The following is a 46,836-nucleotide window of genomic DNA, read 5'->3' as shown; positions in this document are numbered from 1 at the left end:
GCGTCAGATGTGTATAAGAGACAGGGATCTCTTGGTTTAGGTCCTTTAGGAGAATAAGAACTATAAAGCAAAGTTGAAACATAAGAAAGATCAGTGAGCCATAATTTTAGAATTAAAGCCCAATCTTTGTTAACGAGGACTAAAATACCGTTACTGTAATGCATATTAAGCTGTTCTAAAAGAAAGTTTTGGTAAGCTTCATGAGAGATGGTTTCTGGTTTCATAAATGGCCTCCTAAGCATTGAATTAAAGGTAAAAACCCTTTCAAATTCATTGTTAGGCGCAATTTCAAATGTCAAGTGTTTTGATGAAAAAAGTTTTAAAAACATCAAATTATTTCATTGAATAATTTCCATTTTCAAAAGCAAAAAAAGAAAAAACCTCCTACTGAAAAGTGGAGGATGAAAATATACGTGTTTATTTAAAGCCTTGAAAAAACACGCTTGGGTTATTCCGAGAGGCTATTAAATTCTGAGGAGGGTCTATTAGTTGCAAGTAAAATTGCGGATAAGGCTGGCATTACCAGATCGGTAATTGTCAATGCGCTCAGAAAGTTTGAAAGTGCTGGCGTAATTGAAACCCGATCATTGGGCATGAAGGGGACTTATATTAAGGTTTTAAATGACTGTCTTTTAGTAGAGCTTCAAAAACTTAAAAATTAGCAATTCAAGCATGTGTTAAACCTATTTAAAAATCTTTGGGCGTGCAAAGGCACTACCCTTTAATAAACGAATGGGACGAGAGTGATCCTCAAAACTTTTTTATAAGTTATGAAGATCACTCTCGTCCTATTTATTATCAAAGAATGAAATTTGTTAAAGTATAAATTTTTAAATCACAATTATTATATAAGAAATAAGTCCTAAAAAATATGAATATAGGTACCAATCTCTTAAAAACGCTTTATTTTCTACAATATATGGGTTAAAATAAAAACTATAGATGTACATGTAGTAGAATGAGATATATGCTTTGAAAATTAATCAATTTTCAAATTCTAACCGATAGATATCTTATAAAACTGTAAAGGGGTGTAGGCATGTTTAAAAGTTCATTTAATTATTTTAATTTGATTAACAAAGCACTTGATGGTTCATGGATGAAAAATAGTGCCATTGCAAGCAATCTTGCAAATGTTAATACACCAGGCTATAAAAAGGAAACTGTTAACTTTGAAGATGTTTTGAGGAGTGAAATGAATTTGAATACAGGTGTGCCTATGACGAAAACAGATGCGCGTCATATAGACCCTTATAATTCGGGGACAATTACTTCTGAAAAAGTGAATGATACAAGTTACAGAGTTGATGGCAATAATGTCGATGTTGATGTTGAAAATGCTGAACTTGCAAAGAATACGATTTATTACAATTCACTGGTTACAGAGATCAATGGGCAGTACAACCGATTGAAGTCGGCTCTTAGGATTAATAAATAGGGATGCGATATGTTGATTGAGTAGAAAGATCAAGAGAGGTGTATTTTATGAGTTTTTTTAATTCTATAAACGTAAGCGCAAGCGGACTTACTGCTGAGCGCCTAAGAATGGATTTGATATCTGAAAATATAGCGAATGCAAATACCACGAGAACGACCAGCGGGACGCCTTATAGAAGAAAAATTGCCATTTTTAGAGAACAACAGCCAGATGCGTTTGCAGAGGCGCTTGGGAAGGCAAATGGTCAATTTGCAACGAGCAAGGGTGTTGAAATTGCTGGAATTGCTGAAGATCAATCTCCCTTTAAAAAAGAATACAACCCAAACCATCCCGATGCCGATGCTGATGGGTTTGTAAGTTTGCCTAATGTGGAAGTTGTAAATGAAATGATCAATATGATATCGGCATCAAGAGCCTATGAAGCGAATATAACCTCTATAGGGAATACGAAAAGTATGGCAATGAAAGCATTGGAAATCGGTAAATAGAGGAGGTCTATAGATGAACATATCACCACTCAATAATTCTATCATACAAAAAGATCAAAAATTAATAGATGTCAATAATGCGATTCATGATAAAGGTATTAATTTTCAAGATTTATTGGTGGAAAATTTGCAAAAAGTAAGTGACTACCAATTAAATTCAGAGAAAATGGATACGCTTTTTGCTTTGGGAGAGGTGGATAACATCCATGATGTAACCATAGCAAGTATGAAAGCGGACTTGACCATTAATTTAGCGGTTGAAGTGACAAATAAAGTGCTTTCTGCATATAACGAAATTATGAGGCTACAATTGTAAAAAAAAAGATAGATTATCACTTTATGGGGTGCATTAATGGGAGATTTACTAAATAAAATCCGCGAGAGGATTACCACTTTCTATTCGGGTTTAAATCGGAACAGAAGAATTTTGTTGATATCAGGTATTTCATTAGCTGTTCTAGTGGTTACTTTTTTGATATTGACATTGACGAGAACTGAATACGTTGAAATTGCTCGTGGTGTGACACCTGTAGATGCACAAGCTATAACAGCTAAATTAGATGAACTGGGGATTCCTTGGAAAGATGAAAATGATGCCTCAGTCATTCTTGTGTCTAAGAGCAATGTTTCTAAGGCGAGAATGGAACTTGCAGTTCAAGCACAAGCGGGCAATTTTAGTTGGTCAGATGTGTTTAGTAGCGAATCCATCACAATGACTTCGCAGACGAGAGAACAGATGTATATTCAAGCCACAGCAGCAGCTGTGGAGCAATCTATTGAAACGATAACTGCTGTTGAAAACGCTACTATAATTTTACAAATACCAAAGGACAGCAATTATTTTATGGCAGACAAAGTGATGTCCAAGGCTTCTGCGGTATTGACTCTAAAAAAGGGTTATGCCCTTGATGAAGCTCAAGTAAACGGTATCGTCAATTTGATGGTGAGTTCTGTGAAGGACCTTACACCAGAAAATGTTACGGTAATCGATAGCACGGGTGTTCAACTCAATAATCCTGAAAACAATGAATCCTTTTCAGCGAACAGTCAATTTGAACTTCAAGTTAAGACTCAGTATCAATTTCAAAAGGATTTAACTGTATTTCTTGAAAAACTTTATGGTATGGGAAATGTTGAGGTTCAACCTCATGTTGTACTCGATTTTAATCAGCAAACAGAAACACAGAGAGTTTTCAGCCCACCAATAGATGGCGAGGTCAATGGAATGCTCAGAAGTGCCACAAAGATTACAGAAAACGTTGTAAATGGTGCAGGTGCTGTAGGGGCTCCTGGAACAGATACCAATGGCGGGACGGTTACCTCTGCAGTGGAATCAACAGACAATGGTTCGTCTTACCAAAAGGCAAGCGACACACTAAATTATGAACTCAATGAAATTTATAGAGAGATTATAAAAGCACAAGGAACAGTCAGTGATATGTCAATAGGAGTGGTTATCAATTCTAAAGCGCTTGTAGATGGTGCTATGACGGATGATCACTATAATGAACTGATTGATTTGATCGCCATGTCCGCAGGGACTGGAAAAGAGAATATTCGGATTGTTGTTCGAGAGTTCCCGGACCCTATGGCGAATTATGATGTTTATACCGGGACGGATACAACGGGTCTTATATTTGGAGTGCCACTTTGGGCGCTTGTGCTCATTTTGTTGGTCACTTTGGCCGCAATAGTTGCTGCTGTTATTATAATGAGAAGAAATCGTGCTAAGAAGGCCGCAGCTGAAGAAGCTGAAAGACTTAAAGAACAACAGGTCAAAACACAACTTGAAGAAATTGGATCTGAGGCTGAAGACAAAGGCAGTCCAAAATATCATATTGAAAAATTTGTGGACACCAATCCAGAAGCGGCCACAGCTCTACTTAGAGCTTGGTTAAATGAAGATTAGGAGGCAGCATGGCAACCAAAAAAGGAAAAATGGCAGGAAAAACTAAAGCTGCGATACTCCTAATTGCACTTGGTCCCGAACGGTCAGCGACGCTGTTCGGTCATATGCATGATGATGAAATTGAAGAATTGACACTTGAAATCGCGAATGTGAGCAAGATCACACCTGAAGAAAGAGAACAAGTGCTCGAAGAGTTTTATCAAGTGTGTTTAGCGCAAGAGTTTATTTCAGAAGGCGGGATCAACTATGCCAAAGAAGTACTCGAAAAGGCCATGGGTTCGCAAAAAGCGCTTGAAATTATCAACAAGCTTACTTCATCGCTACAAGTCAAACCTTTTGACTTTGTTAGAAAAACGGATGCGAATCAACTGCTTAACTTTATACAAAATGAACATCCACAAACCTTGGCACTTATACTGTCCTATTTAAATGCCAACCAAGCAGCTCAGGTACTCTCTGCGTTGCCGCAAGAAAAACAAGCGGATGTCGCTCAAAGAATTGCCACCATGGAAAGTACATCACCTGAAATTATAAAAGAAGTTGAACTTGTGCTCGAAAGAAAACTTTCATCTATGGTCACTCAAGATTATTCCGCAACAGGCGGGATACAGTGTATTGTGGATATCCTTACCTCTGTCGATCGAGGCACAGAAAAATATATTCTTGAGACGCTTGAAATTCAAAATGCTGAGCTCGTGGAAGAAATTCGCAAGAAAATGTTTGTATTTGAAGATATCATCAATCTGGATAGTGTTGGTATTCAAAGGTTTATTCGTGAAGTGGATAATAGTGAACTTGCTGTTGCGCTTAAAGGTGCAACGGATGAAGTTAAGGAAATTATCTTTGCAAACATGTCCAAACGTATGGCTGAAATGCTCAGAGAAGACATGGACTTTATGGGACCAGTGCGTTTAAGAGATGTTGAAGAAGCACAACAAAAAATTGTCAATATCATCAGAAAACTTGAAGAAGCAAATGAAATTATTATCGCTAGAGGCGGAGGAGATGAGCTGATTGTCTAAAGTTTTTAAGTCCTCAAGAGTTATATTAGACGATAAGGCCTTTGTGCTTTCCGCAAAAATTGAAAAAGCTGTTGATGTTAATGAGACAGAAAAGGAAATGAAGTTGGCTGATCTCGTTGAGAGTGATCACGCGGTGACAACAGATCGAATCATTGAGGAAGCGCGAAGAGAAGCCGAATCTATTTTAAATGAAGCCGATTTTGAGGCAGCAGAAAAGTTGAAAATTGCTCAGCAGAGTAGTGATAATATTGTTTCTGATGCATATGACCAAGCAAAGGGCATCATGGAACAAGCTCGAAATAAGGGCTATGAAGAGGGTTATGAAGCTGCAATGAATGCCAGTAGTGAAGCCTCTAAGGCGGTAATTGAAGAGGCACTTGCCCTCAAAAATGAGTGGTTGAGCGCCAAAGAAACCTTAATGAAAGAAACAGAAGCAGAAATCATCGATATCATACTCGAAACGCTTTCAAAGATATTGAATCAAAAAGTTGAAGAGGATGTTCATCTGGTAGAAGCGCTCATTGGAGAAGCGATTAAGCGTGTGAATAAAACAGAGAATTTGACACTTCGAGTTTCGAGCGAAGATTATAGCCATGTGTTGAGTATAAAACCTATGATTGTTGCTATGACTGAAAAAGTAGATGATATTGAAATTAAGCAGGATTCATCGCTTAGAAATGGAAGTTGTATTATTGATACGGATTCTGGGAGTATTGATAGTAGCATTTGGACTCAATTTGAGCAGATACAGAAGATTTATGAAGATCTTTTGAAAAGTGAGTAGGGCAAAATCATGATAGATTTAACGAAGTATAAAAATGCTCTAATGGATAATGCGTTGCTTAAATATAGTGGAAGAGTTGCAAAAATCATAGGCTTGATGATTGAATCGATAGGACCAGCTGTTGAAATTGGAGAAGTTTGTGAAATATATCCAATTAAATCAGGCGTCCCTTTAAAGGGCGAGGTCGTTGGATTTAAAGATGATCGAGTCCTTTTGATGCCGCTTGGAGATATGGCGGGCATTGGACCAGGGAGCAAGGTAATTTCAACAGGTCACGACTTGCAAGTAGATGTTTCTGATGATCTGCTCGGCAGAATCCTCGATGGACTTGGAAACCCCATTGATGGACGCTATAAACCTAAAGCAACTTATAAATATCCAGCCAATAACAACCCGCCAAATCCACTAGAGCGTGATAAAATTGAAGATTCTATGCCGCTTGGCATAAGGGCGATAGATGCTTTGCTCACGTGCGGACGAGGTCAGCGTATCGGTATTTTTGCGGGGTCTGGTGTGGGTAAAAGTACTTTGCTTGGGATGATAGCAAAGTATACAAAAGCAGATGTCAATGTGATCGCTCTCGTTGGAGAGCGGGGGAGAGAAGTTCGGGAATTTATAGAAAACGACTTGGGTGAGGAGGGGCTTAAACGGTCTGTGGTCGTGGTTGCGACTTCAGATAAACCTGCTCTTGTAAGGGTGAAAGCAGCGCTGATTGCCACTTCCATCGCAGAATATTTTAGAGATCAAGGCAAAAATGTTGTATTGATGATGGATTCTGTGACACGGTTTTCGATGGCCCAAAGGGAAATCGGACTTGCAATAGGTGAACCGCCAGTTACAAGAGGGTATACCCCTTCAGTCTTTGCTGTACTGCCTAAATTGCTTGAAAGAGCAGGTAATTCATCTATCGGGTCCATAACGGGCCTTTATACAGTGCTGGTTGACGGCGATGATTTTAATGAACCTATTTCAGATGCGGCAAGAGGCATTTTGGATGGTCATATTATATTGACGAGAAATTTGGCCTCATTAGGGCATTATCCTGCGATCGATATTTTACAAAGTGCCAGCAGGGTTATGCCCAATATAATAGATGAAGAACATCTCCTAGCGGCGATGAAGTTTAAAGAAATTTTGGCAGTTTACAAAGGTTCAGAAGATCTTATTAGTATCGGGGCTTATGCAAAGGGGAGCAATCCGCATATTGATTTAGCCATAAGTAAAATTGATGACTTTAATGGATTTTTAAAGCAGAAAACCAATGAAAAAACGGATTTCAATGAAGTCGTTCAGGCGATGAAGGATCTTGTTCAATAAAGGGCTTAGGGTTATTAAATGAAAAAATTTAAGTTTAGATATGAGAGCGTTTTGAAAATGCGCCTTGATCAAGAAGAAAAGCTTAAAAATGATTTGGCAAGACGCGTTCAAAAGAGACAAGCTATCTTAGATAAGATGGAAAGGCTTAAAGAAGACCTAGAGACCTATTCCGGTTGGGTTCAAGAAGGACTGATTAACGGTCGCCGAATGGATTATCGTGAAATTGATCAAGGTAAAAAATATTATAGAAAACACATACAGGATCTGAAGCATGCACTTCGTCAGGCTGAAGCTGAAATAGAGCATGCAAAAGCTATTCTGATTGAAGCCATGAAAGAACGTAAAGTCATGGAAAAGCTCAAAGAAAACGATTTTCAGAACTATATTGAAGCCTTTAATATAGCCGATGCAAAAGTTATTGAGGAAATTGTAAATTATAAAAACAACAAGAAAGATGGTGATGAATAGTGCCCGTAAAGCAACCGGTCCAAACGATAGTTGAAAGTAAAGTTGGCGAATCAAAAAAAACCAAAAATAAACTGGGTTGCCTAATTGTCTTGCTCATATTGTTCATTACACCAGTCTTTGCAGTGGGAACACTCTATTATTTTAATAAGGACTTTAAATTGAGTGCAAATGGTGTTATGTCACAAGTACCTGGTCCTATGGGGCGTTATTTCGAAAATTTTCCAACGCAGTCAGAAGAGATGGAGAAAATAAGAATTATTTCAGATTATATGTTGTCGATTACTGAGGATCGTGCAGTGGATAAAATGTTGGTCCTCAAAGGCGAAGATTCCAAAGCGTATGATGAAGTGGTTAAAGATATGATTCGAATAAATCCAAATAGAACCAAGAACATTCTTGAGGCAATAAGAGGGCAGTCGTTGAGTACAGATGCTGTGATTGCAACCGTTCAAAAAATTGAAGACGAAAAAACAGCCGATATAAAGACCAAGGCGGATTACATTGCGTCTTTGCCAGTGTCATCGGCAATCGCAGAAATACAGAAGGTTATAGCGGCATCCATCAATGGCTATAAAGATGCCGCTCAAATTTTCGATAGTATGGACGATGGCGCTGCAGAAAAAATGCTCTATCAATTAGATGAAATTGAGAGAAACAAGATTTTTTCTTTTTTAAGTGAAGATAAAAATTTTAGTATCAAGCAAAAACACAACGAAATCACGAGAAGTGAGACAGAACTTACTCAAATAGCAGGTGTTTATAAATCTGAAAATCCAGATACACTGATTAATACCATAGGAGATACAACGGCGTATACAGTGGATGAACTTGCGATCATCTATAAAAATATGGGTCCCATGAAGGCTGGAGAGGTGCTTGCGAAATCTCAAAATGATACTTTTGTGTTTCAAGTGATAGGCAAAATGAAAGAAAATGAATTGCTCAAAGAAAATGTGGATAATATTACATCAGATGTCTTAAAATCATTAAAGATTTATAGAGAATTTGACGATAATGTTGGTGAGTTGGTTAAAGTCTATTCAAAGATGGGAACGGATAAGGTTGCAGACATCATAAAGAATATGATGCTTAATGCGTCTCCCTCAAAAATTTATGAATTAGACAATGGTGATATGATTTCTATCAGCGATGAGACCTTGATGCTTGAAATTTTAAAAAGTTTTCCAGAAACCAAGAAAGCAGAAATTTTATCATTGCTTGATAAGACTTTATCATCTGAATTAACACGCAAGCTAGCACTACCACAAAATTAGGAGGTGACTATGTACACACGAGAATTGCAAAATAATATGTCGATTCTCAATGTATTTAAACAAACTGGCCAAGCAAGTAAATCAATTAAGACCACACCCTTTAGTGAGATCATGGGTAAGCAGTATCAAAATAACGTTTCAGTTCGAAAAGATGCAACTTTGTACAATGAGAAGCAGACAAATGAGGTGAAACAAACAAAAGTAAAACCAGCGACAACCAATCCGTATTCTAAAAAAAGTGAATCCGTTGATGAACCTAAAAAAACGACAAGTGATGTTCCAGATCAGAAAACGGATACAGTTCAAAAAGAACCTAATGTCAAAGCAGTGGAAACGGAGCCAACTGAAAGTAAAGCGGTTGTTTCGGATGACGAACACTCTATCAAAGAGGCATTAGAAAAAAAAATAAAAGTATCTGAAGAAGAATTAAATCAGTTGATGCTGTTGCTAGATTTAAATTTAACGGATTTGCAACAACTTGTAAATTCTGAAAGCATTGATGTGAGTCTACTTCAAGAAATTTGCACCACTTTAAGTCAACTTGAAATTGCTTCATCATTGGATACAAATAATGGTCCTGATAAAACACTTGTTGATCAATTATCAAATCAACTTAAAACCTTAATGGAACCTTTACAAAATCAGAAAATTGAAAGTAATGCAGGTGAAGTCAAAAGTTTTAAGGAAGTACTTGATAAAATAGAAACTTTGTTAAAACAATCGGATCCATTGCCAAATGAAAAAACAGTTGCCAACGAGACTCAATCGAGTCAAGCGTTTAAAGCAGAAACGCCTGTATTGCTTGATAAAATCAAGGCATTGATGGATCAATCAGAGGGTGATATGCCTGAAGCTGAAGTGAAAACAGCAATGGTGAAAGAGTCTGTACAGCCTAGAGTCCAAACAGATACAACGGTTAAAGCGGAATCGGTAGAGACAGTTGAACCCGTCAAGATGGTGGATACAAGTAATCCTAAGAGTTCAGAAGAGCACACGGCAAAAGATGAATCTGGAAAATCGGAAACCTTAGTATCCGTTTCAAAAGAGGGCGATTTAGTGGTTACAAAAAGTGATTCAGAATCAAATTCTATATTAGATCAAATCACACTAAAACAACCGAGTTCAATTACAAATGGGACTCAAAATAACGTTTCATCTGCATTAAGATCCAATATATTCGGTCAGATTATGGATGCTGTTAAAGCAAATGTAAAATTGGATGATAATGGCTCTCATATGTTGGTGAAATTAAATCCAGAACAGCTTGGCAGTGTGGAGCTTAAAATATCAATTCATAAAGGCGTTGTACTTGCTGAAATAAATGTTGAAAATGAAATGGTGAAAGCAACTGTTGAATCTAATCTTGATGACTTGAAGCATTCACTTTCTCAAAAAGGATATCACTTGAATCAGATCAATGTGTCTGTTGATTCGGGAAAGAAAGAACAAGAACAACAATTTGCATTTAATAAGGGCAACAAATCCAAAAGAGGGATAGCGCTTGATGAAGTGGATGATTTGAAAGAATTGATTTTAGAACACTCCAATTATCAAGAGGATCTATACGAAACCTCTACGATTAACTATTTTGCATAGGAGGTGGAAAAATGGCATTTCCAATTAGTGGTGTAATTACATCCGGTCAATACGAAAAATTGAACAAGATCAGTGATAATGAGGATAATACCAAAAGACTTGCAACTCAAACGCTGGATAAAGATTCATTTCTAAAACTGATGATGACTCAGCTTCAAAACCAAGATCCGCTAGAGCCCATGGACAACAGCCAAACGATCGCTCAAATGGCTCAGTTTACTTCAGTGGAACAGCTGACCAATATCAGTGAAGCGATGGAAACGAATATTTCCATTAGTACGACAATGGCGGAGCAATTGGTGAAGTTGACAGCTGCAATAGAAACTATGAATACAAAGGGTACAGGCAGTTCGGAGGAAGTGAAAACGGCTCAAACTAAAATTATTGAACAAAATGAATCCATGGTCAATGAATTGATCAAATTAAACAAAGCGCTCTCGAGTTATTTCGGCACAACCGATAACTCAACAAGCGCAGACTTGCTTGCCAGCTTGGGAAAATAATTGAGAAGGTGTTACTGTGAATAATTTTAAAGGCATGAACAATGATTATATTTTGAAGAGAACCCAAATCAATGGCGTTGAACCTTCAAAAAATGTTCAAAACACACAAAACAAGAGTATACCTGAAGGACCGAGTTTCAATGAGGTTCTCAATAAAATCAAATCAAATGAAGACGTTAAGTTTTCAAAACATGCCATCGATCGGCTGAATTCTAGAAACATAAACCTTACGGACCAAGAGATCAATAGAATTAATACAGCTATTGATAAGGCTGGACAAAAAGGGGTCAAAGAAGCGTTGATCATGATGGACAACAAGGTATTTATAGCGAGCGTTCAGAACAAGACCATCATCACTGCAGCCGTTGATGATCAATTAAGAGACAGTGTTTTTACAAATATAGATGGAGCAGTAATCATATAAAGCTGGACCTTTTTAGGAAGCTTTCATCCTCTGAATGATAGAAGAGGATACCTGCTCATATAGGAGGTTATTCGTTATGATGAGATCAATGTTTTCTGGTGTGTCGTCCCTTAAGTCACACCAGTTAAAAATGGATGTAATAGGTAATAATATAGCAAATGTCAACACCGTGGGATACAAAGCTTCAAGCGTTTCTTTTTCGGAAATGTATTCGCAGACCTTAAAGGGGGCGAGTTCATCAACGACAAGTAGAGGCGGGACAAATCCAATGCAAGTTGGACTTGGGGCTAACGTTGCTTCAGTTGCCGTAAATCATACAAAAGGGTCCATCCAAAGAACGGATGTTGCGACGGACATAATGATAGATGGCGAAGGCTTTTTCATGGTTACAAACGACGCCACTGCTCAAAACAAGTTTTATACAAGAGCTGGCAATTTCCAAATGGATGAGCAAGGCTATTTGGTAACTTCTGATGGGCTTAGAGTCCTTGACAATGAATTTAAACCGATTCAAGTGAATATGTCGGATTCAAAGAATGCGTCAATGAGTACGAATATACTCATCAACGGCAATATTAGCACCACTGAAGCTGGTTATAATACCACTGTGGATGTCTACGACTCTTTGGGCGATGTTCATACGTTAAAGATTGATTTTCCAGGATTGCCAATTCCAACAACGGGTGCTATAACTTTAGGCACGAATCCTAGTACTAATGATCCAGCAAACGATCCTCTTAACGTTGTAAATGGCGTTGTAACGGCGGCGCCTCATAATTACACGTATAGAAAGATGACCATTACTGATTCTACTGGAAAGCAGATAATACCTGAGCTTACCGGCACTCCTCCTGCTGCAACGCAAGATGTCTATGCAATGTTTAATGAAAGAGGTGAGATTGTCGACTTGATACAAACTGCTTTTGGTGTATTGCCGACGGCTCTTCCTAATGATGATGCAAAATATGCTGTATCTTTAGGCATAAAAGTGCCAGGTGCTTCAGATATTACTTTGCCAATTGATCGCTCCATGTTCTTTGCCGGTGGCGATGTGACTAAGGACAGAATTGCGACTCAAAACAGTCAAGTTTCTGATGCTAAATCCGTTCAGCTGGAAGGAAATGCAGCGGGAAAAATTTACTCTTTTAACATATCCGCGAAAGGTGAAGTTGTCGGCATCTATACAAACGGTGAACAAAAAGTGCTTCAAACGATTGGATTAGCTGCATTTGATAATCCAGGCGGTTTAATGAAGCTCGGTGGCAACTTGTTCCAAGAAACGCCAAACTCTGGAACTGCCAAGTACGGCAACCCTTCATCGGGCAGTTTTGGTGATTTAACACCTGGCGCACTTGAAATGAGTAATGTCGACTTAGCGGCTCAGTTTACAGATATGATCACGACTCAGAGAGGGTTTCAAGCGAACTCCAGAGTCATTACAACCAGTGATGAAATTCTGCAAGAACTTGTAAATCTAAAAAGATAGTTATTAGCTACCCGTAGCAATCCAGATGCTACGGGTAGTTTTAGTGTTTTACAGTGAGTGGGTTGGGACATGGAGGGGTATAATGATAAAAGTGACTAAACTAAATGGGGATGTTATTTACATAAATTCAAATTTAATAGAATTTATTGAAGAGACGCCAGATACGATGATGACGCTGACCACGGGCAAGAAAATTATATTAAAAGACAGAGTAGAAGCTATTATTGATCAGATTGTTGAGTATAATCAAAAAATTAATAAATAAGTGGTGTGATCATTTGAATTGCTAAGTATGAATGTTTATTATAAAATAGATAATATAACCCTTGAGGAGATGACCCCCGCTTCTTAAAGTGGGGGTCATATGCCGATCCAGTGGGAGTCCAAACTCCCGCTGGATGCAATCCGATAGGATTGCAAGGATTACGAAGGGAGCGAAGCGGACTGAGTATACGCTTTGATTCGAGAGATTAAAATCAAATTTAGCAATTTAAATGCGTTATATTTTAAAGAAGAGGTGTACAATTTGGATATTACAACAATAATTGGGATAGTTCTTGGTTTTGCATTGGTGGGATGGGGTATATTAGGCAATAGTGAGCTGAAAAATTATATTGATGCACCTTCACTTGTAATCGTTGTAGGGGGCATGGTCGCTGGATGGCTCGTTGCTTTTCCGATGAAGGAAGTTGTGAATATTGGCAAGGTATTTAGCAAAACGATTAAAAATAGTGAGTTTGATATTGACCAGATTATCACTAAAATCATTGAACTTGCCAATGTTGCAAGAAGAGAAGGCTTGTTAGCACTCGAAGAGGCAGTGGCTGAAATTAAGGATGATTTTTTGCAGAAAGGCGTTATGCTCATCGTGGATGGGACTGATCCTGAACTTGTTAAAAACATATTAGAAACAGAAATTGATAATTTAGCGGAACGCCATGCGAAGAATAGATCACAACTTGAAGTTATGGGTTCGCTTTGTCCTGCTTTTGGTATGGTAGGCACGCTGATTGGTCTCGTGGCCATGCTTCAAAACTTGTCGGATCCTTCCTCTATTGGACCTGCCATGGCCGTTGCCTTACTCACAACCTTCTATGGATCGTTGTTTGCCAACTTGATCTTTATTCCGATGGCAAGTAAACTCTCCCTTAAATCTAATGAAGAAATATTGATCAGAAACGTTATGATTGAAGGTCTCTTATCCATTCAAGCAGGAGAAAACCCTAGAATTATTGAAGAAAAACTAAAAGTGTTTTTACCACCATCTGTTAGAAAAACGGTAGGAACTCAGGAGGCGAATTCAGATAATGGCTAAGGATAAATGTCCAGAGTGTAAGCAAGGTGCGCCAGAATGGATGAACACTTATGGTGATATGGTTACACTGCTCATGTGCTTTTTCGTATTGCTATTTGCATTTTCATCTATAGATGCTCAAAAATTTGAAGCGGTTATGATTTCTTTTCAAGGATCGGCGGGTGTTTTAGAAGGTGGCAAAAGTTTATCTGAAGCCCCTATGATCTTTGATGCTATGCCTGAAAGTCAAACTTCAAGTGCACAGGTGATCGAACAAAACAAATTAGAAGCGCTTAAAGAAAAAGTCGAGCAATATATCAGTGACAACCAGATGCAAGCTGAAGTAGATGTTCAGCTAGAAGATTATGGATTGATCATTAGATTCAAAGACAATGTGCTCTTTGACTCAGGAAGCGCAGTTGTAAAAAGAGAATCCCATGACATTTTAACTTTTCTTGGAAATTTACTTAATTCTGAGGAGTTTGTAAATGAACAAATTAGGGTAGAAGGTCATACGGATAATGTGCCGATTAAGACTGCCATTTACCCGACTAACTGGGAGCTTTCAGCAAATAGAGCGACAAATGTGGTCAAATTTTTTATTGAAAATGCGAGTATGGTTCCCGTGAGACTTTCTGCTTCAGGCTATGGTGAATATCATCCCATCGCCACCAATGACAGTTCGGAAGGCAGAGCGGCGAACAGACGTGTCGATATCGTTGTCGTTAAGACAGTGAACACGAATCAAAATGAAGAGAGTCAAGGAGGACAGTAGAAATGAATAAGAAAATTTTGATTATAATCGCAGTTGCAGTTCTACTCGTGTCAATAATTGGGGTCGTCTTGGTTGTGTTTGTTTTAAATAAATCCGATACAGAACCAGAAATTGTCTATTTAGAGTATAAATTGGATGAGGGTTACTCGAATCTATCAGATGTAGACAGTAACAAAATTATTAAGTACAAAGTCACGATTGAATACACCAATGCAGATGTTTTAGCTTTACTTGATAAAAATAAGACTAAAATTGTCAATAATATTGATGAAATTATGAGAGCTACGTCTTCTGAGGATATTGATAAACCCAACGGGAAACAGAGAATAAGAGATCGCATTAAGGAAATGGTCATTGAAGTTTTAGAATCAGACGAAGAAACCATTACAGATGTCTATATTCAACCTTTTATCGTACAGGGCTAAAATATTTATAAGATATGCCGATAATTGTAATGAGAGTGTATTTTTTATATTAAGATGAGTTTTGATTGTAAATTTGATAGGAAAAGGAGGTGGGGGATATGTCTGATGTTTTATCGCAAAATGAGATAGATGAGTTACTGTCTGCGCTGAGTACAGGAGAAGTAGATGTAAAAGATATTGAGGAAGAGAAAAAGGAAAAGAAAGTTAGAAAATATGACTTTTCACGTCCAGATAAGTTTGCGAAGGATCAGCTTAGAACTCTGGAAATTATTCATGAAAATTTTTCTAGACTCCTCAACAACTTTTTGTCTGGTTATTTAAGAACCTATATTGAGGTGGACGTCATCTCTGTGCAAAGTTTGATTTACACAGAGTTTAGCAATTCCATATCTAATCCTGCAATTTTAGGTATTATAGATTTTGCACCTTTTAGTGGGCAAATTATTATTGATGTCTCTTCTGATATTGCTTATTCAATGATAGAACGTGTTTTGGGCGGTACTGGGAAATCACCTTCAACGAATAAGGAGAATAGGTCTTTAACAGAAATTGAGATGACATTGCTCAGAAATATTTTGATTAAATTCATCAATTTACTAAAAGAACCTTGGGGCAATATCGTTGAACTTAGACCAAAACTTGAAAACATAGAGACGAATTCACAATTTGCTCAAATTGTGTCTCCCGCTGAATCCATTGCATTGGTCACTTTTAATATTCATATTGGAGATTCAGAAGGCATGGTCAATATTTGTATCCCGCATTTTGTCATAGAGCCTATATTGCCAAGTTTAAGTTCAAGATTATGGTTTGCAACAAGTAATAAAAAAGAAGTCACTGATGAAGAGCGAGAAGCACTTGAGACAGGTATTGGCAAATCCGTTATCAGCATGAAAAGTATCGTTGGAGGATCCAATATAACCGTCTCTGAACTTTTAAACCTTCAAAAAGGAGATATTATTCTGCTCAATAAAAAAGTGGATGATCCACTTGAAATTTATGTAGAAGATAAATTAAAGTTTCGTGGTAAACCAGGTATTAAGAAAAAAAATGTGGCTGTAATGATTACAGACGTTGTTACGGAAGGAGATGAAATCGATGACTGATATGCTTTCGCAAGAAGAGATTGATGCTTTATTAGGCGGTGGTGATAGTACATCTAATAACACAACAGTGGCCAAATTAACGGATGCAGAAATTGATGCAATTGGTGAAATCGGCAATATAAGCATGGGAACAGCCGCAACAACTCTCTTTACCTTGTTAAACAAAAAAGTAACCATTACGACACCTAAAGTATCCGAAACAACTATGGAAGAACTTGCTGAAGAATTCATAAGTCCATCTGTTCTCATAAATATTACTTATAAAGTGGGTATTGAAGGCGTAAACTTTTTGATTTTACATGAAAAAGATGTTAAAATTATAACAGATTTAATGATGGGTGGAGATGGTACTAACATCTCCAATGAATTAAATGATCTGCATTTAAGTGCGATTAGTGAAGCGATGAATCAAATGATTGGCTCTTCCTCCACATCTCTCTCGGAAATGCTTGGTCAAAAAATTGATATTTCTCCCCCAGAAGCTTATCATGACAAGATTTCTGAGTTAGATTATACTCAATTTGGGGTATCAAAGACAGATCAAGTGGTTAAAATCGCTTTTAGAATGACTGTTGGTGATTTGATCGATTCAGAAATTATGCAGGTCTTACCGATTGAAGTTGCAAAACAAATGGTTGCGACAATTGTCAAAGGGAAACCAGAGCCAGAGCCAGCTGCAGCAAGTAAACCTGTTCCAAAATTGGAAGAAGAAAAGGTTTCGCCAAAACAAGAAGCACCAAAACCTCAATATTATTATGAAGAAGATGACAGAAAATCAAACCTTTCAAACGAGAAAGTCAATGCGATTCCGTTGCAATTCGAAAATTTTGATGGCAATTCTGCTCAAATGTATTATAATAATGATATAGAACTTATTAGGGATGTTCCACTTGAAATCACCGTGGAGCTTGGAAGAACTGGTAAAAAAATCAATGAAATTCTTGATTTCGGAGTAGGAACGGTTATTGAACTAGATCGACTTGTAGGGGAACCTTTGGATGTTCTAGCCAATGGTAAGAAAATTGCCAAGGGTGAAGTTGTTGTCGTGGATGAAAATTACGGCATTAGGATAACGGATATTATTATTCCTAGAAGGGTCAATGAATAATTATTAAGGAGGAAACGCTATGGCTAATACAATATTAGTTGTTGACGATGCAGCATTTATGAGGATGATGATCAAGGATGTCTTAACGAAAAACGGTTATGATGTTGTTGGTGAGGCAGAGAATGGTCAAAAAGCTATTGAAAAATATAAAGAATTAAAACCTGAGCTCGTGATCATGGATATTACGATGCCAGAAGTTGATGGCATTCAAGCCGTTAAAGAGATTAAGGCTTTTGATCCAAATGCTAAGGTTGTTATGTGTTCTGCGATGGGCCAACAAGCTATGGTTATTGAATCCATTCAAGCAGGCGCAAGAGACTTTATCGTCAAACCGTTTCAGGCAGATCGTGTTATTGAAGCAGTCAAAAAAGTGTTAGGATAGGTGATTTATTTGTTTGGCAAATTTACCTATTCTGCCATTCTTTTAAAAAGTTACGAGACAGATAATTTCTGGTTTGCAGTGAAGTATTTTATCGTGATATCAATCTTAATATATTTTTTATGGATATTCTCTAAGTTTATAACTAAAAAGAATTATATCTCTTTGAAAGACCGTAAAGTTAAGGTGTTAGAACGTGTAGCCCTTTCAAATGATAAGTTTTTGCTTTTAGTGGAGCTAGAGAATATTTTTTATTTTATTGGAATTGATAAAAATGGTATGTACCTTATGGATAAGCGAGATGATCTAAAAGTAGAAAGCTTTATAAAAGAAGAGCAGATTTTAAATCATAAATTTTCAGAACATTTGGAGCGATTTTTAGTTAAGAAGGATAAAAAAAATGACGGTCAGTAAGGGTAAGTTAAGCAAAGTTGATTTTAAGCTAAAATTATTAGTTTTGGTATTTTTAATATTGTTTGTCCTATTTCCCCAGTTTTTATCCTTTGGAGAAACAAATATAGGCATACCGGATATAAATGTATCCATATCTAGTGAAAATGGTGATGTTCAAGTTGCAAATAGCATTCAGATTTTGTTAATGCTTACAGTGCTTTCGTTAGCACCTTCAATTTTGATGATGATGACTTGTTTTACAAGAGTCATTATTATTTTAGGCTTTATAAGGCGAGCGTTGTCATTACAATCAACACCTCCAAATCAAATTTTGGTGGGACTTGCATTGTTTTTAACTTTTTATATCATGTCGCCTGTTTTTACTGATGTTTATGAAAATGCATATCTTCCTATGCAAGAAGGCACTATAACTTTAGAAGAAGCTGTCAATGTAGCAAAAGAACCTTTTAAAGCGTTTATGCTACGTCAAGTGAGAACTAAAGATTTGGCGCTTTTTTTGGATATTGCAGATGTGGATAATGTTACAACAAATGAAGATATCCCTATGACGGCGTTGATTCCTGCTTTTATTATTAGCGAGTTGAAACTTTCTTTTGAAATTGGATTTCTTATTTTTATTCCCTTCATTGTGGTAGATATGATTGTTGCGTCGACTTTAATGGCGCTGGGGATGATGATGCTTCCGCCTGTTATGATCTCTCTACCCATAAAAATTCTTCTATTTATTATGGTGGATGGTTGGCATCTTATTATTGAAAAGATAATCTTAAGTGTGAGGTAGGTGTTGTAAGTGACGGAAGAAATGGTTATTGATTTATTTTCGGAAACCATAAAAATCATTCTTTTTTTATCAGCACCTATGTTACTTGGCGGCCTACTGATTGGACTGATCATCGCTATTTTTCAGGCGACAACGCAAATTCAAGAGGCGACACTTGCCTTTGTCCCTAAAATTGTAGTGGTTTTTGTGATCATGATTTTAACGGGTTCGTGGATGATCAATTCACTTGTTCAATTTACGAATGATGTTTTTGGTTTAATCGATTTAATCATTTACTAGAGGAGTTCGTAATGTCAATTCCTTTTTTTGATATCTTATTGATCTTTGTGAGAATTGCAGGCATGATTTTTACAGCACCTATATTTGGAAGCCGCAATTATCCCGTTCAAGTTAAAATAGGTTTTATTCTTTTTATGTCTCTTATATTATGGCCCCTTGTGGATTCTAATATCATTTATGATTTATCCAGTTTGTATCAACTGATCTTTCTCGTCATAAACGAACTCTTTATTGGCGTTTTCATGGGGCTTATATTGACCGTTTATATGGGATTCATCTATTTTGCTGGGGATTTAATTGATAGGGACTTGGGATTTGCAATGGTCAGTGTTATCAATCCACTAGATGAGTCCCAAATTGCAATCACTTCCAACCTTTTTTATATTTTTGCAATGTTAATATTTCTACAATTGAATTTTCACCATGAGCTCATTACGGCACTTGTGGTTTCTTTTGAAAAAATCAAGCTCGGAACGCTGTTTTTTTCAGTGCCTTCTTTTGATATATTATTGGATATTATTGAAGAGTCATTTGTATTAGGGTTTCAAATAGCAGCCCCATTTGTGATCACAGTTCTTATTGCAAATATTATACTGGGGTTATTATCTAAAGCAATGCCAGGAATGAATGTCTTTATATTAGGGATGCCCTTTAAGATCTTTTTTGGATTTCTGTTGTTCATTATACTTATGCCTTACTTGTATGAAATATTTGCGGGTATCTTAGGAAATGGTTTCCAGTATATCGTGAGATTCTTTAATTTGTTTTAGTGTAGGATCATGAGGTTTATATGCTTTTAAAATTTGATTTGCAATTATTCTCAGAAGAAAAGACGGAACAACCTACCTCCAAAAAAATAAGAGATGCTAGACAAAAAGGACAGGTCGCAAAATCGAAAGATTTACCTGCGTCCGTGGGACTTCTAGCTGTTTTTTTTATGTTATCTCAATACGGCAGTTATATGGTGGATCAATTATTTGGCTTTTTCTATATGACGGCTGCTTATATGGAATCCCCAGAAGCTTTCTTTTCAAATGGTAATATTAAAAACTATTTTAATGAGACGCTCTTGTTTATACTGAAGCTGACTTTACCTTTGTTAGGGGTTGCATTGATCGTCGGACTTCTTTTGAATTATGCTCAAGTTGGGTTTCTATTTACGCTTGAACCGATACAACCTAAATTAAGTAAAATTAATCCGCTAAAAGGGTTAAAAAATATGTTTTCAACAAAATCGCTTGTTGAGCTTGTCAAATCCGTTACCAAATCGGGTTTACTCCTATATGTTGCCATCTCATATGTCAGACAACATTTAAAAGAACTCATTTTAGTACTCGAATTACATCCGAGACAAACCGTCTTAATCATGTGGAACATCACCTATGGACTTGTTATCAGATGCGCTCTTTTTTTGTTTGTAATTGCTATATTTGATTTTGCTTATCAAAAATGGAAAAACAATAAAGATCTGATGATGTCTAAACAGGAAATTAAAGATGAGTATAAGCAAAGTGAAGGCGATCCGCAGTTAAAAGCGAAGATTAAACAGAAGCAAAGGGCAATAGCAATGAGTCGAATGATGCAAGAAGTGCCTAAAGCTGACGTGATCATAACGAATCCTACTCACTTTGCAGTGGCGCTAAAATACGACCAATCGGTGGGCGCCGCACCCTTATTGCTTGCAAAAGGACAGGATTTAATCGCTCAAAATATAAAAAAGATTGCTGGCGAGCATAATATCCCAATCGTAGAAAATAAACCTTTAGCTCAAACTTTGTATAAAACCGTTGAAATTGGTGAATTTATTCCAGCAGAGTTGTATGAAGCGGTTGCAGAGGTCTTAGCATACGTATATAATTTAAAGCAAGAGAAAAAATTTTAGGAGGCCTATAAATGCGTTTTAGTGACGTGACAATGGCTTTGTTAGTAATTGTCATTATTCTGATGATTATTATACCAGTACCGTTAGCGTGGTTGGATTTTTTTCTAGCCCTGAACATATCTTTGGCACTTACGATTTTAGTGCTTTCCATGTTTGTTAAAGAGACCTTGGAATTTTCAGTATTTCCGTCTATACTGCTTATTACAACGCTCTTTAGACTTGCGTTAAATATCTCAACAACTCGATATATTTTATCTGAAGGTAAAGCGGGTGAGGTTATTGATGCATTTGGAAACTTTGTTGTAGGTGGGAATGCCATTGTTGGTTTTATTATATTTTTGATTATTGTACTCATTCAGTTTTTAGTTATTACGAAAGGTTCAGAACGTGTATCTGAGGTTGCTGCGAGATTTACACTGGATGCAATGCCAGGTAAACAGATGGCAATTGATGCCGATTTAAACTCGGGATTGATCACTGAAAATGATGCGAAAGAACGCCGAAAAAAAATTCAGAGAGAAGCAGATTTTTATGGCGCCATGGATGGTGCCAGTAAATTCGTTAAAGGGGATGCTATTGCTGGCATCATTATCACTGTCATTAATATAATTGCGGGCTTCATGCTAGGGGCCTTTTTTATGGGGCTTACTTTGGCACAGTCTATTCAGAAATTCACATTATTAACCGTGGGGGATGGTCTCGTGAGTCAGATCCCTGCACTTATGATTTCTGTTGCTACTGGTATCATTGTCACAAGAGCAGCTTCCGAATCTAATTTAGGAACAGATGTGATTTCTCAACTTTTTGCACAATCCAAAGTGCTCTACATCGTAGGAGCTGTCTTGATGCTTCTAGGAATAGGCACGCCGCTCCCCAATTTGCCTTTTGTGAGCATCGGAGTTGCCATCCTTTTGAGCGCGGTTCGCTTAACGCAAGATAAGAAGGCACTTGAAGAGCGTACAGAACTTGAAGAAGACCAAGAAATTGCAAGAGAAAATGACGATATAAGGAAACCTGAGAACATTATTCCTTTGCTTCAGGTGGATCCTATAGAACTTGAATTCGGCTATGGTATTATTCCACTGGCAGATCCTAATCAAGGCGGTGATCTCTTTGATCGATTGGTTATGATTAGAAGGCAAATTGCACTGGAAATGGGTGTCGTTGTGCCCATGATCAGACTTAGAGATAATATTCAGCTCGATTCAAGTGAGTATCTCATCAAGATTAAGGGCAACGATATCGCGAAGGGCACAATCGTCTTTGATCATTACTTGGCGATGAGCCCAGGTGTAGTCGAAGGCGAGATTGAAGGGATTGATACCCTTGAACCCGCTTTTGGACTTCCCGCAAAATGGATTCGATCTGAGAATCGAGAAAAAGCAGAGTTGTTAGGTTATACCGTTGTCGATCCTTCTTCTGTTATTTCAACACATTTAACAGAGGTGATTAAAAAGCATAGTCATGAATTGATCAATAGAGAAGATGTTAAACAATTGATACAAAATATCAAAGAAAATAATGCGGCATTGGTTGAAGAATTAATGCCAGGACTTATGTCGCTAGGGGACATTCAAAAAGTTTTGTCCAATTTATTGAAGGAATTCGTGTCTATCAGAGACTTGGTGACGATACTTGAAACGCTTGCGGATTATGCTAGATCAACAAGAGATGTCAATATACTAACGGAATATGTTCGGCAAAAGCTATCCAGACAGTTGTCTCGAAACTATTTTCCCTTTGGGAAGGCCAAAGTGGTCACTTTGGACCAGAGCCTTGAAAATATGTTGATGGAGGCTATTGAACAAAATGAAAATGGCACATTCTTGTCGATTGATCCAATGACAAGTCAGAATATCGTAGCGAGTTTAGCTCAAGAAATTAGAAAACTCATGCAAATGGGAGAACAGGCAATTGTTGTGACCGCGCCAATTGTAAGATTTTATTTTAAAAGAATGACAGAACAATCTATTCCAGAATTAGTTGTTTTATCATATAATGAAATAGAATCAGATATTGATATACAATCTGCAGGGATGGTGAGTATTTAATGAAAGTTAAGCGCTATTTAGTCAAAGATATGAATGAAGCCATGATTAAGATCAAAAGCGAACTTGGTATGGATGCAGTAATTTTAAATACGAGAAAAATAAAAACAGGCGGGTTATTTAAATTTTTTAAAAAGCCCTTGATTGAAGTCGTTGCTGCAATTGATGAACCTTTAATTCAGACATACAAAGATGTTGCCAAGCAACCTCCGATTAAAGAAACTGTTTTTATTAAGCCAGCGGACCCTATTGTAGAAAAACCGGTCTTTCTTGATGATGATATCAAAATAACAGAACCACAAAAAAATTCAGTTTCCAACAATGAAGTTTTAGAGCTTAAACAGATGGTTTCAGAACTCATTAGAAAAGTGGAGAATATTGAACATAAGGAACCTGTAAAAAAAGACCTGTCTTATGTGGATTTTTTAAAATCACTAGATATTCAAGAGTCTATTGCAAAAAAAATTATGGATATTGTCCAGAGACAGATCAGTTTAAATGATAAAAATCAAGAGGCAATATTAAATGCGATGAAAGTGATTACCAAAGAGTACTTAGGGGATATGAGATCCATTGACACGGATCCCTTAAACAAACCCAATGTCTATATGTTTTTAGGCCCCACAGGTGTAGGGAAGACCACTACACTTGCAAAAATTGCGGCAAGGCTCTCGCTGATTGAAAACAAAAAAGTGGGCTTAATCACAGCAGATACGTACAGAATTGCTGCTGTAGAGCAACTTAAGACCTATAGTGAAATTCTTGGAATTCCTCTTGAAGTCATCTATGAAGCCGATGAACTTGAGGAAGCACTCTATAAATTTAAAGATAAAGATTATATTTTAATTGATACTGCTGGTCGAAGTCATAAGAGTAAAGAACTCAAATCGGATTATGATGAACTTGTGAAATATTTAAAATCCGTTCAGATTTTTTTAGTGATGAGCATGACAACCAGTTTTAAAGATATGAAAAGTATTATTGAATCTTACAGTTTTATAAGTGACTATCGGCTTTTATTTACAAAGTTAGATGAAGCAACTTCCTATGGCAATATTTTAAATGTAAAGGTATTAACAGGGAAAGCTTTATCCTACTTCGCCATTGGGCAAAGTGTTCCAGATGATATAGAATTGGCCGATAAAGATAAAATTGTGGGCTACATTTTTGATAATGATAATAAAAGCGACAAATAGAATTTCCATGGTGGTGGTGTATAATGGATCAGGCACAGAAGTTAAGAGATATCGTTCAAGAAAGTTCGTCTGAATCAGTTAATAAGCATGATGCTAGAATTATTACTGTATCAAGTGGCAAGGGGGGCGTTGGTAAAACAAACTTCACGGTAAATATGGCGATTGCTCTAGCAAAGCTCAAAAAACGCGTCACAATTATTGACGCGGATTTAGGCCTCGCTAATGTAGATGTTCTATTTGGCATTGTACCCAAGTATAATTTGTCTCATGTAGTAAAAGGCGAAATTCCTGTACAGGATTGTATTTTCAAGGGCCCTTATGATATCAATATTATATCTGGAGGATCTGGTATAATGGATCTTATTGATTTAGATCAAAATCAACTCGAAAAGTTGATTCATTCATTGCTCTATTTCAATGATGTATCCGATTATATTCTCATCGATACAGGTGCAGGTCTCAGTAAATCCGTTTTATCTTTTGTAGATGCCGCTTCTGATGTTATTGTTGTTATAACACCAGATCCAACGTCAATAACGGATGCCTATGCATTGATTAAAAATATTGTAAAAGAAGACGACAAAAAAATTAAGTTGATTATTAATCGAGTAGATTCAAATGAAGAAGGCGATGAGGTCTTTAATAAACTGGAGCAAGCGGTATCAAAATTTTTAAGCAAAGAACTTGAAAATATGGGCTATATATTCGAAGATTCTAATCTGAAGAAAGCGGTTAGAAAACAAATACCTGTGCTTGAAGCTTATCCGAGGGCTATTTCAAGTAAAAGCATTGAAAATATCGCTTATAACCTTGAAAACAACAGTAAATATGTTAAAAATGCTCATAGTTTTAAAACTTTTATAAATAAATTGATAAACAAAATTTAGGTGACTTTGATGAATGGTTTTTATAAGTATTTGAAAATTGCAGATGAAGTAGATATTATGATCTTTAAGAATGATAATGAATCCATTACTCTAAAGTGCTTTGTCTACGAAATAACAAACGATTCCCAAATTATAATATCTAATCCAGTTTCTGAAGGTCGCCTATATCCTCTTGAAAAAAGTTATGTATACTACTTTAGATTCTATATAGAAAATTTGGGTATGTACTTATTCAAAGGGACTATGAAAGACAGGACCCAATTTGACAATCTGCCGAGTGTGATTGTAAATCTTGCCTCTGATATCAAAAAAGTTCAAAGGCGAAAGTTTTTTAGAGTGAGTTTAATGTCTCAAGGCAATCTTTTGTTTGAAAAACAATTGTCAGAGGACGAAATTGCTCAAATGAAACAAAAAGTTTTGGCAAAATTTAAAAACGAAAAAGATATTCTCGTCGATGAAGTAATCTTAGAAAAAATCCCATTTGATACTTTGGATTTAAGTGGCGGTGGTCTTAGAATTCTCATAAAGGAATCCTTTGATCTGGGCACTTTTTTAGAAGGTGAATTTAGAATCAGTGGTGACTGGGTGAAGTTCAAAGGTGAAGTCACACGAAATGAGAAAAAAGATGATAATCGATATGAAGTGGGTATAAAATTTCTAGAGATAGATGCGAATACCCAATCTAAGATTGTAGCTTATGTTTTTGAAATTGAAAGAAATCTCATTAAAAAAGGGTTGATGTAAATGAAAATTAGAGTATTAGTTGTGGATGATTCTGCTTTTATGCGCAAAGTGATTTCAGATATGATTGAGTCAGACGATGCCTTTGAAGTAGTTGATGTCGCAAGAAATGGTGAGGATGCCATAGAAAAAATAAAAAAATATCTTCCAGACGTGGTTACTTTAGATATAGAAATGCCAAAGATGGATGGTCTTACAGCGCTTAAAATAATTATGGAGTCAAATCCACTCCCAGTTATTATGCTGAGTAGTTTGACAAAAAAAGGGGCGGATGAAACATTGAAAGCACTTGACTTAGGAGCATTTGATTTTATCACAAAACCTTCATCGCTTATAAAAATATCTACACCTGAGATGAAAGAAGAATTGCTTCAAAAAATTAGATTTGCAAGCCGTGCAAAGGTGTCCAAACCTGTTGCTTTAGACAGACCGGAAACTTTTGTATCTTTAAGTCCTAAAAAAGCTGCTTCTACGAGTCGTATAGAAGGCAACTCTAAATTTAGAAAATTGATTGCGATTGGCACTTCGACAGGAGGTCCTAGAGCACTTCAAGAGGTTATCCCATATATTCCTAAAGATATAGATGCGGGTATTCTCATTGTACAGCATATGCCACCAGGCTTTACGAAGTCTTTGGCAGAACGTTTAGACAGCATGAGTCAGATTCGTGTTAAAGAAGCTGAAGATGGCGATATTATACTTTCTGGGTGGGCTTATCTAGCGCCTGGAGATAGTCATATAAAAGTATATAAACAAGCGGGCCAATTTGTGATAAAATTAGATAATGGGGAACGTGTTAGTGGACATAAACCCTCTGTAGATGCTATGATGTATTCAATAGCTGATTTAAATGATCATAATGTAATTGGCGTTATTATGACCGGTATGGGTGCAGATGGTGCAGAAGGCCTCAAACGTGTTAAAGATAAAAAAGGCTACGTTATTGCACAAGACGAGGGAAGCTGTGTTGTGTTTGGTATGCCAAAGTCAACTATCAAACTTGGGGTTGTAGATAAGGTCGTTGGCCTTTCTAATATTACCAATGAAATCATGAAAGCCATGGAGGTGTAGTGCATATGGATATGAGTCAATATCTAGAAATATTCATCGATGAATCCAAAGAACATTTGCAAACTATGAACGAAATATTGCTTGACCTTGAAAATAATGCTGAAAATATGAGCTATTTAAGTGAAATTTTTAGGATCGCACATACATTAAAAGGCATGTCGGGGACGATGGGATTTACTAAAGTTGCTGCGTTGACACACAAAATGGAAAATGTTCTAGATTTGGTCAGAAATGGCAATTTGAAAGTAACGGGTATGATTGTAGATGTTCTCTTTGAGTGCTTTGATGCATTGGAAGAGTATATTGATAATCTAGAGAAAACAGGCAAGGAAGGTGACCTAGATTCATCTGTACTTGTTGTAAAACTAGAAAAAATCGCTGCTGGTGATTCTGTTGATGAGACCAAACCTAAAAAAGTGGCGGACGCTAAATCTGAAATCGCTAGGCCAACTGATGATGACGCATTTCATATTTCGATCAATGATGTGGAGAGTATCATCAGCAAAGCCATTGAGATGGGCGTGAGACCCTATCTGATAAAAGTGGTTTTAGATAAGGGGTGTATGCTAAAAGCAGCACGTTCTTTTATTGTTTTTAATACACTTGAACGATTTGGTGAAATCATTAAGTCGTTTCCGTTAGCTGAAGAAATTGAAGATGAGCAGTTTGATGACTCCTTTGAACTCTTATATTTTTCTAAACTGGATGAAAATTATACCCAAAGTGAACTCATGAAAATTTCTGAAATTGTAAAAGTAATCGTGTTACCTTTATCTGAACTGGACCTTATTGAACATGCAAAACAGGCAGATGTTGAGATTGATATTGAAACGGCAGTTGCCAATGAAGAGACGTCTAAATCAAAAGAAGATAACGCACAAAGTAAGGACAAAGGTAAAACGTCTAAAACGGTAAGAGTTGAAATTGGAAGACTGGACAATTTGATGAACCTTGTGAGTGAATTGATCATTATCAAAACACGACTTGAAGACTTAGACACCTCCTCCAACAAGAACAACATGAATGAAGCAATTGAATACCTTGAACGTATTACCACAAGCCTTCATGATGCTGTAATGAAAGTTAGAATGGTACCTGTTGAAAGAACTTTTAATAGATTTCCGAGACTGGTCAGGGATTTATCGAAAGAGCTTGGTAAGAATATAAAATTATTTATGTCTGGTGAAGAAACTGAAGTAGATAGAACTGTTATTGACGAAATTGGAGATCCATTGATTCATTTGATTCGGAATTCGCTTGATCATGGTATAGAGTCACCTGAGGTGCGTTTGAAAGTGGGTAAAGAAGAAAATGGATTTGTAGCCTTAAGAGCTTATCCTGATGGCAATACAGTTGTCATAGAAGTAGAAGACGATGGTAAAGGCATTAATCCTGATATTATTAAGAAAAAAGCAATTGAGAAAAAAGTGATTACAACTGCGGAATCAGAAGATATGAGTGAGAAGGAAATTATCAATTTGCTCTTCAATGCAGGATTCAGCACTGTGGACAAAGTGACAGATATCTCAGGACGAGGTGTTGGCCTAGATGTGGTTAAATCTAAGATTGAAGCGATCAACGGCACCGTTGAAGTGATATCTACACTCGGTCAAGGCAGTAAATTTGTTATAAGGTTACCATTAACGCTTGCAATTATTCAAGCCCTAATGGTGAATCTAGATGATGAGAAATATGCAATTCCGCTTAATAATATTAAAGAGATAACAACGATTCAAACGGTTAAAATCACAATGGTTCAAGATCAAGAGGTCGTGCTCTACCGCAATAAGACGCTTCCAATTATTAGAATGAAATCTGTTTTAAACATCAATGAAGGTCACGAAGATTTGGATGAACTGATTGTTGTAATTGTTAAAAAAGGTGAAGTTGAAGCTGGGCTTGTTGTAGATAGTTTAATTGGACAACAAGAAATCGTTATTAAGTCACTTGGTAAATACCTCACGGGTATTAAAGCAATTGCGGGTGCAACGATATTAGGTAATGGTAGTGTTGCATTGATCGTTGATCCTAATCAATTATTCTAGTAAGGGGGAATATGTATGAGCGAAATCAAAGAATTTGTAACCTTTAGACTCAATCAAGAGTACTATGGCATTGATATCAATAATGTAGAAAATATCGAAAAAGTATTGCCCATTACAAGAGTGCCTTATTCTTCACCTTACGTAAGAGGTGTTGTAAATCTAAGAGGGATCATTGTGCCAGTGGTAGATTTGAGAATTAGATTTGGATTGACCCCAAAAGAGGCCACAGATGAATCAAGGATTATCATTATAAATTTAGAGGAAATGAAAATAGGTATGTTGGTGGATTCTTCATCGGAAGTACTTCAAATTTCAGAAGATGATATTGATGCAGCACCAACTGTAAAAAAAGACGTCAATAACGAGTTTATCAAAAATATTGGTAAGAAAAATGAAAGAATCATAATGTTAATAGACTTATTCAAAGTGCTCAATATTGAATAGGTGAGTGGATAGGGGGCGTAATGTCAGATCAGTTAAATCTTAATAATAATATAGTACTTGATGTACTTAGAGAAATTGGCAATATTGGTGCAGGAAACGCAGCTACTTCCTTAGCGAAAATGATCGATAAGAAAGTGGATATGAAAGTACCTGTTGTTAAAGTTCTTGAATTTGATGAAGTTCCAGAGATTCTGGGCGGACCAGAAAATATTGTTTGCGGCATTTTTTTCAAGATAGAAGGCGATATCACGGGCAGCATTATGTTTGTTTTGGATCAAAGTTCTGCGATTAATCTAGTGGATTTATTGATGCCAAGAGATAATGCGGAGTTTGATGAATTTACGATTTCAGCATTAAAAGAAATTGGTAATATTCTCTCTGGCGCCTACGTTTCATCCTTGTCAGGTCTTACCAATCTCAAAATTAAAATTTCAGTTCCAGCACTTGCAATTGACATGGCGGGCGCTATTTTAAGTGTGCCCGCAATAGAATTCGGTCAAATGGGTGATAATGTTTTAATTATTCAAAATGAGTTTATAGAAACTGATGCAGCGAAGAAAGTAGATGGGTATTTCTTTTTAATCCCAGATATGGAATCTTATGAAGTCTTACTTGGTAGTTTAGGGGTTACACTATGAGCACAATGATTAAGGTTGGCATGGCTGACTTGAAAGTAGCAGATTTCCCTAATGCACTCACGACCCTAGGATTAGGGTCGTGTGTTGGTATTTGTTTATATGATCCGTTGACTAAAATAACAGGCATGGCTCATATTATGTTACCTTCAAGTAAAGCGATTCGAAAAAATGAAAATGTTGCCAAATTTGCAGATACTGCAATAGTAGAGCTTATTAGCCAAATGGAAGTTAAAGGGGCTAGGAAGAGTCGTTTTTATGCAAAAATTGCAGGTGGCGCTCAGATGTTTTCCTTTTCATCACAAAATGATGCTATGAAAATTGGTGAGAGAAATGCTGAGGCAGTTCGCGAAATATTGAAAAATATGGGAATTCCAATTAAAGCAGATGAAACGGGAGGCAACTTCGGTAGAACGATCGAATTCTATAGTGAAGATGGAAAGCTTTTAATTAAAACAGCTGGCAAAGGTATAAGGGAACTGTAACTTCTAAAATACATTGCAAAAGTTACTTTGAAGGTGGTTTAATGACTAACGAACAATTATGGATCAACTACAAAGATAGAAATATTAGAGATGCAAAAGATGAACTTATCATAAGATATGTCCCTTTAGTCAAAATAATCGCTGGACGATTATACAATAACTATAATGCGCATGTTGATTTTGATGATTTATTAGGGTATGGTGTCATTGGCTTAATTGATGCCATCGATAAATTTGATCACACAAAGAATATAAAATTTGAGACGTATGCCAATATAAGAATTAGAGGCGCCATTATTGATCAAATTAGACATATGGACTGGATTCCTAGGAGTACGCGTCAAAAATATAAGAAAATCGAAGAAGCAATAGCGAAACTTCAAAAAAAATATGGATTTGATATTTCGGATGAACTCATAGCGGAAGAAATGGGATTGTCTCTTGAAGAATATAATAAATTGTTAGGTGAAGTCACAACGTATTCGGTCGTTTCCTTAGAAGAAAAAATTGATGATAATTCCAATTTTGATATTAAATCTAAAAATATTGAATTTCAGCCAGAAGAAAAATACGTTGATGAAGAAATGAAACGCATACTAACCCAAATTATCGGTAAATTACCAGAAAAAGAAAAGATGGTTTTGCAATTGTACTATTACTCGGAGCTTACATATAAAGAAATTGCAGATGTTTTGTCGATTTCTGAATCTCGTGTATCTCAAATTCACACTAAGGCGATTTCAAAGCTTAAAATTTCATTGGAAGAAATAGTTTAAATCACAGGAAACTGTGATTTTGTATTATGTGATAATTTATTGTATAATAATAATGATAATGTTTTTTTAAATAATGCCGATATATATATCAGAAGCATAAAAAACAAGGGGGAAGTATGAGCGAACAAAATCAATCTAAATTCGACATCTCGATAAAAATTTCAGACGATTACTATAAAGCTTTTTTATCCATTGAATTTTTACAACCAGATATTGTTGTGAAATCGGATGAACTTATAAAAATCTTAAAAGACAAAAATGTTGTATTTGGTTTGAAATTCAATAGCATTGAGGCTATTTGTAAAAACCAAAAATCTGTTTTCAATGAAATTGTTGCAGAAGGCGTGCCTCATGAAAATGGCGTGGATGCAAGCATCGAATTTATCTACGGCAAGGATCATCATGTAAAACCTCAACTATTAGAAGATGGACGCGTTGACTTTAAAAACTTAGGGTATGTAGAAGTCGTTAAGGAAAATGAAATTCTCGCTTTAAAAACACCTGCCACAAAAGCGAAAAACGGGACCACGGTTACGGGTAAAGTCATTAAAGGTAAAGATGGCAAAGATATTGTTTTCAAAATGGGCAAAAATGTTAAAATCTCTCCAGATGGTTTGTCCGTCGCTGCAGAATGCGATGGATCTGTTGTCAATGAAAATGATAAGATTTCGGTTATCAAAGTGCTTGAGATTAATAAAGATGTAGGTGTTGAAACGGGAAATATTAAATTTCATGGACAAGTGATCATTCACGGCAATGTAACAGATGGTTATGAAGTTGATTGTGAAGGCGATCTTTCAATTAATGGTGTCGTTGAGGGTGCCAATGTGAAGGCGACTGGAGATGTGGTTATATCTAGGGGTATTCAGGGGCATGACAATGCTTATATCTATTGCGGTGGTAATTTAACTTCTAATTTCATCAACAGTTGTGATGTTATTTGTAGAGGGAATATTGAAACGGGCGCTATAATGAATAGTGTTGTCAAGTGTGATGGTCGGATCGTTGTAAAAGGTAAAAAAGGGCTGATTGTCGGCGGAGAGATTTCTTGTAAAAGTGATATTGAAGCGCACGTTATAGGTTCTGAACTTGGCATAGTAACTTCATTTAAACTCGGCGTTGACGTAGAAATCATTGATGAGTTAAAAACACTGTCCACAGAAGTGAAAGATTTGATAGAAATGCATGACAAGTTGGATAAATCACTTAAACTTTTAAAGGGCAAAGTGGATCAAAATCCGGAGGATGAACGCTCCCTATTTATGTATAAAAAGTACAGTGCCAATTTTGTTGAAATGGATACACAGTTAAGCGATAAAAGACAAAGGCTAAAAATGTTAAATGAACTTGTTAACAATATAAAAGGTGCAAAATTAACTGCAAGAATGATTTATCCAGGCACTCGTGTGAAAATTGGGAGTACAAGCTACTATGTAAAACATGAAATGACACATACGAGTATACTTAAGGATAAAGGTGAAATTGTTGCGAGGACATATTAAAAAAATTAAAATTGTAATAAGAGTTGACTGATTTTTTTTCGGATGATCTTATAATTCTAAAGGAAGGTGAAATTATGGGAATTAGACCGGTTGATATGCAAATGGTTGTTCACAAAACTGAAGAAATTCATGCGGCTAAACAGAATGTTGTAAGTAAACAAGCTAACGAACTTGCAAGCGCTCAAATTGAAAATAAAGAAGATACTGCTAAGAAGAAGCAAACAGTCAATACACTAGAGTCTAAAGAGCACAACGTCGTCAAGAATAATAAAAAAGAGAATGAAGCAGATCAGAAGAAGAAAAAGAGAAAGAAAAAGCATCTTTCTGATGAGCATGATCAAGAGAAAGAAAAAGAAACCATTCAACCTACAAAGACTCAATATGGTAAAGAAGGCACAAAATTTGATATGAAAGTGTAGACTATATGTATGTTATAAGTATAATATTTGGACTGATGATTGTAGTCAGTTCCATTTTTTTGATGAGAAGAGAACTGAATAGGGCGATATTAAAACGTGAACAATTATTAGAACATTCAAGCCTTTATAAGGAAGATGATCTTTTTAAGCTATTGGAGAATCTACAGATGTCAATTGATGAAATGAACAATGCTTTTTATGAAATCGCCAGTGATTTAGAGGGGAAGTATTCTCAACATGAAAAAGAGATCCAGTTGATAGAGGCGGAAATAGCTTCATTATCAAAGCGATCTAAAGCAAATAGCGTGCAGGATGAGCGTTATGCAGATCCTATTGCAATGCATAAAGCCAAAATGGATCTGAGCAAAGATGAAAACGCGCATAAAAAGGAAATCGAATCAATGAAACTTGATGAAAGCATGGGTTATGAGTCAGAGATCACTTTACGAGATCAGGTTGTAAAAAGAAGAAGTGAAGGGGCTTCCCTGAAAGCAATTGCAAAGGAGCTTAATATTGGCATGGGAGAACTTCAGCTCCTTATTCAGTTGCCTGATGTGACAAAAAAAATATAAGTATTTGCAGATAAAAAAAGTTGAGCTTCATGAGGCTTTGTGTTATACTATTTAAGGTAATAAAAACACACCTACTTTAATTTTGAAATTGTTGCCCAAGGGTCATTTCGAAAGATGAAAAGTAGGGAGGTAAAAAACGAGGAGGAGTTAAGATGTCAATAATTTCAATGAAAGAACTATTAGAAGCAGGTGTACACTTTGGTCACCAAACTAGAAGATGGAATCCAAAAATGGCTGAGTACATCTTCACAGAAAGAAATGGTATTTACATTATCGACCTTCAAAAAACAGTGGGTAAAGTAGACGATGCTTATGCGTTCATAAAAAGCGTTGTGGAAGAAAATGGTACTGTACTTTTTGTCGGCACTAAGAAACAAGCTCAAGAAGCCATTGAATCAGAGGCGTTAAGAGCGGGAATGTACTTTGTTAACCAAAGATGGTTAGGCGGTATGTTGACAAACTTTAAAACCATTAAGAAAAGAATTGATTTGTTGTTCAAATTAGAAAAAATGGAGAACGACGGTACTTTCGAAGCGTTGCCTAAAAAAGAAGTACTTCAATTAAAAGCTAAAAAAGAAAAATTAGAGAAATATTTAGGCGGCATTAAGCACATGACTAAATTGCCAAGTGCCTTATTTATAGTAGATCCAAAAAAAGAAAGAATTGCAATTAAAGAAGCTAAGAATTTAGGAATTCCAGTTGTTGCTATCGTAGATACAAACTGTGATCCTGATGAAGTTGATTATGTAATTCCAGGTAATGACGATGCGATTAGAGCGGTAAAATTAATCGCTGGAAGAATGGCAGATGCTGTTATTGAAGCGAATCAAGGCGAGCAATTAACGGATGCGCCTGTTGCTGAAGCTGTTGTAACTGAAGAGTAAAAAAATATTGAGGTAAGAGAATTTCTCTTACCTTTTTATCAGAAATAGATTTGTAGAGGATCATAAGACGCAAGTCGTTAATATTATAATAGGAGGATATAACATGTCAATTTCAGCTTCATTAGTTAAAGAATTAAGAGAAGCAACAGGCGCTGGTATGATGGATTGTAAAAAAGCGCTCGTTGAAACAAATGGTAATATGGATGAGGCAGTCAAATACCTTAGAGAAAAAGGCATTGCAAAAGCTGCTAAAAAGAGTGACAGGATTGCTGCAGAAGGTATTATAGCTTCATATATCCATGGCGGAAGAATTGGTGTTATTGTTGAAATCAATAGCGAAACAGATTTCGTTGCTAAAAATGAAGAATTCCAAGAATTTGGTAGAGACGTTGCTATGCAAGTTGCAGCTGCTAGACCACTTTATGTAAGAAGAGAAGAAGTGCCTACTGAAGCACTTGAGGCAGAAAAAGAAATCTTAAGAAATCAAGCTTTAAATGAAGGTAAACCTGCTCAAATCATCGATAAAATGGTTGAAGGTAGAATTGCAAAATACTACAAAGAAGTTTGTTTATTGGAGCAACCTTTTATTAAAGATCCAGATAAGACTATTGATGATCTTTTAAAAGAAAAAATTGCAAAGATCGGTGAAAATCTTTCTATAAGAAGATTTTCAAGATTTGAAGTTGGCGAAGGCATTGAAAAGAAAACTGAAAACTTCGCTGAAGAAGTTGCTAAACAATTAAAAGCTTAATTATAATTCGCAAATCAAGAGAGAACACAGTCGTGTTCTCTTTTTTAAGGAAAAAAAGTTTGATTGGACTCATTAATTACTGTAAAATAGAGATAGAACGGAGGTTGTGCTTTGGAACTTAAATATAAACGTGTATTGTTAAAGTTAAGTGGAGAAGTATTAGCGGGAACAAGAGGTTCTGGCGTGGATTATGACACAGTTCAGGAAATTGCAGGTTATGTCAAGAAAATACACCAATTAGGTGCAGAGGTTGGTATTGTCATTGGAGCAGGTAATTTTTGGAGAGGGCGTTCGAATCCTAATATGGAGAGAACAACTGCAGATTATATGGGGATGCTCGCTACGGTCATGAATTCTTTAGCGATGTCAGACGCATTAAAATACCTTGGTGTTGAAAATAAAGTGCTCAGTGCAATTCCCATGCCTCAAGTGGGTGAAGCTTATAATAGAGAAAATGCTGTCAATTACCTCAGCGAGGGGAAGGTTGTGTTGTTTGCAGCTGGGACGGGAAGTCCTTTCTTTTCAACGGATACAGCCGCAGCACTCAGAGCTGCTGAAATTGATGCAGAGTTAATATTACTTGCTAAAAATATTGATGGCGTATATGATTGCGATCCTGCAAAATTTGAACATGCCAAGAAATATGAAAAAATTTCATTTACAGAAGTGCTTAGTAAAAAACTAGGTGTTATGGATTTGACTTCTATCACTATATGTATGGATAACCATATTCCTATTTCTGTATTTGACTTAAATGTTCCAGAAAATATTATCAAAGCATGCTCCGGATTAAATGTTGGAACGATCATTGAGGAGGCGTAGTAATGAGAAATCAAGTACATGAACACTTAAATGAAAAAATGGAAAAAACACTAGGTGTGCTAAAAGAGGATTTAAATCACATTCGTGCGGGAAGAGCTAATCCGCTTATTTTAGATAGAGTTATGGTTGAATATTATGGTTCTGAAACACCTATTAAACAGCTTGCGAGTATATCTGTACCAGAACCTAGAATTATACAAATCCAACCTTATGACGCCTCTATTCTAAAAGATATTGAAAAGGCAATTCAAATTGCAGACCTAGGGATTAATCCAAGTAATGATGGCAAATTAATCAGACTTGTCATGCCAATGCTCACAGAAGAACGTCGAAAAGATTTAGCGAAACAAGCTAAAAAAATAGGTGAAGATTCTAAAATCGCTCTTAGAAATGAGCGAAGAGATGCAATTGAAACGCTCAAAAAAATGCAAAAGAATAAAGAAATAACAGAAGATGATTTGACATCCGCAGAAAAAGAAGTTCAAAAGATGATTGATGATCATGTGAATACGATAGACCATTTGATCGATAAAAAAACAGACGAGATCATGGAAGTATAACCTTTTACCCTCCACCATTCGGAGGGTTTTTTAAAATATGCTGAGAAAAGTGGTTTTCAGTATAAGTCCAAAACAATTTTATTAAATGAGGTTAACACATGTTCTTTAAAAAAACCAAAGAGATGCCTATTGAACTTGATAACCTACCTAAACACGTCGCCTTCATCATGGACGGCAATGGAAGATGGGCTAAAAGAAGAGGATTGCCTAGATTAATGGGTCACAATGCGGGAACAGAAATGCTTAAACGCATTGTCATTGAGAGTAAGAAGCTTAAAATTGAGAATATCACCTTTTATGCATTTTCAACTGAAAATTGGCGCAGACCTGAGGATGAAGTAAATGGGCTTATGGATATACTGGTCAAATTTTTTAGATCAGAGATAGATGAAATCGTAGAAAATAAAGTAAAGATCAATATTTTTGGAGATATCGATGTCCTACCGAAATATGCTAAGACTGAAGTGTTGCGTGCGATTGAACGCACTCAGCATCATACTGAAATGAATTTCAATATTGCTCTAAATTACGGCGGAAGAGATGAAATTATAAGAGCAGTAAAAGAAATTGCGACGGAATACAAGTCTGAAAAGATTGCACTTGATGACATTGACGAAAGCTTATTTTCAGATCATCTTTTCTCAAAAGGGTTACCTGATCCGGATTTATTGATCAGAACAAGCGGTGAACAAAGATTAAGTAATTTTATGCTATGGCAAGTCGCTTATACGGAGTTTGTATTTGATGAGCACTATTGGCCAGATTTCGATGAAACGCTTTATAGAAGCGCACTGATTAAATATCAAAAAAGACATCGCAGATTTGGTGCGATATAAGAGGTGAATTCAATGATACAGCGTACAATTTCAGCACTTATAGCGTTACCGCTGTTATTCTTTGTTCTGTTTAAGGGAGGCGCACTGCTGTTTTTAGCAGCATATCTTCTGAGTATAATAGGTCAATACGAATTTTATAAAACGTTTTCGAGGAAATACTACGTCTTGAATTGGGCGGGTTATTTAATGACGACAGCTTGGTTTGGTGGGTTATATAAGGATATGCCGCAAGATTATTACACCTTTCTGATTGCTGTATTTTTGTTTTTACTACTTACACTAACCATGCTATATAAAAAAAATATTATGATAGGCAGTATGGTCACTTTTATCGGGTTTTTTTATATTGCTTTTTCCTTATCGCATATTATCATGATCTGGAAACTTGACAGTAATTTTTTCATATGGTACCCTTTTGTAATCGCATTTGTCACAGATACGTTTGCCTATTTTACAGGTAAATTGATTGGATCAACACCGCTTATTCCGTCCGTGAGTCCGAAGAAAACGGTGGAAGGGTCATTGGGTGGTGTTATTGCATGTCTCATTTTTAGTTATGCATACGCAAGTATTTTTAATCCGAGTTTTCAACTTTATGCTGTTTTTCTAGGTTTAATCGGTAGTATCTTATCTCAAGTTGGGGATCTTATCGCATCGAAAATTAAGAGAATTTTTAATATAAAGGATTTTGGCAAGATAATGCCAGGTCATGGTGGCGTATTGGATCGTTTTGACAGTATTATCATTACAATGCCTTTAGTCTATTATTTCATTGTTATTTTCAACTTTTTAATTTAGGCCATGAGGAGATCTCAAATGAAAAAAATCACAATATTGGGGTCGACGGGTTCGGTTGGCTCTCAAGCACTTGACATCATTAAGGCGAGTGGTCGATATGAAGTTTTTGCGATCACGTGTAATCAGCAGGCTGAGCGGCTATTTGAACAAGCTTTAATTCACAAACCTAAATTCGTAGTGGCTTATGATGAAAGTGCTTATGAAACGCTAAATATTAAGTTAAAACCACATAACATCAAAGTTCTAAAAGGGATGGAGGGCCTAATTGAAGTTGCCACCCATCATGAAGTTGATATTGTACTCACATCAGTTGTAGGGAATATCGGCTTGTTGCCAACTGTAAAAGCAATTGAAGCAGGCAAAAATATAGCACTTGCAAATAAAGAGACACTTGTTACTGCAGGCGCGTTGATTATGCCACTTGCGATTAAACACAATGTGTCTATCTTACCTGTGGATAGTGAACACAGCGCTATCTTTCAATGTTTAAGAGGCGAAAATTCAAAACGTGTAGAAAAAATATTGCTAACGGCATCAGGCGGTGCTTTTAGACATTTTACTAAAGCTGAAATAGAAAATAAAAAAGCAGTGGATGCGCTGAAACATCCCAATTGGTCTATGGGGCGAAAAATCACAATTGATTCTGCGACTTTGATGAATAAAGGCCTCGAATTTATTGAAGCCAAATGGCTATTTGACGTAAATCAAGACCAGATTGAAGTTGTGGTCCATCCTCAAAGTATTATACACTCGATGGTTCAGTTTAACGATGCTTCGGTGATGGCACAATTAGGTGTTCCAGATATGAAATTGCCGATTATTTATGCGCTTGATTATCCTGAGAGACATTTCAATACAATTGAACGCCTTGATTTTTTTAAACTCAGTGCGTTAACTTTTTCAAAGCCAGATGATGAGCGGTTTCCGTGTTTAAACATTGCGAAGACAGCGTTAAGACAGGGCGGCCTCATACCTACTGTTATGAATGCAGCAAATGAAATCTTTGTTCAAGCTTATTTAGAGGATCGAATCAAATTTTATGATATATCCGATAAAATACTGGCATGTATGCATAACTTTAAGAATGATCCAGAATTGACTGTGGATAAAATACTGGCAGTCGACTTAGAAACTAGAAAATTAGCCCTAGAGATGTTCAATTAAAGACACTAGATTCAAAACTCTAGAGAGAGACACTAGAAAGGAATGCTTATGTTACCGACAACATTACTGACGACATTACTGACAATAGTAAGTTTTATATTTGTATTTGGCATTATTGTACTGGCACATGAATTTGGTCACTTTATAACCGCACGGATGAATGGCATAAAAATACATGAATTTTCATTGGGCATGGGCCCAGCGCTATTAAAAAAACAGGGTCCAGAAACCCTTTATTCCGTAAGAGCTTTTCCGATTGGCGGCTATGTAAAAATGGAAGGCGAAGACGGCGAATCGGAAGATCCTAGAAGCTTTGTGCAAAAGAAACCTTGGCAACGTTTGATTGTGCTTGCAGCTGGGGCGATGATGAACTTTGTGCTTGCATATATTCTACTCGTTATTATTATGTTCAGTGTGGGTTATCCCTCAAACACAGTGGATCAAGTTTTAGAAAACAGTCCTGCAGAAGCCGCTGGCTTAATGTCTGGAGATACGATCGTCAAAATAAATGAGCATGAGATCAATACTTGGGAAGCTATTGTAGAGCATATCAATAACAGTGATGGACAGTTGCTTGATATAGAGGTTCTTAGAAATAATGAGACTGTGAATATAAAAGTGAAACCGGAGCTAGCACCTGAAGATTCGGTTTATAGAGTGGGCATATCCCCTCTATCCGTAAAGCAGATCGGCAAATCATTTCCGTTAGCGGGTAAACAATTTGGGACTTTCTTCACAAGCATATTCCAATTTTTTGCACAATTGGGTTCTGGTAAAGTTGAGGGTGAGGTTGTTGGACCTATTGGTATTGTCAATGTCATTGGCCAAGCCTCTAGAGCAGGATTCTTAAATTTACTCTTTATTGCAGCTTATATTTCTATAAATCTTGGTATCGTGAATTTATTGCCTTTTCCAGCACTTGATGGTGGACGTATTATTTTTGTAATCATTGAAATGATCATTGGACGACCGATTGATCGCGAAAAAGAAGGTTATGTTCATTTCGTCGGTTTCGCTATCTTGATGGCCCTAATGGTATTTTTGGTCTTTAGAGATATTTCTAAACTCTAAATCAGCTCTAAATAGGAGGCTTGCATGAAACATACAAGGGAGATAAAAATAGGCAATCTATTTATGGGTGCTGGACATCCTGTGCTTATTCAATCCATGACAAATACAAAAACTGAAAATATAGAAGACACCGTTAGGCAAATTATTGAACTGGAAAATGCAGGTTGCGAAATCGTCAGAGTAGCGGTCCCTACAATGGAAGCGGCAAAAGCGATTAAGGCTATAAAGGCACAAATCCATATCCCGATTGTAGCCGATATTCATTTTGATTATCGGCTTGCAATAGAGTCAATTCATAGCGGCGTTGATAAAATTAGGTTAAACCCTGGTAATATTGGCGATATCGAAAAGGTGCGTGAGGTCGTTACACTTGCTAAAGCAAAGCGAATTCCAATTAGGATTGGCGTCAATGGGGGTTCACTTGATAAAGCTGTTTATGAAAAATACGGGGGACTCACTGCAGAGGCGCTGGTTGAAAGCGCCATGTCTCATGTGAAAATATTTGAAGCACTCTCTTTTTATGATATCGCGATTTCGATTAAAGCTTCAGATATTCCAATCACTGTAAAAGCATATCGACTTTTGAGTGAAATAGTAGACTACCCACTTCATTTAGGCATTACCGAAGCGGGGACGAAATTTTCAAGTACGGTTAAATCTTCAATTGGGATTGGTGCACTTTTACTTGAAGGCATCGGTAATACCATCAGGGTAACCATGACAGATGATCCCGTGGAAGAGATCAAAGTTGCTAAAAAGATTTTAGAAGTGTTAGACCTGCGCTCTTTTGGCATTAAAATCATTGCATGTCCCACTTGTGGGAGAACCGAAGTGGATCTTATAGAGCTTACGCAAGAGATTGAAAAGAGAATTGAGCATATGGATAAGCCTATAACAGTTGCCATCATGGGCTGTGCTGTGAACGGTCCTGGAGAAGCGAGAGAAGCCGATTTGGGCATAGCAGGCGGCAAAGGGATGTATTTGCTCTTTAAAAAAGGATTGGTCATACGCAAAATTAAAGAAGAAGAAGTTCTGGAAGCACTTTTAGAAGAGATTAACAACTTTTGAGGCATTCTCAAAGGCATTTATAGATTTAAATGGAAAGGTTGAGTTAATGAATCGAATTCCTTTTAATGAATTGATTGTGGCATCTTTACAAATCAATGATATTGAAATTAAAAAAATTGAATATAAAAGAGAACAAAATGCTTTATCCATATTATTAAATTCGCGCTCTTTTATTCCCTCCCAAAATATTGAAAAACTTAAAAAAAACTTAGGCATGACTTTATCTGAGATAAAACATTTTGAAATTGGCGTGGAAACAGCAGTAGATCATGAGAGTGGCGAAGTTGATATAGCGGAACACTGGGATAACATTTTATACGTTATTAAGCGCAATAATCCAGCGGTGGCGAGTATTCTCAGAAAGAGTAAAATAGACTTTTCAAAGGATCAGATCAATATTGTATTTGAAGATCAAGGTCTTGAAAACACGTTTCACCAGTATGACACAACGGATATGATTGATAAAATATGTCAAAAGAATTTGAATCGAAAGTTTAAAGTCGCCACAAGTGCGTTAAAGTCAGATATAGAAGGCTTAGAAGCGTTTGAAAAAATGAAAGATGAAGAGATTGAAGCGATTGTTCAAAACGCTACAGCTTCTTTTAATGAAGAACAACTTAGGCGACCAGAAACACCTAAGACCTCATCAAATGGCAAGACACCTGATAAGCCAAGTGATGTCCTTTTCAGAAATCGAATCAAGAGAAATATTTCGATGATTAAAGACATTGTTCAAGAAGAAGAAGTCTATGCAGTTGAAGGCAAAGTGGTTACCATAGATAGCAGAGAACTCAAGGGCGGAAAGTATCTTTATAAGATATTTGTGTCCGATGGCACGAATGCAATTTGTTGTAAACAATTTTTAAAGAAAAACGAGTATGAAGAACTTTCTGGACGCATTGAAAATGGATTGTGGTTTATTATTGAAGGCATCAACCGATATGATCAATTCGATAAAGAACGCGTTTTACAGTTTACAGCGATTAATGAAGGTAAAAAAGAAGAGAAGCGCATGGACCATTCTGAAGAGAAGCGTGTTGAACTTCATCTCCATACGAATATGAGCGAAATGGATGGGATTACTTCTGTTAAGAAGATTATCCAAACGGCAATTGAATGGGGACATCCAGCAATTGCAATTACAGATCATGGTGTGCTACAAGCTTTCCCAGATGCTGCCTCATACGCTGGCGATAAGATCAAAGTACTCTATGGTCTAGAGGGATATCTTGTTGACGATGAAACTGAAATGATTAAAAATGCCTCTGAATATAGTTTGGATGAAAGCTTTGTCATTTTTGACATTGAGACCACTGGGTTTTCGTATAACAACGATAAAATCATTGAAATTGGTGCTGTAAGAGTAAAAGAAGGGGGCGTTGTTGAGCGTTTTAGTGAACTCATCAATCCTGAACGTATAATACCGCCTCATATTATTGAACTTACGGGCATTAACAATGATATGGTAAAAAATCAAGCTACAATTGAAACAATTCTTCCAAAATTCATGGAATTTGTAGGCGATTATCCTGTGGTTGCGCATAATGCAACTTTTGATGTGTCGTTTATTAGGTATAATTGCGAGCAGATGTCCATACCCTTTAACAGTCTAGTGGTGGATACTTTAGCGATGAGTCGTTTGCTTCTGACGGATATTAAAAGACATAACTTAAAGGCCATTACAAAACATTTGAAAATCACACTAAATGACCATCACCGTGCTGTAGCAGATGCTGAAGCAACGGGTCGTGTTTTTTCTAAATTTGTTGAAATGCTTAAAGATAAGAATATAAATGATCTCATCGGTATCAATTACTTAGCGTCCAAAGAGATGAATTTTAAAGTGATGGATATGGCACATGTGATCTTGCTCGCTCAAAACAAACAAGGCCTCAGAAATTTATATGAAATTGTTTCCGAGTCAAGTTTAAAAACTTTTTACAGAAAGCCGAGAATTCTTAAAAGCACACTGAGAGCAAAACGCGAGGGCCTTCTCATTGGAAGTGCGTGTGAAGGTGGGGAGCTTTATAAAGCCATTATGAACAATAAGGAACCGGATATTATTCACGAAATTGCCTCATTTTATGACTATCTCGAAATTCAACCCACGGGCAATAATGCCTTTATGATTGAATCGGGACGTGTAAGAGATCATAAGGAACTTGAGGACATCAATTTGCGTATTTTAAGTTTGGGAGATCAACTTGAAAAGCCAGTGGTTGCCACTTGTGATGTCCATTTTCTAGATCCTGAAGATGAGGTCTACAGACGTATTCTTATGGCAGGAAATGGGTTTAAAGATGCGGATAATCAAGCACCTCTTTATTTTAGAACGACTGAAGAGATGATGGCTGAATTCAGTTATCTAGGCAGTCGTACAAAGGAACTGGTGATTGATAATCCTAAAAGGATTGCAGACGCTTGTGAAAACATATTACCAGTTCCAAAAGGCACTTTTCCACCGAAAATAGAGGGTGCAGACGAAGAATTCAGAGAAATGTGTATGAATAAGGCCGAGCGCATTTATGGGATGCCATTACCTGAGATCGTGGATAAACGGATCAATAGAGAGCTTAACTCTATCATTGGCAATGGTTATGCAGTTATGTACATCATTGCTCAAAAGCTTGTGAAGAAATCACTAGATGATGGATTTTTGGTAGGATCGAGAGGGTCTGTTGGATCCTCATTTGCAGCTACAATGAGTGATATAACAGAAGTTAATCCATTGCCGCCACATTATATTTGCGGTGGTTGTAAGTATTCTGAGTTTGATACAAGTGGCACTTATTCTGCAGGTGTGGATATGCCAGATAAAATATGTCCTACGTGTGGGGCGAACTTGATTAAAGAAGGACATGATATTCCGTTTGAGACCTTCCTAGGCTTTGACGGGGACAAAGAGCCCGATATTGACCTCAACTTTGCGGGAATCTATCAGGCAAATGCGCATAAATATTGTGAGGTGCTCTTTGGCGCTGGGAAAACTTTTAAAGCGGGTACGATCGGCACCATTGCTGAGAAGACTGCATATGGCTATGTTAAAAAGTATTTTGAGGAAAAAAATGAAGAAGTGCATCGTTATGAGATTGAACGTTTGGCACAAGGTCTTACAGGGATAAAAAGGACCTCTGGTCAGCATCCAGGGGGCATCATGGTTGTGCCAAGTGATCACGATATTCATGAGTTTTGTCCAGTTCAATATCCTGCTAACGATGTGAATTCAGATGTTATTACGACTCATTTTGATTATCATTCCATCAGTGGTCGCTTGTTGAAACTGGATATACTGGGGCACGACGTGCCGACCATCATCAAGTATTTAGAAGAGCTTACTGGCGTAAATGTCTTTGATATAGCACTAGATGACAAAGAAACGATGGAGATTTTCCACTCTACCGACTCGCTTAAAATAGTGGATGAAACGTATTCACTCGATATTGGGAGTTTAGGGATCCCTGAATTCGGCACTAAGTTTGTTAGACAAATGCTTAGAGATACTGATCCTAGAACGTTTTCAGATTTAGTACGCATATCGGGGCTCTCTCATGGAACGGATGTCTGGGTGAATAACGCTCAGGATTTGGTACGCAACAATGTGGTGACGATAAAAGATGTTATCGCAACGCGTGATGATATTATGAACTACTTGTTATTACAAGGTCTCGAACCCTTGACATCGTTTAAGATTATGGAAAAAGTGCGTAAGGGTAAAGGTCTAGGGGAGCAAGATATTGCGGACATGAAGGCTAAAAATGTGCCGGATTGGTATATTAACTCATGCCAGACGATTCAATATATGTTTCCTAAAGCCCATGCGGTTGCCTATGTGATGATGAGCGTGAGGATTGCTTACTTTAAAGTACACCATCCGCTTGCATTTTATGCGACCTTTTTCTCAACAAAAGTGGATGACTTTGATGCCGAACTCATCTGCAAAGGTAAAATAGTTGTAAGAACAAAAATGAAAGAACTTGAAGGCATTGAGAAGCCCACTAAAAAGGAATTAGATTTAGCTGGAATCTTAGAGATCGCAGATGAGTTTTACAGTCGAGGATTTGAATTTAAAAAGGTTAGCCTCACGGAGTCTGATTCTGAAAAATTTAAGATTTCAGATGGAAAAATATTGCCTCCGTTTTTAGCACTTCAAGGTGTGGGTGCAAGTGCGGCTATTAGTATTCAAGAAATAAGGAAAATTGAAACGGATTTTATGTCCGTCGAAGATTTTCAATCCAAGACAAAAGTATCCAAAACTGTAATTGAGGCAATGAAGACTCACGGCTGTTTTGACGGTATGCCAGATGACAATCAATTATCCCTATTCTCGTTTGCATAAACGTAGGCAATGTGTTATAATCCCGTTTTCGACAGTTTGAAAATAAAAAGAGGTTACAAATGGCTTTAAATGGCTGTTTGTGACCTCTTTATTAGTGTTGACTTTGTTGTACGGAAATCTTATCCTAAAATTTTTTTAATTTTTTTGTTGAGTTCTTTTGGTTGATAATACTTTTTATTCAGTTCTAAATCAAATACAGTGTTTAACGCCGTGCAAACTTGAGAGCATGTGTAGGTTGACATATAACACATATCTTCGATATTTGCTATTTCCATATTTTTTAGAGTTTCAACAATGTTTTCAACAGAAAAATGAGTTTGATTCAAGTCTAGTTTCTTTTCTAGCAAGCGATAGATTAGAAGAGCTGTGTAGCATATCATAAAATGCGCGATGATTCTTTCTTTGTTCTGATGAAACACAGGACGGGCTGAAAAGTTTGTTTTCATAACGCGGAAACAGTCTTCGATTTTGTATCGTTTAGAACTGATTTCAATAATATCTTTTGCAGAATCATCAAGATTAGTAGCTATTGCGTAATAACCATCGTATTTTTCTTCTGCCTCAATGGTATCT

At 36.7% G+C, this 46,836-nt stretch carries 48 protein-coding genes and 3 pseudogenes; 49 read left to right on the top strand and 2 right to left on the bottom strand.

All coding sequences use genetic code 11. The features are described from left to right. Positions 1 to 224: pseudogene (locus F3D3_RS22025) on the bottom strand (hypothetical protein); the annotation flags it as partial. 240 nt (positions 225 to 464) lie between these two features. Between F3D3_RS22025 and F3D3_RS22020 the strand changes: the two are divergent. From F3D3_RS22020 to F3D3_RS21780, 49 genes and pseudogenes are all read left to right on the top strand, one after another. Further along, a pseudogene (locus F3D3_RS22020) lies at positions 465 to 662 on the top strand (GTP-sensing pleiotropic transcriptional regulator CodY); the annotation flags it as partial. Between the two features lie 377 nt (positions 663 to 1,039). Next, on the top strand, positions 1,040 to 1,438 hold the full coding sequence (gene flgB, locus F3D3_RS22015) for a flagellar basal body rod protein FlgB (protein ID WP_069876596.1): 399 nt from the start codon (positions 1,040 to 1,042) through the stop codon (positions 1,436 to 1,438). Positions 1,439 to 1,485: 47 nt separating this feature from the next. After that, the gene (gene flgC, locus F3D3_RS22010) at positions 1,486 to 1,926 is read left to right on the top strand and encodes a flagellar basal body rod protein FlgC (protein ID WP_069876595.1); all 441 of its coding nucleotides are present in this window, start codon (positions 1,486 to 1,488) and stop codon (positions 1,924 to 1,926) included. Positions 1,927 to 1,939: 13 nt separating this feature from the next. After that, positions 1,940 to 2,242 (top strand): flagellar hook-basal body complex protein FliE, encoded by a 303-nt coding sequence (fliE, locus tag F3D3_RS22005; RefSeq protein WP_069876594.1) that lies wholly within the window; start codon positions 1,940 to 1,942, stop codon positions 2,240 to 2,242. A gap of 36 nt (positions 2,243 to 2,278) precedes the next feature. Beyond that, complete coding sequence (gene fliF, locus F3D3_RS22000) at positions 2,279 to 3,835, top strand: flagellar basal-body MS-ring/collar protein FliF (RefSeq protein ID WP_069876593.1); 1,557 nt, start codon at positions 2,279 to 2,281, stop codon at positions 3,833 to 3,835. 8 nt (positions 3,836 to 3,843) lie between these two features. Continuing rightward, positions 3,844 to 4,857: a flagellar motor switch protein FliG gene (gene fliG, locus F3D3_RS21995; protein WP_069876592.1), complete on the top strand. Its 1,014-nt coding sequence runs from the start codon at positions 3,844 to 3,846 to the stop codon at positions 4,855 to 4,857. Further along, complete coding sequence (locus F3D3_RS21990; protein WP_069876591.1) at positions 4,850 to 5,641, top strand: FliH/SctL family protein; 792 nt, start codon at positions 4,850 to 4,852, stop codon at positions 5,639 to 5,641. Before fliG ends, F3D3_RS21990 begins: the two co-directional genes overlap by 8 nt. Positions 5,642 to 5,650: 9 nt before the next feature. Further along, entirely contained in the window at positions 5,651 to 6,958 is a 1,308-nt protein-coding gene (gene fliI, locus F3D3_RS21985) for a flagellar protein export ATPase FliI (RefSeq protein ID WP_175438458.1), read from the top strand. A gap of 18 nt (positions 6,959 to 6,976) precedes the next feature. Beyond that, complete coding sequence (gene fliJ / locus F3D3_RS21980) at positions 6,977 to 7,426, top strand: flagellar export protein FliJ (protein WP_069876589.1); 450 nt, start codon at positions 6,977 to 6,979, stop codon at positions 7,424 to 7,426. 98 nt (positions 7,427 to 7,524) lie between these two features. Beyond that, positions 7,525 to 8,700, top strand: coding sequence for a hypothetical protein (locus F3D3_RS21975; RefSeq protein WP_175438457.1), 1,176 nt, complete (start codon positions 7,525 to 7,527; stop codon positions 8,698 to 8,700). Positions 8,701 to 8,709: 9 nt separating this feature from the next. Next, positions 8,710 to 10,296, top strand: a complete 1,587-nt coding sequence (locus tag F3D3_RS21970; protein WP_069876587.1) for a flagellar hook-length control protein FliK — start codon at positions 8,710 to 8,712, stop codon at positions 10,294 to 10,296. 11 nt (positions 10,297 to 10,307) lie between these two features. Continuing rightward, entirely contained in the window at positions 10,308 to 10,799 is a 492-nt protein-coding gene (locus F3D3_RS21965) for a flagellar hook assembly protein FlgD (RefSeq protein ID WP_069876586.1), read from the top strand. A 16-nt stretch (positions 10,800 to 10,815) separates the two neighbouring features. Further along, on the top strand, positions 10,816 to 11,223 hold the full coding sequence (locus tag F3D3_RS21960) for a TIGR02530 family flagellar biosynthesis protein (RefSeq protein ID WP_242877187.1): 408 nt from the start codon (positions 10,816 to 10,818) through the stop codon (positions 11,221 to 11,223). Between the two features lie 76 nt (positions 11,224 to 11,299). Then, on the top strand, positions 11,300 to 12,709 hold the full coding sequence (locus F3D3_RS21955; protein WP_069876585.1) for a flagellar hook protein FlgE: 1,410 nt from the start codon (positions 11,300 to 11,302) through the stop codon (positions 12,707 to 12,709). A gap of 82 nt (positions 12,710 to 12,791) precedes the next feature. After that, positions 12,792 to 12,974 (top strand): flagellar FlbD family protein, encoded by a 183-nt coding sequence (locus tag F3D3_RS21950; protein WP_069876584.1) that lies wholly within the window; start codon positions 12,792 to 12,794, stop codon positions 12,972 to 12,974. 192 nt (positions 12,975 to 13,166) lie between these two features. Continuing rightward, positions 13,167 to 14,024 (top strand): motility protein A, encoded by an 858-nt coding sequence (locus tag F3D3_RS21945; RefSeq protein WP_306455964.1) that lies wholly within the window; start codon positions 13,167 to 13,169, stop codon positions 14,022 to 14,024. Then, positions 14,017 to 14,778 (top strand): flagellar motor protein MotB, encoded by a 762-nt coding sequence (locus tag F3D3_RS21940; RefSeq protein ID WP_069876582.1) that lies wholly within the window; start codon positions 14,017 to 14,019, stop codon positions 14,776 to 14,778. The genes F3D3_RS21945 and F3D3_RS21940 overlap by 8 nt, the downstream gene beginning before the upstream one ends. Before the next feature lie 2 nt (positions 14,779 to 14,780). Further along, the gene (fliL, locus tag F3D3_RS21935) at positions 14,781 to 15,203 is read left to right on the top strand and encodes a flagellar basal body-associated protein FliL (protein WP_069876581.1); all 423 of its coding nucleotides are present in this window, start codon (positions 14,781 to 14,783) and stop codon (positions 15,201 to 15,203) included. Positions 15,204 to 15,301: 98 nt separating this feature from the next. After that, positions 15,302 to 16,309, top strand: coding sequence for a flagellar motor switch protein FliM (gene fliM / locus F3D3_RS21930; RefSeq protein WP_069876580.1), 1,008 nt, complete (start codon positions 15,302 to 15,304; stop codon positions 16,307 to 16,309). After that, complete coding sequence (fliY, locus tag F3D3_RS21925; RefSeq protein WP_069876579.1) at positions 16,302 to 17,417, top strand: flagellar motor switch phosphatase FliY; 1,116 nt, start codon at positions 16,302 to 16,304, stop codon at positions 17,415 to 17,417. Before fliM ends, fliY begins: the two co-directional genes overlap by 8 nt. Before the next feature lie 19 nt (positions 17,418 to 17,436). Continuing rightward, the gene (locus F3D3_RS21920) at positions 17,437 to 17,799 is read left to right on the top strand and encodes a response regulator (RefSeq protein WP_069876578.1); all 363 of its coding nucleotides are present in this window, start codon (positions 17,437 to 17,439) and stop codon (positions 17,797 to 17,799) included. Beyond that, the gene (locus F3D3_RS25280; protein ID WP_374700098.1) at positions 17,800 to 18,210 is read left to right on the top strand and encodes a flagellar biosynthetic protein FliO; all 411 of its coding nucleotides are present in this window, start codon (positions 17,800 to 17,802) and stop codon (positions 18,208 to 18,210) included. After that, complete coding sequence (gene fliP / locus F3D3_RS21910; RefSeq protein WP_084389239.1) at positions 18,197 to 18,991, top strand: flagellar type III secretion system pore protein FliP; 795 nt, start codon at positions 18,197 to 18,199, stop codon at positions 18,989 to 18,991. Before F3D3_RS25280 ends, fliP begins: the two co-directional genes overlap by 14 nt. Before the next feature lie 9 nt (positions 18,992 to 19,000). Continuing rightward, positions 19,001 to 19,270 carry a flagellar biosynthesis protein FliQ gene (fliQ, locus tag F3D3_RS21905; RefSeq protein ID WP_069876576.1) on the top strand — a complete coding sequence of 90 codons (270 nt, stop codon included), beginning with the start codon at positions 19,001 to 19,003 and terminating at the stop codon, positions 19,268 to 19,270. Between the two features lie 11 nt (positions 19,271 to 19,281). Next, positions 19,282 to 20,040: a flagellar biosynthetic protein FliR gene (gene fliR / locus F3D3_RS21900; RefSeq protein ID WP_069876575.1), complete on the top strand. Its 759-nt coding sequence runs from the start codon at positions 19,282 to 19,284 to the stop codon at positions 20,038 to 20,040. A gap of 20 nt (positions 20,041 to 20,060) precedes the next feature. Beyond that, entirely contained in the window at positions 20,061 to 21,152 is a 1,092-nt protein-coding gene (flhB, locus tag F3D3_RS21895) for a flagellar biosynthesis protein FlhB (RefSeq protein WP_069876574.1), read from the top strand. Positions 21,153 to 21,163: 11 nt separating this feature from the next. After that, on the top strand, positions 21,164 to 23,203 hold the full coding sequence (gene flhA, locus F3D3_RS21890; protein WP_069876573.1) for a flagellar biosynthesis protein FlhA: 2,040 nt from the start codon (positions 21,164 to 21,166) through the stop codon (positions 23,201 to 23,203). Further along, positions 23,203 to 24,396, top strand: coding sequence for a flagellar biosynthesis protein FlhF (flhF, locus tag F3D3_RS21885; RefSeq protein ID WP_069876572.1), 1,194 nt, complete (start codon positions 23,203 to 23,205; stop codon positions 24,394 to 24,396). The genes flhA and flhF overlap by 1 nt, the downstream gene beginning before the upstream one ends. A gap of 23 nt (positions 24,397 to 24,419) precedes the next feature. Continuing rightward, the gene (locus F3D3_RS21880; RefSeq protein ID WP_084389238.1) at positions 24,420 to 25,283 is read left to right on the top strand and encodes a MinD/ParA family protein; all 864 of its coding nucleotides are present in this window, start codon (positions 24,420 to 24,422) and stop codon (positions 25,281 to 25,283) included. A 9-nt stretch (positions 25,284 to 25,292) separates the two neighbouring features. After that, positions 25,293 to 26,027 (top strand): flagellar brake protein, encoded by a 735-nt coding sequence (locus F3D3_RS21875; protein ID WP_069876570.1) that lies wholly within the window; start codon positions 25,293 to 25,295, stop codon positions 26,025 to 26,027. Then, complete coding sequence (locus F3D3_RS21870) at positions 26,028 to 27,095, top strand: chemotaxis response regulator protein-glutamate methylesterase (protein ID WP_069876569.1); 1,068 nt, start codon at positions 26,028 to 26,030, stop codon at positions 27,093 to 27,095. It begins immediately after the preceding gene. Positions 27,096 to 27,100: 5 nt separating this feature from the next. After that, positions 27,101 to 29,140 (top strand): chemotaxis protein CheA, encoded by a 2,040-nt coding sequence (locus F3D3_RS21865; protein ID WP_069876568.1) that lies wholly within the window; start codon positions 27,101 to 27,103, stop codon positions 29,138 to 29,140. A 15-nt stretch (positions 29,141 to 29,155) separates the two neighbouring features. Further along, on the top strand, positions 29,156 to 29,584 hold the full coding sequence (locus tag F3D3_RS21860; protein WP_069876567.1) for a chemotaxis protein CheW: 429 nt from the start codon (positions 29,156 to 29,158) through the stop codon (positions 29,582 to 29,584). 20 nt (positions 29,585 to 29,604) lie between these two features. Next, entirely contained in the window at positions 29,605 to 30,222 is a 618-nt protein-coding gene (locus F3D3_RS21855) for a chemotaxis protein CheC (protein WP_069876566.1), read from the top strand. Further along, positions 30,219 to 30,704, top strand: coding sequence for a chemotaxis protein CheD (locus F3D3_RS21850; RefSeq protein ID WP_069876565.1), 486 nt, complete (start codon positions 30,219 to 30,221; stop codon positions 30,702 to 30,704). The genes F3D3_RS21855 and F3D3_RS21850 overlap by 4 nt, the downstream gene beginning before the upstream one ends. Before the next feature lie 41 nt (positions 30,705 to 30,745). Beyond that, positions 30,746 to 31,480, top strand: a complete 735-nt coding sequence (locus F3D3_RS21845) for a sigma-70 family RNA polymerase sigma factor (protein ID WP_069876564.1) — start codon at positions 30,746 to 30,748, stop codon at positions 31,478 to 31,480. A gap of 116 nt (positions 31,481 to 31,596) precedes the next feature. After that, entirely contained in the window at positions 31,597 to 32,982 is a 1,386-nt protein-coding gene (locus tag F3D3_RS21840; RefSeq protein ID WP_069876563.1) for a DUF342 domain-containing protein, read from the top strand. A gap of 74 nt (positions 32,983 to 33,056) precedes the next feature. Beyond that, on the top strand, positions 33,057 to 33,401 hold the full coding sequence (locus F3D3_RS21835; protein WP_069876562.1) for a hypothetical protein: 345 nt from the start codon (positions 33,057 to 33,059) through the stop codon (positions 33,399 to 33,401). A 62-nt stretch (positions 33,402 to 33,463) separates the two neighbouring features. Next, positions 33,464 to 33,973 carry a DUF6115 domain-containing protein gene (locus F3D3_RS21830; protein ID WP_175438455.1) on the top strand — a complete coding sequence of 170 codons (510 nt, stop codon included), beginning with the start codon at positions 33,464 to 33,466 and terminating at the stop codon, positions 33,971 to 33,973. 152 nt (positions 33,974 to 34,125) lie between these two features. After that, entirely contained in the window at positions 34,126 to 34,857 is a 732-nt protein-coding gene (gene rpsB / locus F3D3_RS21825; RefSeq protein WP_069876560.1) for a 30S ribosomal protein S2, read from the top strand. 103 nt (positions 34,858 to 34,960) lie between these two features. Beyond that, a complete protein-coding gene (gene tsf, locus F3D3_RS21820) occupies positions 34,961 to 35,608 on the top strand; it encodes a translation elongation factor Ts (protein WP_069876559.1) in 648 nt (215 codons plus the stop codon). A 111-nt stretch (positions 35,609 to 35,719) separates the two neighbouring features. Continuing rightward, positions 35,720 to 36,430, top strand: coding sequence for a UMP kinase (gene pyrH / locus F3D3_RS21815; RefSeq protein ID WP_069876558.1), 711 nt, complete (start codon positions 35,720 to 35,722; stop codon positions 36,428 to 36,430). A 2-nt stretch (positions 36,431 to 36,432) separates the two neighbouring features. Continuing rightward, positions 36,433 to 36,990, top strand: coding sequence for a ribosome recycling factor (frr, locus tag F3D3_RS21810; protein ID WP_069876557.1), 558 nt, complete (start codon positions 36,433 to 36,435; stop codon positions 36,988 to 36,990). Between the two features lie 98 nt (positions 36,991 to 37,088). Further along, positions 37,089 to 37,826, top strand: coding sequence for an isoprenyl transferase (locus F3D3_RS21805; RefSeq protein WP_069876556.1), 738 nt, complete (start codon positions 37,089 to 37,091; stop codon positions 37,824 to 37,826). 12 nt (positions 37,827 to 37,838) lie between these two features. Then, a complete protein-coding gene (locus F3D3_RS21800) occupies positions 37,839 to 38,624 on the top strand; it encodes a phosphatidate cytidylyltransferase (RefSeq protein WP_069876555.1) in 786 nt (261 codons plus the stop codon). An 18-nt stretch (positions 38,625 to 38,642) separates the two neighbouring features. Continuing rightward, positions 38,643 to 39,788 (top strand): 1-deoxy-D-xylulose-5-phosphate reductoisomerase, encoded by a 1,146-nt coding sequence (locus tag F3D3_RS21795; protein ID WP_069876554.1) that lies wholly within the window; start codon positions 38,643 to 38,645, stop codon positions 39,786 to 39,788. Between the two features lie 48 nt (positions 39,789 to 39,836). Next, a complete protein-coding gene (gene rseP, locus F3D3_RS21790) occupies positions 39,837 to 40,859 on the top strand; it encodes an RIP metalloprotease RseP (RefSeq protein ID WP_175438454.1) in 1,023 nt (340 codons plus the stop codon). A 24-nt stretch (positions 40,860 to 40,883) separates the two neighbouring features. Then, the gene (gene ispG, locus F3D3_RS21785; RefSeq protein ID WP_069876553.1) at positions 40,884 to 41,927 is read left to right on the top strand and encodes a flavodoxin-dependent (E)-4-hydroxy-3-methylbut-2-enyl-diphosphate synthase; all 1,044 of its coding nucleotides are present in this window, start codon (positions 40,884 to 40,886) and stop codon (positions 41,925 to 41,927) included. 46 nt (positions 41,928 to 41,973) lie between these two features. Next, positions 41,974 to 46,263: a PolC-type DNA polymerase III gene (locus tag F3D3_RS21780; RefSeq protein WP_069876552.1), complete on the top strand. Its 4,290-nt coding sequence runs from the start codon at positions 41,974 to 41,976 to the stop codon at positions 46,261 to 46,263. Between the two features lie 119 nt (positions 46,264 to 46,382). On the opposite strand, the pseudogene F3D3_RS21775 reads toward F3D3_RS21780, so the two are convergent. Continuing rightward, positions 46,383 to 46,836, bottom strand: a pseudogene (locus F3D3_RS21775) (transposase); the annotation flags it as partial.

Origin of the sequence: Fusibacter sp. 3D3 (genome assembly GCF_001748365.1) — a bacterium.
In the GTDB taxonomy this organism is placed as follows: Bacteria; Bacillota; Clostridia; order Peptostreptococcales; family Acidaminobacteraceae; genus Fusibacter_A.
This window is presented reverse-complemented; position numbering and strand designations above follow the sequence as displayed.

What these genes read in the sequence shown, in the direction of transcription:
- flhF (WP_069876572.1), top strand. Translation starts at nt 23,203, where the DNA reads ATGAAAGTTAAGCGCTATTTAGTCAAAGATATGAATGAAGCCATGATT.
- flhB (WP_069876574.1), top strand. Translation starts at nt 20,061, where the DNA reads ATGCTTTTAAAATTTGATTTGCAATTATTCTCAGAAGAAAAGACGGAA.
- fliP (WP_084389239.1), top strand. Translation starts at nt 18,197, where the DNA reads ATGACGGTCAGTAAGGGTAAGTTAAGCAAAGTTGATTTTAAGCTAAAA.
- tsf (WP_069876559.1), top strand. Translation starts at nt 34,961, where the DNA reads ATGTCAATTTCAGCTTCATTAGTTAAAGAATTAAGAGAAGCAACAGGC.
- F3D3_RS21835 (WP_069876562.1), top strand. Translation starts at nt 33,057, where the DNA reads ATGGGAATTAGACCGGTTGATATGCAAATGGTTGTTCACAAAACTGAA.
- ispG (WP_069876553.1), top strand. Translation starts at nt 40,884, where the DNA reads ATGAAACATACAAGGGAGATAAAAATAGGCAATCTATTTATGGGTGCT.
- flgB (WP_069876596.1), top strand. Translation starts at nt 1,040, where the DNA reads ATGTTTAAAAGTTCATTTAATTATTTTAATTTGATTAACAAAGCACTT.
- fliL (WP_069876581.1), top strand. Translation starts at nt 14,781, where the DNA reads ATGAATAAGAAAATTTTGATTATAATCGCAGTTGCAGTTCTACTCGTG.
- F3D3_RS21795 (WP_069876554.1), top strand. Translation starts at nt 38,643, where the DNA reads ATGAAAAAAATCACAATATTGGGGTCGACGGGTTCGGTTGGCTCTCAA.
- F3D3_RS21800 (WP_069876555.1), top strand. Translation starts at nt 37,839, where the DNA reads ATGATACAGCGTACAATTTCAGCACTTATAGCGTTACCGCTGTTATTC.
- F3D3_RS21860 (WP_069876567.1), top strand. Translation starts at nt 29,156, where the DNA reads ATGAGCGAAATCAAAGAATTTGTAACCTTTAGACTCAATCAAGAGTAC.
- fliR (WP_069876575.1), top strand. Translation starts at nt 19,282, where the DNA reads ATGTCAATTCCTTTTTTTGATATCTTATTGATCTTTGTGAGAATTGCA.
- F3D3_RS21955 (WP_069876585.1), top strand. Translation starts at nt 11,300, where the DNA reads ATGATGAGATCAATGTTTTCTGGTGTGTCGTCCCTTAAGTCACACCAG.
- F3D3_RS21805 (WP_069876556.1), top strand. Translation starts at nt 37,089, where the DNA reads ATGTTCTTTAAAAAAACCAAAGAGATGCCTATTGAACTTGATAACCTA.
- F3D3_RS21855 (WP_069876566.1), top strand. Translation starts at nt 29,605, where the DNA reads ATGTCAGATCAGTTAAATCTTAATAATAATATAGTACTTGATGTACTT.
- frr (WP_069876557.1), top strand. Translation starts at nt 36,433, where the DNA reads ATGAGAAATCAAGTACATGAACACTTAAATGAAAAAATGGAAAAAACA.
- F3D3_RS21965 (WP_069876586.1), top strand. Translation starts at nt 10,308, where the DNA reads ATGGCATTTCCAATTAGTGGTGTAATTACATCCGGTCAATACGAAAAA.
- rseP (WP_175438454.1), top strand. Translation starts at nt 39,837, where the DNA reads ATGTTACCGACAACATTACTGACGACATTACTGACAATAGTAAGTTTT.
- fliM (WP_069876580.1), top strand. Translation starts at nt 15,302, where the DNA reads ATGTCTGATGTTTTATCGCAAAATGAGATAGATGAGTTACTGTCTGCG.
- F3D3_RS21950 (WP_069876584.1), top strand. Translation starts at nt 12,792, where the DNA reads ATGATAAAAGTGACTAAACTAAATGGGGATGTTATTTACATAAATTCA.
- F3D3_RS21830 (WP_175438455.1), top strand. Translation starts at nt 33,464, where the DNA reads ATGAGAAGAGAACTGAATAGGGCGATATTAAAACGTGAACAATTATTA.
- F3D3_RS21875 (WP_069876570.1), top strand. Translation starts at nt 25,293, where the DNA reads ATGAATGGTTTTTATAAGTATTTGAAAATTGCAGATGAAGTAGATATT.
- fliG (WP_069876592.1), top strand. Translation starts at nt 3,844, where the DNA reads ATGGCAACCAAAAAAGGAAAAATGGCAGGAAAAACTAAAGCTGCGATA.
- F3D3_RS21845 (WP_069876564.1), top strand. Translation starts at nt 30,746, where the DNA reads ATGACTAACGAACAATTATGGATCAACTACAAAGATAGAAATATTAGA.
- flhA (WP_069876573.1), top strand. Translation starts at nt 21,164, where the DNA reads ATGCGTTTTAGTGACGTGACAATGGCTTTGTTAGTAATTGTCATTATT.
- F3D3_RS21850 (WP_069876565.1), top strand. Translation starts at nt 30,219, where the DNA reads ATGAGCACAATGATTAAGGTTGGCATGGCTGACTTGAAAGTAGCAGAT.
- fliF (WP_069876593.1), top strand. Translation starts at nt 2,279, where the DNA reads ATGGGAGATTTACTAAATAAAATCCGCGAGAGGATTACCACTTTCTAT.
- flgC (WP_069876595.1), top strand. Translation starts at nt 1,486, where the DNA reads ATGAGTTTTTTTAATTCTATAAACGTAAGCGCAAGCGGACTTACTGCT.
- F3D3_RS21970 (WP_069876587.1), top strand. Translation starts at nt 8,710, where the DNA reads ATGTACACACGAGAATTGCAAAATAATATGTCGATTCTCAATGTATTT.
- fliI (WP_175438458.1), top strand. Translation starts at nt 5,651, where the DNA reads ATGATAGATTTAACGAAGTATAAAAATGCTCTAATGGATAATGCGTTG.
- F3D3_RS21840 (WP_069876563.1), top strand. Translation starts at nt 31,597, where the DNA reads ATGAGCGAACAAAATCAATCTAAATTCGACATCTCGATAAAAATTTCA.
- rpsB (WP_069876560.1), top strand. Translation starts at nt 34,126, where the DNA reads ATGTCAATAATTTCAATGAAAGAACTATTAGAAGCAGGTGTACACTTT.
- fliE (WP_069876594.1), top strand. Translation starts at nt 1,940, where the DNA reads ATGAACATATCACCACTCAATAATTCTATCATACAAAAAGATCAAAAA.
- F3D3_RS21940 (WP_069876582.1), top strand. Translation starts at nt 14,017, where the DNA reads ATGGCTAAGGATAAATGTCCAGAGTGTAAGCAAGGTGCGCCAGAATGG.
- F3D3_RS21870 (WP_069876569.1), top strand. Translation starts at nt 26,028, where the DNA reads ATGAAAATTAGAGTATTAGTTGTGGATGATTCTGCTTTTATGCGCAAA.
- F3D3_RS21780 (WP_069876552.1), top strand. Translation starts at nt 41,974, where the DNA reads ATGAATCGAATTCCTTTTAATGAATTGATTGTGGCATCTTTACAAATC.
- fliJ (WP_069876589.1), top strand. Translation starts at nt 6,977, where the DNA reads ATGAAAAAATTTAAGTTTAGATATGAGAGCGTTTTGAAAATGCGCCTT.
- F3D3_RS21880 (WP_084389238.1), top strand. Translation starts at nt 24,420, where the DNA reads ATGGATCAGGCACAGAAGTTAAGAGATATCGTTCAAGAAAGTTCGTCT.
- F3D3_RS21865 (WP_069876568.1), top strand. Translation starts at nt 27,101, where the DNA reads ATGGATATGAGTCAATATCTAGAAATATTCATCGATGAATCCAAAGAA.
- F3D3_RS21920 (WP_069876578.1), top strand. Translation starts at nt 17,437, where the DNA reads ATGGCTAATACAATATTAGTTGTTGACGATGCAGCATTTATGAGGATG.
- fliY (WP_069876579.1), top strand. Translation starts at nt 16,302, where the DNA reads ATGACTGATATGCTTTCGCAAGAAGAGATTGATGCTTTATTAGGCGGT.